General features: G+C 64.3%; 56 protein-coding genes and 1 tRNA gene (2 of these 57 running past the window's edge). 25 read left to right on the plus strand and 32 right to left on the minus strand.

From position 1 onward, the window contains the following. Both A4R29_RS27835 and A4R29_RS27840 read left to right on the plus strand, forming a co-directional pair. Window positions 1-988 carry the 3' portion of an ABC transporter ATP-binding protein gene (locus A4R29_RS27835; RefSeq protein ID WP_013528980.1) on the plus strand. 80 nt of this gene lie to the left of the window's left edge, so only the last 988 of its 1,068 coding nucleotides appear in the window; its start codon lies off the left edge, out of view; the stop codon is at window positions 986-988. 10 nt (window positions 989-998) lie between these two features. Next, complete coding sequence (locus tag A4R29_RS27840) at window positions 999-1,880, plus strand: MurR/RpiR family transcriptional regulator (protein ID WP_013528979.1); 882 nt, start codon at window positions 999-1,001, stop codon at window positions 1,878-1,880. Between the two features lie 15 nt (window positions 1,881-1,895). Here A4R29_RS27840 and A4R29_RS27845 read toward each other — a convergent pair whose 3' ends face one another. Further along, a complete protein-coding gene (locus A4R29_RS27845) occupies window positions 1,896-2,207 on the minus strand; it encodes a DUF167 family protein (protein WP_063173311.1) in 312 nt (103 codons plus the stop codon). Between the two features lie 13 nt (window positions 2,208-2,220). Continuing rightward, window positions 2,221-2,511, minus strand: coding sequence for a YggT family protein (locus tag A4R29_RS27850; RefSeq protein ID WP_013528977.1), 291 nt, complete (start codon window positions 2,509-2,511; stop codon window positions 2,221-2,223). Window positions 2,512-2,671: 160 nt separating this feature from the next. Here A4R29_RS27850 and A4R29_RS27855 point away from each other — a divergent pair. The 6 genes from A4R29_RS27855 to A4R29_RS27880 all read left to right on the plus strand — a co-directional run bounded on the left by A4R29_RS27855 (window position 2,672) and on the right by A4R29_RS27880 (window position 6,346). Beyond that, window positions 2,672-2,747: transfer RNA gene (locus A4R29_RS27855), tRNA-Ala, on the plus strand. Between the two features lie 331 nt (window positions 2,748-3,078). Next, on the plus strand, window positions 3,079-3,828 hold the full coding sequence (locus A4R29_RS27860; RefSeq protein WP_013528976.1) for a helix-turn-helix domain-containing protein: 750 nt from the start codon (window positions 3,079-3,081) through the stop codon (window positions 3,826-3,828). A gap of 530 nt (window positions 3,829-4,358) precedes the next feature. Further along, window positions 4,359-5,321 (plus strand): SagB/ThcOx family dehydrogenase, encoded by a 963-nt coding sequence (locus A4R29_RS27865; RefSeq protein ID WP_244506872.1) that lies wholly within the window; start codon window positions 4,359-4,361, stop codon window positions 5,319-5,321. A gap of 66 nt (window positions 5,322-5,387) precedes the next feature. Continuing rightward, the gene (locus tag A4R29_RS27870) at window positions 5,388-5,642 is read left to right on the plus strand and encodes a hypothetical protein (protein ID WP_013528973.1); all 255 of its coding nucleotides are present in this window, start codon (window positions 5,388-5,390) and stop codon (window positions 5,640-5,642) included. Window positions 5,643-5,646: 4 nt separating this feature from the next. Then, window positions 5,647-5,904, plus strand: a complete 258-nt coding sequence (locus tag A4R29_RS27875; protein ID WP_013528972.1) for a LuxR family transcriptional regulator — start codon at window positions 5,647-5,649, stop codon at window positions 5,902-5,904. A 121-nt stretch (window positions 5,905-6,025) separates the two neighbouring features. Continuing rightward, entirely contained in the window at window positions 6,026-6,346 is a 321-nt protein-coding gene (locus A4R29_RS27880) for a hypothetical protein (protein ID WP_063173312.1), read from the plus strand. A gap of 25 nt (window positions 6,347-6,371) precedes the next feature. Here A4R29_RS27880 and A4R29_RS27885 read toward each other — a convergent pair whose 3' ends face one another. From A4R29_RS27885 to A4R29_RS27900, 4 genes are all read right to left on the minus strand, one after another. Next, the gene (locus tag A4R29_RS27885; protein ID WP_063173313.1) at window positions 6,372-7,316 is read right to left on the minus strand and encodes a TonB family protein; all 945 of its coding nucleotides are present in this window, start codon (window positions 7,314-7,316) and stop codon (window positions 6,372-6,374) included. After that, a complete protein-coding gene (exbD, locus tag A4R29_RS27890; RefSeq protein ID WP_013528969.1) occupies window positions 7,313-7,780 on the minus strand; it encodes a TonB system transport protein ExbD in 468 nt (155 codons plus the stop codon). Before exbD ends, A4R29_RS27885 begins: the two co-directional genes overlap by 4 nt. Before the next feature lie 4 nt (window positions 7,781-7,784). Next, window positions 7,785-8,756, minus strand: a complete 972-nt coding sequence (exbB, locus tag A4R29_RS27895) for a tonB-system energizer ExbB (RefSeq protein WP_063173314.1) — start codon at window positions 8,754-8,756, stop codon at window positions 7,785-7,787. A gap of 65 nt (window positions 8,757-8,821) precedes the next feature. After that, complete coding sequence (locus A4R29_RS27900) at window positions 8,822-9,613, minus strand: ATP-binding cassette domain-containing protein (protein ID WP_063173821.1); 792 nt, start codon at window positions 9,611-9,613, stop codon at window positions 8,822-8,824. Window positions 9,614-9,825: 212 nt separating this feature from the next. Between A4R29_RS27900 and A4R29_RS27905 the strand changes: the two genes are divergently transcribed. From A4R29_RS27905 to A4R29_RS27925, 5 genes are all read left to right on the plus strand, one after another. After that, window positions 9,826-12,009 carry a TonB-dependent siderophore receptor gene (locus A4R29_RS27905; RefSeq protein ID WP_244506873.1) on the plus strand — a complete coding sequence of 728 codons (2,184 nt, stop codon included), beginning with the start codon at window positions 9,826-9,828 and terminating at the stop codon, window positions 12,007-12,009. Window positions 12,010-12,034: 25 nt separating this feature from the next. Beyond that, window positions 12,035-12,895: an ABC transporter substrate-binding protein gene (locus A4R29_RS27910; RefSeq protein WP_063173316.1), complete on the plus strand. Its 861-nt coding sequence runs from the start codon at window positions 12,035-12,037 to the stop codon at window positions 12,893-12,895. Next, on the plus strand, window positions 12,892-14,895 hold the full coding sequence (gene fhuB / locus A4R29_RS27915; RefSeq protein ID WP_063173317.1) for a Fe(3+)-hydroxamate ABC transporter permease FhuB: 2,004 nt from the start codon (window positions 12,892-12,894) through the stop codon (window positions 14,893-14,895). The genes A4R29_RS27910 and fhuB overlap by 4 nt, the downstream gene beginning before the upstream one ends. A 109-nt stretch (window positions 14,896-15,004) precedes the next feature. Then, window positions 15,005-16,729 (plus strand): ABC transporter ATP-binding protein, encoded by a 1,725-nt coding sequence (locus tag A4R29_RS27920; protein ID WP_063173318.1) that lies wholly within the window; start codon window positions 15,005-15,007, stop codon window positions 16,727-16,729. Between the two features lie 36 nt (window positions 16,730-16,765). Next, entirely contained in the window at window positions 16,766-17,452 is a 687-nt protein-coding gene (locus tag A4R29_RS27925) for a cysteine hydrolase family protein (RefSeq protein WP_013528962.1), read from the plus strand. Between the two features lie 6 nt (window positions 17,453-17,458). Here the strand turns inward: A4R29_RS27925 and A4R29_RS27930 are convergent, their stop codons facing one another. Together A4R29_RS27930 and A4R29_RS33445 are read right to left on the minus strand one after the other, a co-directional pair. Next, window positions 17,459-18,400 (minus strand): LLM class flavin-dependent oxidoreductase, encoded by a 942-nt coding sequence (locus A4R29_RS27930; RefSeq protein ID WP_013528961.1) that lies wholly within the window; start codon window positions 18,398-18,400, stop codon window positions 17,459-17,461. Between the two features lie 110 nt (window positions 18,401-18,510). Then, complete coding sequence (locus tag A4R29_RS33445; protein ID WP_013528960.1) at window positions 18,511-18,666, minus strand: hypothetical protein; 156 nt, start codon at window positions 18,664-18,666, stop codon at window positions 18,511-18,513. A gap of 289 nt (window positions 18,667-18,955) precedes the next feature. Between A4R29_RS33445 and A4R29_RS27935 the strand changes: the two genes are divergently transcribed. Then, complete coding sequence (locus A4R29_RS27935) at window positions 18,956-19,723, plus strand: SDR family NAD(P)-dependent oxidoreductase (RefSeq protein ID WP_024504731.1); 768 nt, start codon at window positions 18,956-18,958, stop codon at window positions 19,721-19,723. 68 nt (window positions 19,724-19,791) lie between these two features. Here the strand turns inward: A4R29_RS27935 and A4R29_RS27940 are convergent, their stop codons facing one another. The 7 genes from A4R29_RS27940 to A4R29_RS27970 all read right to left on the minus strand — a co-directional run bounded on the left by A4R29_RS27940 (window position 19,792) and on the right by A4R29_RS27970 (window position 27,572). Continuing rightward, the gene (locus A4R29_RS27940; RefSeq protein ID WP_063173319.1) at window positions 19,792-20,736 is read right to left on the minus strand and encodes an ABC transporter permease; all 945 of its coding nucleotides are present in this window, start codon (window positions 20,734-20,736) and stop codon (window positions 19,792-19,794) included. After that, a complete protein-coding gene (locus tag A4R29_RS27945; RefSeq protein ID WP_027163023.1) occupies window positions 20,733-21,788 on the minus strand; it encodes an ABC transporter permease in 1,056 nt (351 codons plus the stop codon). Before A4R29_RS27945 ends, A4R29_RS27940 begins: the two co-directional genes overlap by 4 nt. Continuing rightward, complete coding sequence (locus A4R29_RS27950; RefSeq protein ID WP_063173320.1) at window positions 21,788-23,299, minus strand: ABC transporter ATP-binding protein; 1,512 nt, start codon at window positions 23,297-23,299, stop codon at window positions 21,788-21,790. The genes A4R29_RS27945 and A4R29_RS27950 overlap by 1 nt, the downstream gene beginning before the upstream one ends. Before the next feature lie 236 nt (window positions 23,300-23,535). After that, window positions 23,536-24,567 (minus strand): BMP family protein, encoded by a 1,032-nt coding sequence (locus tag A4R29_RS27955; protein WP_013528955.1) that lies wholly within the window; start codon window positions 24,565-24,567, stop codon window positions 23,536-23,538. 143 nt (window positions 24,568-24,710) lie between these two features. Further along, window positions 24,711-25,916: a 3-oxoadipyl-CoA thiolase gene (gene pcaF / locus A4R29_RS27960; RefSeq protein ID WP_024504734.1), complete on the minus strand. Its 1,206-nt coding sequence runs from the start codon at window positions 25,914-25,916 to the stop codon at window positions 24,711-24,713. Window position 25,917: 1 nt separating this feature from the next. Next, window positions 25,918-26,718, minus strand: a complete 801-nt coding sequence (locus tag A4R29_RS27965) for a CoA-transferase subunit beta (RefSeq protein WP_063173321.1) — start codon at window positions 26,716-26,718, stop codon at window positions 25,918-25,920. Further along, the gene (locus A4R29_RS27970) at window positions 26,715-27,572 is read right to left on the minus strand and encodes a CoA transferase subunit A (protein WP_063173322.1); all 858 of its coding nucleotides are present in this window, start codon (window positions 27,570-27,572) and stop codon (window positions 26,715-26,717) included. Before A4R29_RS27970 ends, A4R29_RS27965 begins: the two co-directional genes overlap by 4 nt. Window positions 27,573-27,693: 121 nt before the next feature. On the opposite strand from A4R29_RS27970, the gene A4R29_RS27975 reads away from it, so the two are divergent. Next, a complete protein-coding gene (locus tag A4R29_RS27975; RefSeq protein WP_027163027.1) occupies window positions 27,694-28,464 on the plus strand; it encodes an IclR family transcriptional regulator domain-containing protein in 771 nt (256 codons plus the stop codon). A gap of 242 nt (window positions 28,465-28,706) precedes the next feature. Here the strand turns inward: A4R29_RS27975 and A4R29_RS27980 are convergent, their stop codons facing one another. From A4R29_RS27980 to A4R29_RS27995, 4 genes are read right to left on the minus strand one after another with little or no spacing between them, the layout of a single operon-like run. Beyond that, on the minus strand, window positions 28,707-30,008 hold the full coding sequence (locus A4R29_RS27980) for an NAD(P)/FAD-dependent oxidoreductase (protein WP_027163028.1): 1,302 nt from the start codon (window positions 30,006-30,008) through the stop codon (window positions 28,707-28,709). Between the two features lie 2 nt (window positions 30,009-30,010). Continuing rightward, window positions 30,011-31,390: a glutamine synthetase family protein gene (locus A4R29_RS27985; protein WP_027163029.1), complete on the minus strand. Its 1,380-nt coding sequence runs from the start codon at window positions 31,388-31,390 to the stop codon at window positions 30,011-30,013. 6 nt (window positions 31,391-31,396) lie between these two features. Beyond that, window positions 31,397-32,680 (minus strand): nucleotide disphospho-sugar-binding domain-containing protein, encoded by a 1,284-nt coding sequence (locus A4R29_RS27990; protein ID WP_013528948.1) that lies wholly within the window; start codon window positions 32,678-32,680, stop codon window positions 31,397-31,399. A gap of 10 nt (window positions 32,681-32,690) precedes the next feature. Beyond that, window positions 32,691-33,629, minus strand: a complete 939-nt coding sequence (locus A4R29_RS27995) for a GntR family transcriptional regulator (RefSeq protein WP_063169494.1) — start codon at window positions 33,627-33,629, stop codon at window positions 32,691-32,693. Window positions 33,630-33,867: 238 nt separating this feature from the next. Between A4R29_RS27995 and A4R29_RS28000 the strand changes: the two genes are divergently transcribed. The 9 genes from A4R29_RS28000 (at window position 33,868) to A4R29_RS28040 (ending at window position 41,901) form a co-directional block, all read left to right on the plus strand. After that, on the plus strand, window positions 33,868-34,932 hold the full coding sequence (locus A4R29_RS28000; RefSeq protein WP_024504740.1) for a polyamine ABC transporter substrate-binding protein: 1,065 nt from the start codon (window positions 33,868-33,870) through the stop codon (window positions 34,930-34,932). Between the two features lie 238 nt (window positions 34,933-35,170). Beyond that, window positions 35,171-36,013 carry an ABC transporter permease gene (locus A4R29_RS28005; RefSeq protein ID WP_027163033.1) on the plus strand — a complete coding sequence of 281 codons (843 nt, stop codon included), beginning with the start codon at window positions 35,171-35,173 and terminating at the stop codon, window positions 36,011-36,013. Beyond that, window positions 36,006-36,800 carry an ABC transporter permease gene (locus A4R29_RS28010; RefSeq protein ID WP_063169496.1) on the plus strand — a complete coding sequence of 265 codons (795 nt, stop codon included), beginning with the start codon at window positions 36,006-36,008 and terminating at the stop codon, window positions 36,798-36,800. The genes A4R29_RS28005 and A4R29_RS28010 overlap by 8 nt, the downstream gene beginning before the upstream one ends. Further along, window positions 36,797-37,870, plus strand: coding sequence for an ABC transporter ATP-binding protein (locus A4R29_RS28015; RefSeq protein WP_063173323.1), 1,074 nt, complete (start codon window positions 36,797-36,799; stop codon window positions 37,868-37,870). The genes A4R29_RS28010 and A4R29_RS28015 overlap by 4 nt, the downstream gene beginning before the upstream one ends. A gap of 13 nt (window positions 37,871-37,883) precedes the next feature. After that, window positions 37,884-39,158, plus strand: a complete 1,275-nt coding sequence (locus A4R29_RS28020) for a glycosyltransferase (protein WP_063173324.1) — start codon at window positions 37,884-37,886, stop codon at window positions 39,156-39,158. Then, on the plus strand, window positions 39,155-39,505 hold the full coding sequence (locus tag A4R29_RS28025) for a cupin domain-containing protein (RefSeq protein ID WP_063173325.1): 351 nt from the start codon (window positions 39,155-39,157) through the stop codon (window positions 39,503-39,505). The genes A4R29_RS28020 and A4R29_RS28025 overlap by 4 nt, the downstream gene beginning before the upstream one ends. Before the next feature lie 17 nt (window positions 39,506-39,522). Next, on the plus strand, window positions 39,523-39,864 hold the full coding sequence (locus A4R29_RS28030) for a cupin domain-containing protein (RefSeq protein WP_063173822.1): 342 nt from the start codon (window positions 39,523-39,525) through the stop codon (window positions 39,862-39,864). A 23-nt stretch (window positions 39,865-39,887) separates the two neighbouring features. Beyond that, a complete protein-coding gene (locus A4R29_RS28035) occupies window positions 39,888-40,232 on the plus strand; it encodes a cupin domain-containing protein (RefSeq protein WP_013528939.1) in 345 nt (114 codons plus the stop codon). Between the two features lie 160 nt (window positions 40,233-40,392). After that, complete coding sequence (locus A4R29_RS28040; protein ID WP_063173823.1) at window positions 40,393-41,901, plus strand: aldehyde dehydrogenase family protein; 1,509 nt, start codon at window positions 40,393-40,395, stop codon at window positions 41,899-41,901. Window positions 41,902-42,048: 147 nt separating this feature from the next. Here the strand turns inward: A4R29_RS28040 and A4R29_RS28045 are convergent, their stop codons facing one another. The 6 genes from A4R29_RS28045 to A4R29_RS28070 form a co-directional block, all read right to left on the minus strand. Continuing rightward, entirely contained in the window at window positions 42,049-42,834 is a 786-nt protein-coding gene (locus A4R29_RS28045) for a hypothetical protein (RefSeq protein ID WP_027163039.1), read from the minus strand. A 301-nt stretch (window positions 42,835-43,135) separates the two neighbouring features. Next, the gene (locus A4R29_RS28050) at window positions 43,136-43,897 is read right to left on the minus strand and encodes an SDR family NAD(P)-dependent oxidoreductase (RefSeq protein WP_063173326.1); all 762 of its coding nucleotides are present in this window, start codon (window positions 43,895-43,897) and stop codon (window positions 43,136-43,138) included. A gap of 10 nt (window positions 43,898-43,907) precedes the next feature. Then, window positions 43,908-44,720, minus strand: a complete 813-nt coding sequence (locus A4R29_RS28055; protein WP_024504751.1) for an ABC transporter permease — start codon at window positions 44,718-44,720, stop codon at window positions 43,908-43,910. After that, a complete protein-coding gene (locus A4R29_RS28060) occupies window positions 44,720-45,583 on the minus strand; it encodes an ABC transporter permease (RefSeq protein ID WP_013528934.1) in 864 nt (287 codons plus the stop codon). Before A4R29_RS28060 ends, A4R29_RS28055 begins: the two co-directional genes overlap by 1 nt. 73 nt (window positions 45,584-45,656) lie before the next feature. Next, complete coding sequence (locus tag A4R29_RS28065) at window positions 45,657-46,820, minus strand: ABC transporter substrate-binding protein (protein WP_063173327.1); 1,164 nt, start codon at window positions 46,818-46,820, stop codon at window positions 45,657-45,659. Beyond that, entirely contained in the window at window positions 46,801-47,937 is a 1,137-nt protein-coding gene (locus A4R29_RS28070) for an ABC transporter ATP-binding protein (protein WP_013528932.1), read from the minus strand. The genes A4R29_RS28065 and A4R29_RS28070 overlap by 20 nt, the downstream gene beginning before the upstream one ends. Window positions 47,938-48,051: 114 nt before the next feature. Here A4R29_RS28070 and A4R29_RS28075 point away from each other — a divergent pair, with 114 nt between their 5' ends. Then, entirely contained in the window at window positions 48,052-48,858 is an 807-nt protein-coding gene (locus A4R29_RS28075; protein WP_024504754.1) for a response regulator transcription factor, read from the plus strand. A gap of 5 nt (window positions 48,859-48,863) precedes the next feature. Here A4R29_RS28075 and A4R29_RS28080 read toward each other — a convergent pair whose 3' ends face one another. From A4R29_RS28080 to A4R29_RS28110, 7 genes are all read right to left on the minus strand, one after another. Then, window positions 48,864-50,930 carry a 3-hydroxyacyl-CoA dehydrogenase NAD-binding domain-containing protein gene (locus A4R29_RS28080; RefSeq protein ID WP_063173328.1) on the minus strand — a complete coding sequence of 689 codons (2,067 nt, stop codon included), beginning with the start codon at window positions 50,928-50,930 and terminating at the stop codon, window positions 48,864-48,866. 137 nt (window positions 50,931-51,067) lie between these two features. Further along, the gene (locus A4R29_RS28085; protein ID WP_027163044.1) at window positions 51,068-52,015 is read right to left on the minus strand and encodes an ABC transporter permease; all 948 of its coding nucleotides are present in this window, start codon (window positions 52,013-52,015) and stop codon (window positions 51,068-51,070) included. Between the two features lie 3 nt (window positions 52,016-52,018). Beyond that, window positions 52,019-52,999, minus strand: a complete 981-nt coding sequence (locus tag A4R29_RS28090; protein WP_063173329.1) for an ABC transporter permease — start codon at window positions 52,997-52,999, stop codon at window positions 52,019-52,021. Between the two features lies 1 nt (window position 53,000). Continuing rightward, a complete protein-coding gene (locus tag A4R29_RS28095; protein ID WP_063173330.1) occupies window positions 53,001-54,470 on the minus strand; it encodes a sugar ABC transporter ATP-binding protein in 1,470 nt (489 codons plus the stop codon). 49 nt (window positions 54,471-54,519) lie between these two features. Then, window positions 54,520-55,533, minus strand: coding sequence for an ABC transporter substrate-binding protein (locus tag A4R29_RS28100; protein ID WP_013528926.1), 1,014 nt, complete (start codon window positions 55,531-55,533; stop codon window positions 54,520-54,522). 96 nt (window positions 55,534-55,629) lie between these two features. After that, window positions 55,630-56,523 carry an SMP-30/gluconolactonase/LRE family protein gene (locus tag A4R29_RS28105; protein WP_244506874.1) on the minus strand — a complete coding sequence of 298 codons (894 nt, stop codon included), beginning with the start codon at window positions 56,521-56,523 and terminating at the stop codon, window positions 55,630-55,632. Window positions 56,524-56,715: 192 nt separating this feature from the next. Then, window positions 56,716-56,771: the end of a YihY/virulence factor BrkB family protein gene (locus tag A4R29_RS28110; protein ID WP_244506875.1), read on the minus strand. 913 nt of this gene lie beyond the right edge of the window; the window shows 56 of its 969 coding nt (coding positions 914-969); its start codon lies off the right edge, out of view; its stop codon occupies window positions 56,716-56,718.

Raw genomic sequence — 56,771 nt, forward strand, 5'->3', positions numbered from 1 at the left:
GAGCGGCGAGTTCGTCGTCCTGGTCGGCCCGTCCGGCTGCGGCAAGTCGACCTTGCTGCGCATGCTCGCCGGCCTGGAGACGATCACTTCCGGCGATCTGTTGATCGGCGGCGTGCGCGCCAACGCGCTGCCGCCGCAGCAGCGCAACATCGCCATGGTGTTCCAGTCCTATGCGCTGTTTCCGCATCTGAAGGCATCAGACAATATCGGTTTCGGCCCGAAGATACGCGGCGAGACGCGCACGGTAATCGATGAGAAGGTCAAGAAGGCGTCCGGGGTCCTCAATCTCTTCTCCTATCTCGACCGCTATCCCCGCCAGCTGTCGGGCGGCCAGCGCCAGCGCGTCGCCATGGGCCGCGCCATCGTGCGCGAACCGTCTGTGTTCCTGTTCGACGAACCGCTGTCCAATCTCGACGCACAATTGCGCGTGCAGATGCGAGTCGAGATCAAGGCGCTGCACCAGCGGCTGAAGTCGACGATCGTCTACGTCACCCACGACCAGATCGAGGCCATGACCATGGCCGACCGCATCGTCGTGATGGATCGCGGGAGGATCCAGCAGGTCGGGGCGCCGCTGGAGCTCTATGACAGGCCGGCCAACAAGTTCGTCGCCTCCTTCCTCGGCTCGCCGTCGATGAGTTTCGTCTCGGGTTCGCTCAAGACGACGCTTGAGAAAACCTGGTTCGAATCGGCCGGCGGCGGGCGGCTGGCGCTTGCCGGCAAACAGGTGCCGGCGGACAGCGCGGTGGAGGCCGGCATCCGCCCCGAGCATTTTGTCATCGGCGAGGCTGTCGACGCGATGGCGATCAGGGTGGATGTCGTCGAGCCCACCGGCTCCGAAACACATGTCTATGGCGCTATCGGTGCTGATACGGTACGCGCCGTGTTCCGTGACAGGGTGCCGGTCAGGCCGGGAGACCTGCTGCCGGTCTCGGTCGACCCCGGCAACATCCATCTGTTCGACAAGGCGACGGGCCTGCCTCTATGAAAATATCAGCATGAAGACGCCGGCCGACATCATCACGCGCCTGCAACTGATGTCGCAGGACGGAACGAAGTCGGATCGCAAGCTGGCCGGCTTCGTGCTGGCAGACCTCGACTTCGTTTCCAAGGCGGCGATTTCGGAAATTGCCGCGCGCGTCGGTGTCAGCGAGCCGACGGTGACGCGGTTCTGCCGCAACCTCGGCTGCGAGGGCCTGCGCGACTTCAAATTCTATCTGGCGCAAGCCATCGCCATCGGCGGCCAGTATCTGTCGCCGGAGCCGTTGAGCCGCGATGCCCGCGAACAGCGCATCGCTTCCGCCATCACCGAAGCGGCGATATCGGCCATCCAGCGCGCCAGCGAAAACCTCGACATGACGACGCTGGTCGCCGTCGCCGCACGCATCGCGGTTTCCGGCAATGTGCTGTGCATCGGCTCCGGTGGCATTTCGTCGATGATGGCGACCGAAATGCAGAACCGGCTGTTCAGGCTTGGCGTGTCCGTGCTGGCGCAAATCGACGGACAGTTGCAACGCATGTACGCCGCCGTCGCCACCCCCGACACCACGCTGATCGCCTTCTCCGTCTCCGGCTATGCACGATCGGTCATCGATGCGGTGCAGGTCGCCCAGCAATATGGCGCCACCACGATCGCCATCACCCCGCCGGACTCCGCGCTCGCCAAGGTCGCCGACACGGTCATCCATTTCCAGTCGCTGGAAGACGGCAATATCTACAAGCCGACATCGTCGCGCTATGCGCTGCTGTCGATCGTCGACATGATCGTCACCTCGGTCGCCGAGACGCGCGGACCAAGGGTTCTGGAAAATCTGCGCCGCATCAAGCAGAGCGTCAACACGTTGAAAGTTGACGATCCGCGTTTGCCGCTGGGGGATTGACCCCATTGCGAGGCATCAGGAGCCGAGCCCCTCGATGCTCGTCGCCAACATCGCCGGATCGCCAGAAACGCGCACGGTTTTCAGCCGGGAGGTGCCGCCGGCGACAACCGAGACGGCGGACCCCGGCACGCCAATCGCCTTGGCAATCAGCTTTTCGAGCGCATGATTGGCGGCGCCGTTTTCCGGCACGGCGCGGACACGCGCTTTCAGATGGCTTCGCTCGTCCGCCGTGGTCTCGAAGCCTTCGAGCCTGTCCAGCGCAGCCTTCGGCGTCAGCCGGACAAACAGCTCGACGCCATCATCGCGCAGGCGAAACGGCGCGCTCATACGATCATCGGCCTCACAGGACCAGAGGCGCCACACTGGTCAATATGAACTGCCGCAGGAAGAACAGGATCAGAAGCAGGATGATCGGCGAGATGTCGATGCCGCCAAGGTCCGGCATGAAACGGCGGATCGGCCGCAACGCCGGCTCGGTCAGCCGATAGAGCATGTTGCCGATGGAACCGACGAACTGATTGCGCGAGTTGACGACGTTGAAGGCGTAAAGCCAGGAAAAGATCGCCGATGCGATGATGATCCACCAGTAGAGGTCGAGCGCCATGACGATTGTCTGAATGAGGGCGAGCATGCCGGTCTCCAATTGTTGCCGACATGTAGCCATTGCACGCGAAACCGGCAAGGGCCGCCTGCCACGGTGCGCCGGTACGGCTGCCAGGCCACTGGATTTCGGCAAACCTCCGCCTTGACAGGAAACCGCGGCGCCCGATAAATGCGCCCATCCGCTGGACGGGGCTGTAGCTCAGCTGGGAGAGCGCGTCGTTCGCAATGACGAGGTCAGGAGTTCGATCCTCCTCAGCTCCACCAGCGGATTAATTCCTTGCTCTCCGCGCCATATGCAGTCCGCGACGCTCGTCCGGGCTTGCCTCCACGGCTGGCATTTGCCGTGCCGGCGCGCCTAAAAGGCCGCGCGCCGCGCCGCCTGTTTTCGCAATCTCCGGCAAGACTTTTGTCAATTGGACTTATGGCGGAAGCGCTCGTCGATTGTTTCCGTTTTTTTTGCAAACCGCCCCACTAAATTGACGTTACCAAATCAGTTTTTTCTGTGCGTTGTGGCCAAGGCGTTTCGGCGGGGGCGACCGGAGACGCTATATGGATTTCGAGTCGAAATGAAAAATCCGCCTGCGGAAGCAAAGACGTGTCAATTCGCGAGAATCTCGCTGCAAACCTTAGACGGCTGTGCAAGGACCATGCCTCCGTAAGCGCGGTATGCCGTGAGCTGCACATCAATCGCACCCAGTTCGAACGCTACCTGCAAGGGCAGACCGTTCCCAACAAGGCCACAGCCAAGCTGATATGTGATTACTTTCGGATCGACGAGGCGGAACTGTACCAGGATCCCGGCACACCCGAGCCAGTGATGCGCGGCCTGCCGCCGGTGTCCGAGAGCCTGTTCAACCAGATGATCCGCCCTCCCAGCCCTTCGATCGCGGGCGGCACCTATTTCACCTATTTCTCGATCCCGGGCCGCCTCGACCTCCTGGTGCGCTCGGTGACCTTCGTGCGGCGCGAAGCCGAACTGGTCACCTTTCGACGGGTCACCGGGTGGTCGGAGCGCCGGGGATCGACCTGGGCACGAGCGCGCGGCAATCACTATGGCGTGGCGATCTCGCGGCTGAACTGGATTTATTTCAGCGGCATCAATCGCCGCCAGACCGGAGAGCCGTCGCTGATCTCCGTGCAATGGGCTCCCATCTCCGAACCGGTGCTGATGGGCAAGGCCATGCTTCTGACGGAGGCCGGCCCGGCATTCGTGTCCGTCATCATGCGGCGCGACATTGCCAACATCCACGCAAGGGATGCCATCAGCATGGCGCATGTCATCAGTCTCGACGATCCGGGCGTCGACCAACTGGTTGTCAGCCTCACCCGGGACGGGTTGGGCTAATCCCTCGGATCGCCGTGTCTTACGCCAATTAAGAATAAGCGTACGCCGATAAAGCGTACGCCAACGATTGTCTACTCTGTATCTGAATAAAATCGATATTTTACACTTTGGTACCAAGAAAGATAATCCACGCATCCGCCTTCGACTCGTGGTTTTACTATAATTTTAACAAACCATTAACTCTTCCGACCTTACCTTTCTTCGCGCGGATCCCGTTCCGGGGGTCCTTCAACGGATCCCAGATTGGGGTCAGGAAAGGGATAAAAATGGCCAAGAAAGTGACCAATACTCCGAAGCTGACGATTGCCGCCGGCACGCAGACCGTCTTCTTTTCGCAGGGCATGCACTACAACAAGCGCTGAAGCCGTTCTGCGCCGACGAGCGGTTCGCTTGTCGGCGCCTCGGCTCCGCAGATGGCATCCAGCTTCATGAAAATGCGCTCTTCGAAAACGCTTGTTTTCTACCCTGGACCGAACAAGGTCACGGCATGCAACTTCCTGACCAGAAGCGTATTTGAATGCAGCCCTGATATGGTCGGCCTTCTCGCATCGTGGGACAAATGGGCATCGACGGCGGACATTGCCCGCGCCCATGGCTGGTCGAAGTCCGAGCTAAAAGCTGTCGTTCCCCAGTTGCTCGATTTTTCCGCCCTGGTCACCGCCGGATCGCCTCTCGCCGAGCAGGAGGAACAGTTTTCGGGACAATGGAGTTGGGGGCTTCCGACGGCGCTGATGCATTTCTGCGTCCAGGACAGCGAATACATGACCATCGAGCAAGCGGAAGAGCGGCAGATAGAACGCGCCGGCCATACGCCGCAGCCGGACCTCCTGCTCAAGAATTCCGCCGGCGCCATCCAGCTGCCGAATGCACTGGAAGACAACGAACTTCTTGGCTTGATGGCGCGGCGCCGCACCAACCGCACGGCGGCTCAGCCCACCATCACGGCCAAACAGCTTTCCGATTGCCTGTTCGCCGGGCTCGGCATCATCGGTGAGACCGCCAATTGCGTCGGCACCCTGCCGCTTGGCATGACCCCTTCCGGCGGCGCGCGAAATCCCTATGAGGCCTATGTGGTCGCGCTCGGCGTCGATGGCCTCGAACCCGGTGTCTATCACTATTCCGCCGCCGACCACGACCTTGGCAGGATTTCCGCGAACCATCTGCCGAAGATCTCCGAACTGGTCGGCGGACAGGAGTGGGCTGACGCCATGCCGTGCCTGATCCTGCTTTGCGCCAGGCTCGACCGCACGATGTGGAAATATGAGGACGCCAACGCCTATCGTGTCGTGCTGATCGAGGCCGGCCATATCGGCCAGAACATCATGCTGGCGGCCACCAATCATGGCCTGTCGGCGTGCCCGACAGCCGCGCTCAGTCATTCCGCGATCAAGCGGCTGCTTGGTCTCGACAGCCTCACCGACGCACCGATCTATGCCTTGACCCTCTCGACCCCGGAAAGAGATCCCTCCACCGCGGGCCAATCCATCAATTAGTCGACCAACAATGTGTATTCGGCCAGTAACGCGTTCCCAGGGTATAACCAGAGACAGGAGCAGCACGTGCCAAATCAATCCTTACGCCAGTCGGAAATCGATAGTCTTCAATATATTTCGTCGATGACCAATGAGCTCGTGCAAATGGCCGAAGCAAGCCGTTTTCCGATGATCTCCTATCTGCTGGGCATGGCCTATGCAGAGGCCTTCGACGTTCTTCGCGGCGCACGGCCAGCCAGGCACGCGCAGCTCAGCGGCAACCCGCTGCACCCCAAGGCGCAGGCAAAAGACAATCGCGCCGCCCAGCCACGGAGAGCCTAACGAGATGCAATCGTCAGCATGCGCGGTGGCCGGCTCGACCTCGCGGCCAAACCGCTGGGAGACGCTGTGCGCATTGCAAAGCCTGCTGCCGCTGCTGAAGAAAGCCGCGACGGACCTGCGCCGCGCCGACATGGTCTACTGGTTCGAGCAGGCAGATGCCGAGGTCGCCAACATCATCAGGGGCCACCCCTCCGATGCAACCGCAATCCCGGCCCTGATTGCATCCTGCCCGCAGGACCGGCATCCGGTCGCGCTAGCTTGATGCATGTCGCCCGCCAAAACGCCACGCGCTCATTGGCGCCGCTGAAAATGCTCTGCTCACCAGTTTTTCAATTTCAGACCGGAACCTATTGCGCGTCTGTAATGCCAAGGGGGACCTGCACATGAACATGATAGCCAACATCAGAAGCGTCGATGCCAGGGAAAGCATTTTCAGCCGGCTCGACGTCTTGATCGTCAGGCGGCCGCCATCGCCTGACGCCGCGCGGATCGAGGCCCGCCAACTCGTCTCGATGGCGATTGCCGACAGCTGCCAGGCCGACAGTCTCTGGGGTACAGTGGACGCCTTCCACGCCCATTTCGACTTCATGATGCAGACCATCGAAATCAACGGCGCCGATGACCCGAGCCTCGGGCTGTTGCGCACGAAATGCCGTTTCTATCTCGAACAGGTCGAGGCCCTGAGCCTGTCGCTGGCCTACTGACAGGCCGCTTCGACCAAATTCGGTCCTAGTTGCGCAGGCTGAACACGAACGGCGCTGTACGGCTCAGACGCGAACCGAGTTCCGGCGGCGGTGCCGGCACCGTGGCGCCTTGCAGCACGGCGAGCGCCGCACGGTCCAGATCCGCATCCCCGGAGGAACGAGAGAGCCTGGCAGACAGGACCCGGCCGGACGAGTCGACCGTGAAGGCGACATACGGCCTGCCTTCCACGCCTCGGGCCTTGGCAGAACTGGGATAGCGCGTGTGCCGCTTGATCCAGGCACCCAGACGGGAGTCCCATTTGCTGGAGTCGCCGGAGCGCGACGTCGATTCCGCTGCCTTCGGCGCGGCGGTCCTGGCCGCGGGCCGTGCGTCGGCGCTGGCGACGGTTGCCGTCTTCGGCGGAGCCGCCTTCTCCTTCTTAAGCCGCGGCTTGGGCTTCTCGACAGGTTTTTTCGCCTTGGCCTCGACCGGTTTCTTGTCTTTGACAATTTCGACCGGTTTCGGCTGCGGCAAGGGAATGACGACGTCTGGCGTAACGGCCTCGACAACATCCGGGATGACCTCATCCGGCGGCGGCTGATCGGCCTGTTCAGCCGTTTCGGTCCGGTTGGGTTCGGCCTCGTCAGGCGCGACCGCTTCCGGCGGCTCGACAACCGGCTCCGCCTTTTCGACCGGTTCTTCAGGCGTCGGCTCGGTCGTCGGTGTCGGTTCGGTCTGATCTGGCGTCACCGCGTCCAGCGCGGCGACCTGTTCTCGTACGGCCGGCATCACCACCATCGGCGCCATCTCGATCACCTGGGCCGGTGGCGGACCGCCGTCCGCTTCGGTGACCATGGTGAGATTCTGCACTGCATAGGCGACCGCGACATGGGCTCCGAGGACCAGCGCGGCAGCACCGGCCCACAAGCCAAGGTCGCGCCAGCCGAAGCGCGACATCTGGACCGAGGGCACGGCGACCGCTTGCGTCATGGCGCCGCCGCACCGGTGGCTGTGGGCGCGGGGGCATTGGACGCGGGAGCCGTCTCCAGGCCGACCAGCGCGATCTTCAGATAGCCGGCGCCGCGCAACAGGTTCATCGCCTCCATCAGGTCGCCATAGGCGACCGCCTTGTCGGCGCGCAGGAAGATGCGCGTCTGCTTGTCGCCCTTGGTCTTGGCGTCCAGCGTCGCGGCGAAAGCCGGGCGTGGCACGCCGTCATTGCCGATCGCCAGCGTCAGATCGTCCTTCAGCGTCAGGAACAGCGGTGTCTCGGGCCTCGGCGCGGGCGTTGCGGTCGAACCCGGCAGGTCGACATTGACATCCACCGTGGCCAGCGGTGCCGCGACCATGAAGATAATCAACAACACCAGGATGACATCGATGAACGGGGTGACGTTGATCTCGTGGCTTTCCTCGAGATCGTCATCCATGGTTTGTCGGATTCTGCTTCCCATGGCGCTACTCCGCCGCCAGTGGCGCGGCCGGCGCGACGGTGCGGAAGTCGAGGTCGCGGCTGACCAGTCGTTCGACCCCTGCCGAGGCATCGGCGAGGATCTGCCGATAGCCGGCTATCGAGCGGGCGAAGACGTTGTAGATGACGACGGCCGGTATGGCCGCGACCAGGCCCATCGCGGTGGCCAGCAGCGCTTCGGCGATGCCCGGCGCGACCACGGCGAGATTGGTGGTCTGCGCCTGCGAGATGCCGATGAAGGCGTTCATGATGCCCCAGACCGTGCCGAACAGGCCGACGAAGGGCGCGGTCGAGCCGATCGTCGCCAGCACGCCGGTGCCGCGTGACATGCGCCGCGCCGCCGCCGCCTCGATGCGCGACAGGCGCGACGTAACCCGTTCCTTGAGGCCATCGCCTGAGACATGATCGAGGGCGCCGGCTGAGAGTGCGGTCTCCTCCTCGGCCGCCCGCACCAGCAGCGCGCCCGGGCCGCCGCTGCGGTCGAGGGTACTGCTGGCCTGCTTCAGCGTGGCGGCCTTGCCGATCGCCCGCACGGCGCGACGGATGCGCAGCTTGCCGCCGAAAAGCTCCAGCGACTTGGCCAGCCATATCGTCCAGGTGACGAGGGAGGCAAAGGCCAGCCCGATCATCACCGCCTTGACGACGATATCGGCCGCCATGAACATGCCCCATGGCGACAGGTCATGCGGCAAGGTCAATTCCATCGCCGTCGAAGGTCCGGCCTCGGCTGGCGCGGCCGTGTTCGGCTGGGTGCCCGGCTGCGAAGGCGCCATCGTGGCCGGCGGAGCGACTGCCGGTGCGGCGGGCGCCGGCGCAATCGGCGCTGGGGCCGTGGGAGCAGCCGGGGTGGGGGCATCAATCGCCGGCGCGGCACCGGCCGGTTGCTCCTGGGCCATCGCGCTGCCGGCCGACAGGATGACGGATGCGACCAACGCCGCCAACAAACCACTTCTCGACAACAGCTTCTTCCTTGTTCTCACAGCGGCCAGCCGCCTTCTATTTCCCGCCGCCGCACCAGATCTCGTCACTGCACATAGCCGACAGGCTGGCCGGTGACGGGGTGCGCGAACACGCCCATCTCCACGCCGAAAATGCCTTTCAGCACATCGCTGCGCATGATCTCGGCTGGTGTGCCGCGCGTCAGCAGCTTGCCGTCCTTGAGCGCGATCAGCTCGTCGCAGTAGCGCGCCGCCATGTTGGGATCGTGCAGCACGACGACGACGCACAGGTCGCGTTTGCGGCTGAGTTCCTTGACCAGCCCGAGCACCTCGACCTGATGGGCGATGTCGAGTGCCGAGATCGGCTCGTCGAGCAGCATGACGCCGGCGTTCTGCGCCACCAGCATGGCGAGCCAGGCGCGCTGGCGCTCGCCGCCCGACAATTCGTCCACCAGCCGGTCGGCAAAACCTTCCATGTCGGTCAGGGCCAGCGCCTCCTCGACATGCTGCCTGTCCTGCGCGCGGAAACGGCCAAGCGCGCCATGCCAGGGATAGCGCCCGAGCGTCGCCAGTTCGCGCACGGTCAGGCCGGTCGCCGCCGGCGTCGTCTGCGGCAGATAGGCAAGCGCGCGGGCAAATTCGCGGGCGCCCCATTGCGGCAACGGACGTCTGGCGAAAGTGATGGCGCCAGAGCTTGCCGGCTGCTGGCGCGCCATGAGCTTGATCAGCGTCGACTTGCCCGAACCATTGTGGCCGATCAGCCCGTAGACCCGTGAGCGCTGCAGTTCGAGCGAAACCGGACCGAGCAGCGTCCGCTCGCCGACGGCAAAGCGCACCGCGTCGATATGGAAGGCAGTCTGGGCATCAATTCCAGCCATGCTCATGGCTTTTCTCCAGTGCGGCCGCCCGCATTTCCAGATTCCGGCTTTCGACGGCTCATGCCCGGTTGACTATGAAACATGACCTTACTAGTCAACATTGAAGATGACTGCAACGATCAACAAATCGTCGCGACCGGCAATATCGACATGAAATTTGGAAAAGGGGGCGCAGGATGATCTCGGGACGTGGACTGATTTGGCAGGACCGGATGGCGCGAAAGCGCCTGCTGATCGCAGCGGTGTCGGTGCCGGCCCTGCTTGGCTGCGGCCATGCCCTGGCCCAGGAGACGGTCACCACCACCCTGGACCCGATCAACGTCCAGGAACGTGTCGAAAGCGCCTTCGGGCCGGTCAAGGGCTACGTGGCCACCAAGGGCTCCACCGGCACCAAGACCGACACGCCGCTGATCGAGACGCCACAGTCGATATCGGTGATCACCAAGGACCAGATGGAAGCACAGGCGATCGACAACCTCGGCGGCGTTCTGCGCTACACGCCCGGCGCCACCGGCGATCTCTACGGCACCGACAATCGCGGCCTCGGTCTGCAATTGCGCGGCATTTCGAACGCCAGCGGCGTCTTCTACAGGGACGGGCTGCAGCTCAAGGAGAGCAATTTCACCCTGTTCACCGCGCTCGATTCCTACGGGGCGGAACGCTACGAGGTGCTGCGCGGACCAGCGTCGGTGCTCTACGGCCAGGCTAGCCCCGGCGGCATCATCAACTATGTCAGCAAGCGGCCGACCGAGGAAAATCTGCGCGAGATCGAACTCGGTGGCGGCAGCTTCAATCGCTATGAAGGCAAGTTCGATTTCAGCGGTGCCGTGAACGCCGACAAGTCGCTGCTGTTTCGCCTCACCGGTGCCGCTCATATGGGCGACACGCAGACCGATTTCGTCAAGGACGATCGCATCTTCATCGCGCCGGCGATCACCTGGCAGCCCGATGCCGACACCAGCCTGACCATCCTCGCCAACTATCAGCGCGATCGCTCGGGATGGGCGATGCAGTACCTGCCTGCCTACGGCACGGTCGTACCGGGCAAGGACGGCAAGTACCTGCCGAACAGCATGTTCGTCGGCGAACCCGGCTTCGTCTCCTACAACAACGACCAGGCCTCGATCGGCTACGAATTCGATCACCGTTTCAACGAAACCTGGCAGGTGCGACAGCATGCCCGCTACGTCCACCTCACCCACACCGAGGAGGGCGTCTTTGGTGGCGGACTGACGGACTCGAACGGCCTGGAACCTTCAAGCGGCGACTACTACCGTTATGCAGATGCCGGCGGCACCAAACTCAGCGGCGTCACCATCGACAACCAGGCACAAGCCGATTTCGACACCGGGCCGCTTGCCCACACGCTGCTCGTCGGCCTCGACTACAAACGCTACACTTACCGCGACTATGCCTCGGAAGGGACCGTCGAGGACGGTTTCAACATCTTCGATCCGGTTTACGGGTACCCGATCACCGATCTGGCGCCCTACACCGATACCGACACCACCCAGCAGCAGGTCGGTCTCTATGCCCAGGACCAGGTCAAGTTCGGCAACTGGCGGCTGACCCTTGGCGGCCGCCAGGATTGGTCGGATGCCAAGGTCTACGACAATCTGGCCGGCGGCTACATTCCCGAGCAGAAGGACAACGCCTTCACCAGCCGCGCCGGCCTGGTCTATCTCGCAGACAACGGCCTGGCACCCTATGTCAGCTATTCCGAATCGTTCCAGCCGGTGGCCGGCGCCGACAGCGACGGCAATCTGTTCGTGCCCGAGACCGGCAGGCAGTACGAGATCGGGCTGAAATACCAGCCGACTGGCTGGAATTCCTTCATTACGGCATCGGTTTTCGACCTGACCCGACAGAATGTCGTGCGTTCCGGTAATGAGGGCTCGCCCAACGATCTGTTCCAGACCGGTGAGATCCGTTCGCGCGGCGTGGAATTCGAGGCCGTTGCCAGCCTCGATTCCGGCTTCGACCTGAGAGCGGCCTACACCTATCTCGACACGAAGATCACCAGGGCGACCGCTGTCGAAGACGTCAACGGCGTCTGGGTCAGCAACGAGGGCAACACGCCCTTCGGCGTGCCGGCCCATTCCGCATCGCTTTGGGCCAATTACACCTTCATGAGCGGCAAGCTCGAAGGTCTCGGCCTGGGCGCCGGTGTCCGCTATGTCGGCTCGACCTATGGCGACGACGCCAACAGCTTCAAGGTTCCGTCGGTCGTGCTCGCCGACGCGGCGGTGCATTACGCCTGGCAGAACGCCACGCTCAGCCTCAATGCCAGCAATCTGTTCGACAAACGCTACGTCGCCTCCTGCTTCTCCTCGGGCTTCGGCTGCTTCTACGGCGAGGGCCGCAGGATCAACGGTTCGGTGAAATACACATGGTAGAAGCAATGTGGCGGGCCGGCCCAAAATGGCGGCGCTGACACGGCGCCAGTATCTTGCCGGCCTCGCCGCGACCGGTCTCGCTTTGCCGGGCGGCACGGCACGCGCGGCACCTGCCCGCGTCGTCTGCCTGGAATGGACATCGGCCGAAATGGTGGTCTCGCTCGGCGTGTCGCCGCTCGCCGTCGGCGACACGAGGGGTTATGGCGACTGGGTCCAGGGCCCGGCGCTGCCGCAGGCCACCATCGACCTGGGGTCGCGCAGCGAGCCCAATCTCGAACTGCTTCGGGAATTGCGGCCCGACCTGATCGTCGGCGCCTATGGCTATGGCTTGGACGAGAACAGCTTCACCAGATTGGCGCCGACCTTCAATGTGCCGTTCTACAGCGGCAAGGCTCCACCTTACGCGCAGGCGCAGCAGGTGACGCTGCAGCTTGGCAACATGCTTGGCCGTGGGACGGAAGCAGAAAACCTTGTCGGGCGCATCGAAGCCTCGATCGCCCAAGCGCGTGCCAGGCTGGAGCGGGCGGTGCAAAAACCGGTCTGCGTCGTCAGCATGTTCGACGATCGCCATGTCCGCGTCTACGGCGCCGGCAGCCTGCTGCAGGACGTCCTCGACCGGCTCGGCCTCGTCAATGCCTGGACCGGCGCCACCAATGAATGGGGTTTTTCGACGGTCGGCATCGAGGAACTGGTCGCCGTCGGCGAGGCGCAACTGATCTCGCTTGATCCGATCCCGCCGCACGTCAGGATCAGGATCGCCCGCAACTCGCTCTGGGCCAATCTGCCCTGCGTCCGGAACGGCCAGGTGCGGACCATTCCGCCAGTCTGGCCGTTCGGCGGTCTCACTGCTGCCGGGCGTTTCGCCGAATTCGTGGCAGCGGCATGATCGCTCAGGCAATGTCCCTGCCGCGACAGCGCGACGGCCTCGGCGCGCTCATCCTGCTGGTTGCCGTGCCCGCGGGCCTGGCGCTGATGCTGACCGTCTTCGATCTCATCCATGTTCTGCCGACGCACCTGTGGTGGCAGGCGCTCACCGCCCCCGACACATCCGATCCAGTGCAGTTGCTGTATCGCTATGCTTTCCTGCCACGTGTCGCCGTCAGCGTGCTGGCCGGCGCGGCGCTCGGTCTCGCCGGTGTCGTCATGCAGCATGTGCTGCGCAACCCGCTGGCCGAGCCGACCACGATCGGCACCAATGCCGGAGCAAGCCTCGCTTTGGCGGCCGCCACCCTCTACGCACCATGGCTGCTGGAAGGCGGCCGTGAAGGGGTGGCGCTGGCTGGCGGCGCTCTCGCCACATCAGCCGTTTTCGCACTGGCGCGCGGGCGCAGCTTTTCGCCAGTGTCGATCATCATCGCCGGCCTCGTCGTCAGCCTCAGTTTCGGTTCGGCCGGCGCGCTGCTGATGGCGCTCAACCGCGAATACACCGAGGAGCTGTTCATCTGGCAGAGCGGCTCGCTGGTGCAGAATGGCGATGCGGCCGTCGCTGCTCTGGCGCCGTGGCTGCTGGCCGGCATCTGCGCCGCGTTCCTGCTCTGGCGACCGCTACGCCTGCTCGATCTCAGCGACGACGGCGCGGCATCGCTCGGCACCCGCCCGGCCGTCATCCGCCTTGCCGGCATGGCAGTCGCCGTCTCGCTTGGCGCGCTGGTCGTCGCCGAGGTGGGCGTCATCGGGTTCGTGGCGCTCGCCGCCCCGGCGCTGGTGCGGCTGGCCGGAGCGCGCACGCTTGGCCGCCGCCTGGTCTGGTCGCCGCTGGTCGGCGGTGCCCTGCTCTGGCTCACCGACCGTCTGGTGCAGCATTTGCCGTTCACCGGCGAAATCCCCGCCGGCACCGCGACCGCTTTGCTCGGCGCGCCGCTGCTGCTGTTCCTGTTGCCGCGAATGCGAACCACCCCCGAAAGGCAGGCCGACATGGTGTCGTCGATACGCCTGCCGACAAACGGCCTGCCGTTGATCGCGGGCCTGCTGGCGCTCATCCTCGCGGTTGTCCTCGCCATCGGCTTTGGCCGTGGCGCAGGCGGTTGGCACTGGATCGCATCCGAGGATTTGACCGAGCTGCTTGCCCTGCGCGCGCCTCGCGTCGTCGTAGCCCTGTCGGCGGGCGTCCTGCTCGCGGTCGCTGGCACGCTGATGCAGCGCATGACCGGCAACCCGATGGCAGCACCCGAAGTGCTCGGCATTTCCGGCGGCGCCTCTTTCGGCGTGCTGGCGCTGCTGTTGCTCAGCGACGGCTTCGACCGCGCGGCAATGCTCGGCGCCGCACTCGCGGGCGCCTTGCTGGCGCTGACGATCGTCGTGCTGGTCGGGCGGCGCAATGCACTGTCGCCGGCGCGGCTGCTGCTTGCCGGCGTCGCCGTGGCGACGGTCGCGTCGGCCTTCGCCGCGCTGCTTCTGGCCAGCGGCGATCCGCGCACGGGCTTCCTGCTCGCCTGGCTATCGGGATCGACCTATCGCGCAACGCCCAATGATGCCTTCACTGCCGCTGCGGTCGCGGTCGCCGTCCTCGCGCTGGCGCCGCTGACGGCGCGCTGGCTCGATATAGTGCCGCTCGGCGAAACTGCCGCGCGTGGCCTTGGCCTGCGGCTTGGACGGGTTCGCGCCATTCTGCTGGCACTTACCGCGCTGGCCACCGCAACCGCGACATTGGTCATCGGCCCGCTGAGCTTCGTCGGCCTGATGGCGCCGCATCTCGCGCGCATGCTCGGCTTCCGCCGTGCCGTGCCGCAGCTTCTGGCCTCGGCCATGACAGGCGGGCTGATCCTCGTTGCCGCCGACTGGGCCGGCCGGACGCTGATCTTTCCCTGGCAGGTGCCGGCCGGGCTCATCGCCGCCTTCGTCGGCGGCCCCTATTTCATGGCGCTGATGTGGAAAGGCAGGCAATGAAGTCGGCCCTGGCATATTGCCGGCCCTGCCCTGCCGATTGTAAGCAGCGCCCATCGATGGCGGCCGGTGCCCTCGCCGCGTCCATCAAGACAGCTTGCGGTTCACCTCGATGATCAGACGTTTCCTGTCCTATTACGCGCCCTGGAAGGGGCTGTTCGCGCTCGACTTCTCCTGCGCGGTGCTGGCCGGCCTGCTCGAACTCGGCTTTCCCATGGCGGTCCGCACCTTCGTCGACCAGCTCCTGCCACGGCAGGACTGGACGCTGATCATCATCGCCTCGGCCGGGCTGCTGGTAATCTATCTGCTCAACACGGTGCTGATGGCGGTCGTCACCTATTGGGGCCACATGCTTGGCATCAACATCGAGACCGAGATGCGGCGCAAGAGCTTCGATCATCTGCAGAAACTGTCGTTCCGCTTCTACGACAACCACAAGACCGGCCATCTCGTCGGTCGCGTCACCAAGGATCTCGAGGAGATCGGCGAGATCGCGCATCATGGCCCCGAGGACCTGTTCATCGCCATGATGACCTTCGCCGGCGCCTTCGTGCTGATGTTCACGGTCAACATGCATCTGGCGCTGATCACGGCGGTGATCGTGCCTCTGATCGCCTGGGTGACGATGCGCTACGGCGACCGCATGGAGCGCAACTGGCAGGCGCTCTACCGGCGTGTCGGCGATTTCAACGTCCGCATCGAGGAGAATGTCGGCGGCATGCGCGTCGTCCAGGCCTTCGCCAACGAGGAGCATGAGCGCACGCTGTTCGCGCATGACAACCAGCGCTACCGCCAGACCAAGCTCGACGCCTACCGCATCATGTCGGCCAGCAATTCGCTGAACTACATGGGCATAAGGCTGATCCAGCTCGTGGTCATGATTGCCGGCAGCTACCTCGTCATTACGGGAGGCCTGAGCAATGGCGGCTTCGTCGGCTTCCTGCTTTTGGTCGGCGTCTTCGTGCGGCCGATCGAGAAGATCAATTCGGTGATCGAGACCTATCCAAAAGGCATTGCCGGCTTCCGCCGATACACAGAGTTGCTCGACACCGAACCCGACATCGCCGACCGGCCCGGTGCCGTTACCGCCAGCGGCCTCAAGGGCGACATCGAATATCGCGGTGTGAGCTTCGGCTACGGCGACGGCAAGCCGGTGCTCAGGGATATCGATCTCACCATCGGCGCCGGCGAAACCATCGCCTTCGTCGGGCCGTCGGGTGCCGGCAAGACCACCATATGCTCGCTGCTGCCGCGGTTCTACGAAGTCAGCGCCGGGCGGATCAGCATCGACGGCATCGATATCAGGGACATGACGCTCGCTTCGCTGCGCGGCCAGATCGGCATCGTCCAGCAGGATGTCTTCCTGTTCGGCGGCTCAATCCGCGAAAACATCGCCTATGGCCGTCTAGGCGCCTCCGACGACGCCATCGCCGATGCCGCGCGGCGGGCGCAGCTCGACGGCATGATATCAGGCCTGCCGGCCGGTTATGACACGATCATCGGCGAGCGCGGCGTAAAACTGTCCGGCGGCCAGAAGCAGCGGCTGGCGATCGCCCGCATGTTCTTGAAGAACCCGCCGATCCTGATCCTCGACGAGGCGACGTCGGCGCTCGACACCGAGACCGAGCGCGAAATCCAGAAGTCGTTGGCCGAACTTGCCGAAGGCCGAACCACGCTGGTCATCGCACACCGGCTGGCAACGATCCGCGGCGCCGACCGCATCGTCGTCGTCTCGGAGTCGGGCGTCGTCGAGCAGGGGTCGCACAGCGAACTGATCCGTGCCGGCGGAATCTATCGACGCCTGCACGACGCCCAGCATCTGGTGTCATCGCGTTGATCCACTATGGTAGCGGCCAAAGCAGGGAGCGCCCGGATGATCAAGGCAACGCCCTTCGACTTTCCCTTTGACGGCAGGCTGGTGGCCGAAAACACCGCGCTGATCGTCATCGACCTGCAGCAGGATTTCCTGTCGACGACGGGCTACTTCGCCAGGCAGGGCTATGACCCGTCGCCTCTGAGGGCGATCCTGCCGACGGTGAGCCGGCTGATCGCGGCCGCGCGCAAGGCCGGCGTCAGGGTCATCCATACCAGGCAGGGCTATAGGGCCGACATGGCCGATATGACGCCTTACGAAAAATGGCGCCGCAAGCGCTCCGGTCTCGACGGCACCGATATCCTGCTGCGCTCGGGCACGGGGTTCCAGATCGTTCCGGAGATCGACGTGGCACCGCACGACATCATCGTCGACAAGACCTGCAACAGCGCCTTCATTTATACGGATTTCGAGCTTGTGCTCCGCGCGCAAGGCATCACGCATCTCATGTTTTCCGGATGCACGACGGATGTCTGCGTCCACACCACGCTGCGCGAAGCCTGCGACCGCAACTTTCAATGCCTGACGATTTCCGACGCCTGCGCCAGCGGCGACAAACAAGCCCACGAGGCCGCGCTTCATATGGTGACGGTCGAAGATGGCGTCTTCGGCGCGCTGGCGGATTCGGGCGCTGTCATTGAAGGCCTGTCGCGGCTTGGCGACAGGCCCGAGGCAACAAAAGGCTGAAGGACTTCAGCCCGTTGCGCGCGTCTCCAATCCTGCACGAGACGCATATGCTCCAGGCTGGAATGCCTCGTGTTCGCGACGCGCCAGCGAATTGCGCAGCAGGGCGATCGTTTCCCGGCCGAGCGTTGCGATCTCGCGTGGCGTGTCGACGCCGACAATCATGAATTCATCGATCCCGAGGGCTGCATAGGCAAGCAGCGACAGGGCGGCCTGGGCTGGCGGCCCGGCAACATCGACCGCCTTGTGGCCGGAGGCGGAAGCACCCTGGTGAATCCCGACCGGAAGCGCGAAGCGCAGCTTGCCGGCCCGGCCATGTTCGGCGGCGGAGCGGCGCACCCGCTCCATCAATTGCCGGATCTCGTCGATCGAGCCCGGCGCCAGTTCAAAGACATCGGCATGCCGGCCGGCCACCTTGAGCGCCGTTCCGGACTGCCCGCCCATGCGGATGACCAGGTCGGCGCCGTGCGGTCCCTTGCGCGGCACGTAGCCGCCCTTGATGCTGTAGAACGTTCCTTCGTGGTCGAAGGGCCGGTCGTTCGACCACAGCCGCTTCAGCAGCACCAGATATTCGTCTATTCGCTGCCAGATGACGGTGTGCCCGACCGGCCGTGTTTCGGCGTCGGCATCGCTCAGCGGCTCGCTGATCATTCTCAGCGCCAGGCGTCCGCCGCTTTGCCTGTCGATCGACGCCAGTTGGCGGGCCGCCACAGTCGGTTCGACCACGCCCGCCCAATGGGTGAGCACGACTTCCAGCGACGAGGTGCGATCGAGCACCTGGGCCGCAAGATCCATGTTGGTCAGCAGTCCGGCCGAATCGTCGACGACGATCTTGCGGAAGCCGCCGTCCTCGATCAGCCCGAGCTTGGTCGCGGTCTCGGCAAAGTCGTAGAAAAAAGGAACCGCGGCATCGGCGGTCTTGCCGGGAATATGCGTGAACTCGATCGGCATTGCCATGTCCTCCGTGGTGTCGGGCGCGCGAAAGCACGCCGAGGATTCGGTTCATTCAACTCCAATTGCCTGTAAGTGGTGGGGCAGCTAACCCCGGTCGATCTGACGACTCAGGGAATAAGACCCAGAACAACGGCCCCGGTGAACACGAACGCAAGGGCAAAGACGAGATAGGCGAAAGCCCCGGCATAGGCCGGGCGGAAGGTCTGGGCATTGGCCGCCCGCTGACCACTGCGATCCGTCTGGGCGTTCTGGATATAGGACATATCAACCTCCGTCTCGTCGGTTAATCTATAAAACTTGTAGACTTTGTCGATTGCTATTTTTCGGTCAAATCTAGAATAATTTTCTCTTAGGTGATGGGAAGTTGGTAGCCACTTGCCTACAGGGGCACTCGGGCGGCCGATCCGTATGGCGCGTCCGTTTTCGGGTCTGCGTCCGAATGGACCTATGACCTTGGCCTCGCGGCACTCAATTCGTGGATTGGCCGCCCGGCGCCGGCGCGGTAGCATCGCCCAACCAGCAAAGCGAAATCGTCACATAGGGGCAAAAAAAATGGGCACAAGACTGGCCGGCAAGGTCGCCATCATTTCGGGCGGCGCGACGGGAATGGGTGGAGCAGCCTCGGAGCTGTTCGCCGCCGAAGGCGCCAAGGTGGCGATCATCGACCGCAACGGCGAGGCGGCCGCCGCAACCGCAGCGACAATCAGGGCACGCGGCCATGTCGCCGAGCATTTTGTCGCCGACGTCTCCGACGAGGCACAGGTCGAAGCCGCCGTGAAGGGTGCTATCGAAAAACTCGGGCCCATCACCGTGCTGTTCAACCACGCCGGCACCATCGTGATAAAGCCCTTCCTGGAGACCACGGTGCAGGAATGGGATTGGCTGCATGCCGTCAATGTGCGCTCGATGTTCCTGATGACGCGCGCCGTTTTGCCCGGCATGATTGCGGCGGGCGGCGGCTCGATCGTCTGCACCTCGTCGATCTCGGCGGTGGCGGCTACTCCCAACGAAGTGCTCTATGACACCACCAAGGGCGCCTGCCACATGTTCGCCCGCGCCATCGCCGTCGAGTTCCGCGACCGCAACATCCGCTGCAACGCCGTCTGCCCGGGCTTCATCCGCACGCCGCACGGCCTGCGCGAGGTTGCCGACCTCGGCAGGCTCGGCGTCGATGTCTCGGACGCAGCGCTGGCCGCGCAGCAGGGCCGCATCGGCGAGCCGGAAGAGGTGGCGAGGGCGGCGCTTTACCTGGCCAGCGACGAGTCGAGCTTCGTCAACGGCACGCATCTGTTCGTCGACAACGGTTTTACGGCGATGTGAGGCGACGCCTGGCGCCCTTCCTCTCCCCCGTCGATCGGGGGAGAGGAAATGGCACCAAGCCCTGCTTGCTAACGCTCCTCCCTGCGAAATGGCTTGAGCAGCGCCGACGGTGCCACCGCGTTGCGCGACATCACAGCCATGGCGACGATGGTGAAGATGAACGGCAGCATCAGGAACGCCTCGTAGGGGATGTGTCCGAGCCCGCTCGCCTGCATTCGCAGCTGCAAGGCATCGACGAAGGCGAACAGAAGTGCCGCACCCGCCGAGCGCCATGGATCCCAGCGGCCGAAGACGACCAGCGCGATGGCCACCCAGCCGCGCCCCGACACCACGCCGAAGGTGAAGGCGTTGAACTGCGCCATCGACAGGAAAGCGCCGGCCAGTCCCATCAGCGCCCCGCCGAGAATGACCGCCTGGAAGCGGGTAGCAATGACGCTGACACCGGCGGAATCGGCGGCGCGCGGGTTCTCGCCGACCATGCGCACCGATAGGCCCCAGGGCGTACGGTAGAGCACGAAGGCGGCAAGCGGGATGGCTAGGATCGCCATGTAGACCAGCGCGAACTGGTTGAACACCGCCGGCCCAATCACCGGAATATCAGACAGCAGCGGGATCGGCAGCGTATGAAAACCATTGATGTTGGGCGGCACAGACTGCTGGCCGAAGATCAGCCGGTAGAGGAAATAGGCAAGGCCCGACGAGAACAGCGTCACGCCGATGCCGCAGACATGCTGGCTGAGGCCGAGCACCACCGTGAACAACGCATGCAGCGCACCCATCAGCATGCCGGTCAGCACCGCCGCCAGCACGCCGAGCCACAGGCTGCCGCTGAGGCTGGCAGCGGTGAAGCCTGTCATCGCCGACAAAAGCATGATGCCTTCGATGCCGAGATTGAGCACGCCTGCCCGTTCCGAGAACATTTCGCCCAGCGTTGCAAAAGCCAGCGGCGTGGCGATGCGGATGATCGCGGCCAGAAAGCCGACCTGGAAGATCTGTTCGAACACCGCGCTCATCGGGCAACCCCGACGCGGCGGATGCGATAGGCGGTGAACAGCAGCGCCACCAGCATGGCGAGCAGTGCGGTGCCCTGGATGACATCGCTGAGGAAGGCCGGCACGCCGGTCGCCCGCGACATCGCCTCGGCGCCGGTCATCACGGCGGCAAGGAAGATCGCCGCCGGCACGACGCCAAGCGGGTTGAGCCGCGCCAGCATGGCAACGACGATGCCGGAATAGCCGTAGCCCGGCGAGATGTCGCTCATCACCTGGAAATGCACGCCGCCGACCTCGCCGACGCCGGCCAGTCCGGCCAGCGCGCCGGACAGCAGCGCTGTCGAGATCAGCACGCGCTCGACATGGATGCCGCCATATCTGGCCGCTTCCGGGTTTTCGCCGGTGACCCTTATCCTGAAGCCGAGCGTGGTGCGCACGATCAGGAACCAGATCAGCGGTGCCGCCAGCAGCGCCACGATAACGCCGAGATGCAGCCTTGTACCTTCCATCAGCACAGGGAAATTGGCCGAATCCTCTATCGGCGGCGAGATCGGATAGCCGCTGAAGGAGTCCTTCCACGGTCCTTCGATCAGCGCCATCAGCGCGTAGTAGATGACCGAGTTGAGCAGCAGCGAACTGACGACATCGTCGACCTTGAATTTTACCCTGAGGGTCGCCGGCACCAGCGCGACCGCGGCCCCGGCCGCAGCGCCTGCGACCGCCATCAACACCATAGCGAGCGGTCCCGGCATCGGGATGGCGCCGACAAAGCAGCTGGCCACCGCGCCGGCCAGCAATTGACCCTCGGCGCCGATGTTCCAGAATTTTGCCCGGAAGGCGACCGCCACCGCCAGTCCGGTGAAGATCATCGGCGCGGCGCGCACCATCGTTTCGGTGATCGCATAGCTGTCGCCCAGCGAGGCCGTGAACATCACGCCATACGCGTCGAGCACGCCGGCGCCGGCCAGCGCGATCAGGCCGCTGCACAGGACAAGCGTCGCGCCGATAGCCAGCAGCGGCAAAGCGAGGTTGAACCAGGCCGGCGTGGAGGTGCGGACTTCCAGGCGAAACATCAGCTGTGCCCCTCCGCCCCGGTCATCATCAGGCCGAGCTGTGCGATCGTTGCATCGGCGCTGTCGAGCGTGCCGACAATGCGGCCCTCATACATCACCGCGATGCGATCGCAGAGCACCAGCAGCTCTTCCAGATCCTCGCCGATGACGATGATGCCGCAGCCCTTGGCCCGCATGTCGAGGAACTTTTCGTGGATGAAACGCGCCGCGCCGATATCGAGCCCGCGCGTCGGTTGCGAGACGATCAGAACCTTCGGGTCGAAGGCCAGTTCGCGTGCCAAGAGCGCCTTCTGCAGATTGCCGCCGGACAGCGCTCCCGCGCGGGTCATCGGCCCGGGGCACCTTATATCATAGGCCTTGATCTGCTCTTCCGCGAAGGCGCGGATCGTATCCGGCTTGAGCAGGCCCTTGCTGCTGAACGCGGCGGTGCCGATGCGCGGCAACACCATCGAATCCGCGAGCGGCAGGTTGGTAACCAGCCCCGTCGTCATACGGTCTTCCGGGATACGGCCGAGACCGAGCGCCTGCACCTCGCGGGGCGAAAAGCGTGAGACTTTCTGGCCGGCGATCGTCATCCGGCCGGCGTCAGGTACGCGCACGCCGGAGATGACCTCCGCCAGTGCGCGCTGGCCATTGCCCGACACGCCGGCAATGCCGAGGATTTCGCCTGCACGCACGGCAAGCGACACGTCGCGCAGCGCCGTACCCGAATGACGCGAGGTGGAAATGCCGTCGAGGATCAGCACCGCAGCACCCGGCGTCGATGGTCCCCGCGCCGGCGGCACGATCTCATGGCCGCACATCAGTTGCGCCATTGCGGACGATGTCGTGTTGGCGGGATCGTCGACGCGGCCGGCGACGCGCCCATGCCGCAGCACTGTGCAGCGATGCGTCAGTGCCCGCACCTCGTTGAGCTTGTGCGAGATGAAGATGATGCCGAGCCCTTGCGCCGCCATCGACCGCAACGCCGAAAACAGCCCGTCGACCTCGCTCGGCGCCAGCACCGCCGTCGGCTCGTCGAGGATCAAGAGCCTGGCGCCGCGAAACAGTGCCTTGACGATTTCGAGCCGCTGCTGCTCGCCGACCGACAGCGCCGAGACCGGAAGATCGGGATCAAGCGTCAGCCCATGCTGGCGGCCGATCTCGGCCAGCCGCGCCAGCCCGCCGGCGCGGTCGATCCGCCCTGTCTTGCCGGGAATGCCTATCAGCAGGTTCTCCAGCACCGTCAGCCTTGGCGCCAGATGAAAATGCTGGTGCACCATGCCGATGCCGGCGGCTAGCGCATCGGCGGAACTTGTGATCCGCACCGGCCTGCCCTGGATGAGAATCTCGCCGGCGTCGGGCGCATAGGCGCCGAACAGCACATTCATCAGCGTCGTCTTGCCGGCGCCGTTCTCGCCCAGCAACCCGAGGATTTCGCCGGGCGCGACGCTGAGATCAACGGCCTCGTTCGCCTTGACGGCGCCGAAGCTCTTGGTGATGCCGCGCATTTCGATGAGGGGGGCGGACAAGGGGGCTCCTGAACGGACGGGCTTTGCGATTCAACTTTGATTGAGAGGAATGCGCTGCACCCCCCTCTGGCCTGCCGGCCATCTCCCCCTCAAGGGGGAGATTGGATGTCATATCGGCTTTCGCCAATTTTCTTGAAAGAACAGCGCGTCGCCGAAACTGCTAATCTCCCTCCTTGAGGGGGAGATGTCCGGCAGGACAGAGGGGGGCGCCTAGCGCCAGCCCCTCAAACCAGAACTCAATCCGAAACCGGCGTGTTCTCGTCCACGTCGACGCGGAAATTGCCTTCGAGGATCTCGGCTTTCTTCTTTTCGACCAGCTCCTTCACATCAGCCGGCAGCGTCTTGTCGAACTTGTGGTAAGGCGCCAGATGCGAGCCGCCCTTGGCCATGCGCGAGAAGTCACCATAATCCTGCGCGGTGAAGACGCCGGCCTTGACCAGCTTGATCGCCTGTTCGACCGTCGGATACATGTCCCAGACCGGGCCGGTGATGACCGTATCCGGGCCGAGACTCGACTGGTCGGACATGTTGGAGATGGCAAGGATCTTCTTGTCGACCGCCGCTTCGATGACACCGAAGCGCTCGGCATAGATGACGTCGACGCCGGCGTCGATCTGCGCGACCGCCGCTTCCTTGGCCTTGGGCGGATCGAAGAACGAGCCGATGAAGGCGACCTTCTTCTTGATGTTCGGGTTGACCTCCTTGGCGCCGGCGAAGAAGGCGTTGACCAGCCGGTTCACTTCCGGAATGCCCATCGCCGCGACGGCGCCGATCGTGCCCGACTTCGACATCTTGCCGGCGATCATGCCTGAGAGATAGGCGGGTTCATGGATCCAGTTGTCGAAAACGCCGAAATTCGGTTCCGCCGGCCCGGCACCCGAGCCGAACAGCCAGGCGGTCTTCGGGAACTGCTTGGCGGTGCGGCGCGATTCACGTTCGGCGGCGAAGGCATCACCCAGCACCAGCTGGTAGCCGCCTTGCGCGTATTCGCGCATGACGCGGCTGAAATCGGCGGTCTGCACCTTCTCCGACCATTTGTATTCGATGCCGAGTTCCTTCTCGGCCTTCTGCAGGGCGACATGGATCTGGTTGTCCCATGGCTCCTCGATCGGCGTGGCGAAGATCGCCGCCACCTTCAGTTTCTTGTCCTTGCCGAAGGCAGCGCCCGGCAGCATTGCCGCAGCCAGGCCAAGCGCGCCCAACTCCAGCACATTGCGTCGCGAAAGCCCTTCGCGTGCGGATTGAAATCTGTTCTTTCGGTTTTCCATTGTATTCCCCTCTGTTCGACAGCCGTGTCGAGCCGGCTGTTCTAAAAATCAGACGAGGAACTATGGAACGGGTCCGGACTTTTGTCCACGTGGTCAAATTTGACCGCACCGGATTCTCGAAGTTAGCCGGAGAGACTTGCCGATCAGACCCGTTCCAGCGCGATCGCGATGCCCTGGCCGACGCCGATGCACATGGTGGCAAGCGCATACCGGCCGCCGCGCTCGCGAAGCTCCAGCGCCGCCGTGCCGGATATGCGGGCGCCCGACATGCCCAGGGGATGGCCGAGCGCGATGGCGCCGCCATTCGGGTTGACGTGTTCGGCGTCCTCGGCAATGCCGAGCTGGCGCAGCACGGCGATGCCTTGCGAGGCAAAGGCTTCGTTGAGCTCGATGACGTCGAACTGTTTTGGCGTCAGGCCAAGCCGCGCGCAGAGTTTTTGCGTCGCCGGCACCGGGCCGATGCCCATGATGCGCGGCGCCACGCCGGCGGCAGCCCCGCCGACGATGCGGGCGATCGGCGTCAGCCCATACTTTTTTACCGCCGCCTCGGAGGCAACGATCAGCACCGCCGCGCCGTCATTGACGCCGGAGGCGTTGCCGGCCGTCACCGTGCCGCCCTGCCGGAACGGCGTCGGCAGCTTGGCCAGCGCCTCGACCGTTGAGCCCGCGCGGGGGTGTTCATCCTTGCTGACAATGAGCGCATCGCCCTTGCGCTGCAGGATGGTCACTGGGGTGATCTCCTTCGCCAATCTTCCATTGGCTTGTGCGGCGACGGCCTTGTTCTGGCTGCGCACTGCGAAGGCGTCCTGGTCGGCCCGCGACACCGAAAAATCCTCGGCGACGTTCTCGCCGGTTTCCGGCATGGAATCGACGCCATACTGCTTCTTCATCAGCGGGTTGACGAAGCGCCAGCCGATGGTGGTGTCGTAAATCTCGGCATTGCGCGAGAACGCCGTGTCGGCCTTGGGCATGACGAAGGGTGCCCGGCTCATCGATTCGACGCCGCCCGCGATCATCAGCTCCGCCTCGCCGGCCTTGATGGCTCGGGCGGCAATGGTCAGCGCATCCATGCCGGAGCCGCACAGGCGATTGACGGTCGAGCCCGGGACCTCCTTTGGCAGCCCTGCCAGCAGCAGCGCCATGCGCGCTACGTTGCGATTGTCCTCGCCGGCCTGGTTGGCGCAGCCATAGACGACATCGTCGATCGCCTGCCAGTCGATGCCGGCATTGCGCTCAACCAGTGCCCTCAGCGGAATGGCGCCTAGATCGTCCGATCGTACCGAAGACAGCGAACCGCCGAAGCGGCCGATCGGCGTGCGGATGTAGTCGCAGATATAGGCCTCGGCCATGTCATGCAGCCTTTGCTTTTCCGGTTCCCTCATGCGCCGCCTTGGTGCGGGCCTGCAGGTCGCGCAATGTCTTCAATTCGAGTTCGCTTGGCGCCGGTGTTTCGTCAAGCGCCTCCGCGAACTTTACCACCCAGCCACAGCTCTCCTGCACCTGCTGGCGGGTGACGCCCGGATGCAACGACACGACGGTGAATTCCTTGGTCACCGGATCCGGCTTCCAGATGGCGAGATCGGTGATCAGCAAGGTCGGACCTGATGTGTCGATGCCAAGCCGCTTGCGATGATCGCCACCCTCGCCATGGCCGAAGGAGGTGAAGAAGTCGATCTTCTCGACCATGCCGCGCTTGGTCTGCGCCATTGTGATGTAGATCTGCTTCGACGAGGTCGCGATCTCCGGCGCGCCGCCGCCGCCGGGCAGTCTGGTCTTGGGATGGAAATAGTTGCCGATGACGGTGGTGTTGATGTTGCCGAACTTGTCGAGCTGGGCCGCCCCCAAAAAACCGATCGAGATGCGGCCACCCTGCAGCCAGTAGCGGAACATCTCCGGCACCGCGACGGTGGTGACGGCGGTCTCGCACAATTCGCCATCGCCGATCGACAGCGGCAGCACATCGGGCGCGGTGCCGATCGTGCCGCTCTCGTAGATCAGCGTGATGTCAGGCGCATGCGTCAGCCGCGCCACATTGCAGGCCGCGGACGGTGCGCCGATGCCGACGAAGCAGACATCGTCATTCCTGAGCGCCCTGCTGGCGGCGATCGTCATCATCTCGTTGGGGGTGAAACCCAATGGATTGTCGCTCATGCCGCTTTCCTCAAATGCTCGACCCGGGCCGCGAAATCGCCGGCGCTCTTCTCCAAGACATTGGCCTGCATCCACGCCTGGAATTTGTCACGGTCGGCGGCGATCTCGTCCCATTCGAGATAGGCGGCATTGTCACGCGCATAATAGCCATGTGCGTAGGACGGGTGCGAGCCGCCTGGCACGACGGATATCGCCGCGATCGTCCAGCGCGGCAGCACGGTCAGATTGGGGTGCAGATCGTCGAAATTGTCGACCACTTCCTCCACCGTCACCACCGCTCGCTTGGCCGCCAGCACCGCTTCCTTCTGGATGCCGATGATGCCTTCGACCAGCACATTGCCTTGTCTGTCGGCCTTCTGCGCATGGATGAAGGTGACGTCAGGCCTGATCGAAGGAACAGCCGCCAGCACCTCGCCGGTGAACGGACAGGTGACAGACTTGATGTTCGGATTGACCGCCGCGAGGCCAGCACCGCGATAGCCGCGAAACACCGCGCAGGGCAGACCGGCCGCGCCCGCCTCATAGGCATTGGCCATGCCGGCATGGCTGTGCTCCTCGATCTCGATCGATCTGGGGAAACCGTTCTCGATGGCGTCGCGGGCGCGCCGCAGCAGGCCGACGCCGGGATTGCCGACATAGGAGAAGACGATTTTCTTCGCCATGCCCATACCGATCATCTGGTCGTAGATCAGGTCCGGCGTCATGCGGACCAGGGTCAGGTCGCGAAAACCCTGACGGATCGCCTCATGCGCCGCCGCCGTCGGGATCAGATGGGTGAAACCCTCGAAGGCGACCGTGTCATCATCGTTCAAATTCTCCGCAACAGCCTGTTTGAGCGGCAGGAACTTGACCATCGCATCGGCTCCGGGTTCAAAAAGTTCGTATTGCGAACATATGTTTTATATGCGATACTTTCTACGCTGGGGGAGGGCGAGGAGTCAATCCTGGCGTCGATGCCGTTCCCGCGGAGTTGAGATGGACGAAGAAGCCGCTTCCCGTGATCATGTCGGCTCGCTCGAGCGCGGCCTTGCCGTCATGGAGATCCTGGCTCGGCATCCCTCGGGCATGACGCTGACCGAAATGGCCGAGGAAGCGGGCCTGACCCGCGCCGGCGCCCGCCGCTTTCTGCTGACGCTCACCGCCACCGGCTATGCAACGCAAGCCGGCCGCGTGTTCTCGCTGTCGCCACGCTTGCTGACGATCGCCCGCACCTGGCTCGGCGGCGCCTCGCTCTGGGCCTTCGCCGCACCCATCATGCGCGCGGTCGCCGCACAGCTGAACGAGGCCTGTTCGGCGGCGATCCTGTCGGGTGCCGATGTCGTCTATGTCGCCCGTATTCCCGGCCGCCGCATCCTCAGCGTGTCGCTCGATGTCGGCACCAGGCTGCCGGCCTATTGCACCTCGATGGGACGCATCCTGCTTGCCGGTCTGACGCCTCAGGAATTGGACGCATTCCTCGGCCAGGCGACGATCGAGAGACGGACGCCGAAGACGATCACCGACAGGTGTTTGTTAGCCAACGCCATCGGCAAGGCGAAAGCGGACGGCTTTGCCATCGTCGACGAGGAACTGGAACTCGGCCTGCGCTCGATCGCCGTGCCGATCCGCGACCGCGCAGAACGCACGGTCGCGGCCATCAACGTCTCGACGCAATCGGCGCGGTTCTCCGTCGCGGAGATGGAGCGGGAGATTCTGCCGGCGCTGCTGGAGGCCAGGCAGCGGATTGAAGATTTTTTTGTGGTTTAAGAGGCCTTCTCCAACAACCTTCACCGTCGGCGGGACAGCGCCCCCCTCTGCCCTGCCGGGCATCTCCCCCTCTTGGGGGGAGATCGGACGTCACGCCGGCTTTCGCCAATCTCCAACGACGCAGGAATGGGCGAAGCCACCAATCTGCCAATCTCCCCCCTCGAGGGGGGAGATGTCCGGCAGGACTGAGGGGGGCGCGAAGGATCGCGGCGTTTTGCAATTCGCCGCCGCCCCGCCGACCCTCAATGCTTGATGCGATCCCGCATGGCATACCACAGCATGCCCAGCACATAGAGCGGACCGCGCAGCGCCGTGCCGCCGGGGAATGGCATCGGGGTCAGCGTCGAGAACAAATCGAGCCGCGAGGCGTCGCCTGTGATCGCTTCGGCCAGGAGCTTGCCCGACAGCGTCGACAGGATGACGCCCTTGCCGGAATAGCCATGCGCGAAATAGACCTCGCCATAGTGCCCGACATGCGGCAGCCTGGATGTCGTCACCGACACCAGCCCGCCCCAGGCGTGATCGATGCGGCAGCCCTGAAGTTGCGGGAAGGTGGCTTCCATATGCGGCCGCACGAAGCCGGCGATATCGGCCGGCGGTGACGGCGTGTAGCGCTCGCCGCCGCCGAACAGCAGCCGGCCGTCCGCCGACATCCGGTAATAGTTGACGACGAAGCGTGTGTCGGACACCGCGACATTGGCCGGGATGACATTGCGCTTGCCCTCCAGCGGCTCGGTGGCGACGATGTAGTTGCCGACCGGCATGATGCGGCTGTTGACGCGCGGCTCCAGCCCATCGAGCAGAGCGTCACCGGCCAGCACGACATGTTTTGCATGCACCGATCCCTTTGCCGTCGAGATCCGGATCGAAGGCTCACGCTCCAGCTTCACCGCCACCGAATTCTCATGGATGACGACGCCGGCAGCAATCGCCGCGCGGGCAAGGCCGAGCGTGTAGTTCAGCGGATGCATGTGGCCGCCGAGCGGCTCATACATCGCGCCATGATAGGGTGTGTCGACCTTGGCTCGGGCTTCCGCCGCCGACAGGATTTCGGCGTGCGGGAACTTCATCACCGTAGCCAGGCACTCGACCTCTTCCTCGAGATCCTTGAGGTCGGAACCGTTGACCGCGCCGACCAGATGGCCGGTCAGCCTGAGATCGCAATCGATGGCATGGCGCTCGATGATATCGAGCACCAGCCCGCGCGCCTCGAACGCAAGATCGAACAGCACCTTTGCCCGCTCAGGCCCATAGAGCTTGACCAGTCCCTTGGCGCCCTTGCGCAGGCCGGGGATCATCTGGCCGCCATTGCGGCCCGACGCGCCCCAGCCGATCTTGCCGCCTTCGAGCAGCACCACCTTCAGCCCGCGCTCGGCGGCGTGAAGGGCGGCCGACAGGCCGGTGCAGCCGCCGCCGACGACAACCAGGTCGGTGTCGACGTCGCCGACCAGCGCCGGATGGTCCGGCGCCGGATTGGCGGTGGCGACATAATAGGATTTTGCGATATCGAGGCCCGAATTGAAGCCCGTTGAACTGGAAGCCATGATCACACCTTCAGCAGAAGGTGGTCGCGTTCCCAGCTCGTCACCACGCCCTGGAACAGGTCGAGCTCGACGCTCTTTACGCGCAGATAAGTCTGGAAGAAATCCTCGCCGAGCAGTTCCCGCACCGGGCCGCAAGCCTCGAAACGATCGAGCGCCTCCTCCATCGTCTTCGGCAGCGTGCTCTTGATCTTGTAGGCATTGCCCGACGCCTCGGGCGAGCGCGCCAGTTTCTGCTCGACGCCGAGATAGCCGGCAAGCAGCGAGCCGGCGATCGCCAGGTAAGGATTGGAATCCGCACCCGGAAGCCGGTTCTCCACCCGCCGCGCCGCGCGGCCGCCGGCCGGCACGCGCAGGCCGCAGGAGCGGTTGTCGTGCGACCATTCGATGTTGGCCGGCGCGCTGTGGTTCGGCCTGATGCGGCGGAACGAGTTCACGTTGGGCGCGAACAGCGGCATGATTTCGGGGACATATTTCTGCAGACCGCCGATGAAGTGGCCGAACATTGCGGTGTCGGCATCGTCGCTGCCGGCAAACAAAGTCCTGCCGGCCTCGTCGATGACCGACATGTGCAGATGCATCGAGCTGCCGGCCTGTGCGGCGATCGGCTTGGCCATGAAGGTGGCGTGCATGCCGCTTTGCTGCGCGGCCTGGCGCGTCAGCCGCTTGAACAGCAGCACCTTGTCGGCCAGCGGCAGCGCATCGCCATGCAGGAAGTTGATCTCCAACTGCGCGGTTCCCGACTCATGGATCAGCGTGTCGAGCGGCAGGCCGGCCGCCGCCGCATAATCGTAAATGCGGCGGATCACCGGCTCGAACTCCTCGAGCCCGGCCATATCGTAGGGATGCTGCACGGTCTCGGCGCGGCCATTGGCGCCGACCGGGGCGGTCAGCGGCCGGTCCGGATCCGGATTGGGCGCGGTGAGATAGAATTCCACCTCGGGCGCCACCACCGCCCGCCAGCCGCGCTTGGCGTAGAGATCGAGCACGGCGCGCAGCACATGGCGCGGCGAGGCCATCCAGGGCCGGTCGTCCATATGGAAGGCATCGGCAAAGACATAGGCCTTGCCGGGAGCGGCACCGGGCGCCAGGCAGAGCGTCGATACATCAGGCACCATGCGCATGTCCGGATCCGAATAGGCAAAACCCTCGTCGATCGAGCCGGAATAGCGGCCGTCGATGCTGACCAGGAAAGCGCTGCTCGGCAGGTAGAGCGCGCGGTCTTCAAGCGCCTGGAGGAATTTGGCCGTCGGCAAGGCCTTGCCGCGCAGGACGCCGTTCATGTCGGGCACCAGGCACTCGACTTCGTTGATGCCGTGCCGGGCCAGCCAGGCCTTGGCATCGTTGCCGCTGGAGAGCGAGATGTTCGTGTTGTTGTCAGGCATTTTCGTTCAAATCCGTATCAGAGAGAGTATGGCTTGCGCGGCCGCATCCGTTCCGGGTTTCAGCGCCATTTGGGCTGCATTGTCCTTGAGGCGGGCGCGCATGGCATCGTCGGCCAGCAGGCCGAGAATGGCTTTCTCCAACACTCCTTCGGTCCAGCCGTCACGGCCGATATGGTCGCCGGTGCCGGTCTCTTCGGCGCGTTGCGCGTTGTCGTGTCCATCCCAGCAATAGGGCATGATCAGCGACGGCACGCCGAAGCGCAGCGCTTCGCAAAAACTGTTGTTGCCGCCGTGATGGATGAACAGATCCGACTTCGCCACCACCGAGGGCTGCGGAAACCAGGCGTCGAGATAGACATTGTCCGGCACCGCGCGGTAAGCGTCGCGCAGGCCGCCGGCATTGACGATGAAGCGCGCCGGCAGCCTGTCGAACACCACCAGCATGCGCTCGATCAGGCCGACATCCATGGCACCCAGGCTGCCGAAGCTGACATAGACCAGCGGCCCGCCATTGCGCGGGAACACCGGCACCTCGAACGGCCCTTCAGAACGCACGCAGCCCTCGAGATAGACGAAGCGCGCGGGGTCGAGCGGCTCGGCACGCTCGCGGCGCACGATCGTCGGCGTCAGCAGCAGGTTGAGATCGGGCGACGTCTCGAGGAACTGACCCTTCGGCAGCGGCCCCAGTCCGGCATCCGCCCGGAAGCGGTTGAAGCGGTCATGCGCCGGCGCGCAAGCCGCCAGATACCTGGCCTCGAACGCCGCGCGTTGCGGGTCGTCCACGCCAAGCCCCGACAGATAGGGCGGCACATTGGCGTCCGGCAGCTCGGTCTCGGCGCAGGAGACGACGCGCACCCACGGACAGCCGGCGGCGGCGATCGCCGGGAACATGATGACATTGTCGAGCACCACGGCATCCGGCTTGAGCCGTGCCAGCAATTGGCGCAGCGGCGCCTCGGCATTGACCGCGGTGTCGACGATGGCCTGCCAGGTCGGAGCGACATAGGTCTCAAGCTGGTCGATCGGGCTCAGCCTGAAATGCGGCAGGTGCCGGCGCACGAAAGCCTGCCAGTAGCTCTGGCGTTGGCTCTCGCTCAGCGGCTCGTCGGTTGGCAGCTGGTATTCCTGGAAACCATAGTCGGCAAAGACGCCGGAGAAACCGGCATGGCAGATGAAGACGGGCCGGGCGCCTTTCGCACGCAGAGCCTGCGCGATGCCGACGCAATTCAACGCCGCGCCGAAGCTTGCTTCGGGAAACAGCGCGATGGTCGGGCTGGCTTTACGCGTCAATTAATCCTCGTCATTCCGGCCGGCTGATCGTGCCGAACAGCGCGGGAGCCCCGCGGCTGGCCGCTTGCGGTCGCTGGTTGCGGGACAGCCGCAGATGAATGCGAAGCAGATCGGCAGCCACCTCATACTGCAGGCTTTCAAGATGGTCGAGTATGACAAGGTGTTCGCGCAGCGATTGCCGCAATCGGAAGACGTTGACGCCGGCATAGATGCCCGGCAGCCGGCGCAGCCTGAGGTGATCGGCGAGCGCGTCGGCGATGAAGCGGTTGGCGCTGCCCTCGGCGAGCATGCCGTGAAAATCGATGTCCAGCCGCTGGAACTCGCGTGTGTCGAAGGCGGCGTCCGGCAGCGTCACCAGCGCTTCCATAGCCTGGCGCAACGTCGCCGCCCGCGCGCCGTCCAGCCTGAAGCCGGGCGTCAGGATGGCCGCGGGCTCGAGCAGCAAGCGGAACTCGTAGCTGTCGCCTTGCGCTTCCGGATCGTCGGGCGTGCGCCGAAACAGCCAGGACTGGCCAGGCGCACGATCCAGCAGATTCTCTTCGGTCAGTTTGTTCAACGCTTTTAATACCGTCTTGCGCTCGGCACTGTAGCGCCGCATCAATCCCGCGACGGTCACCGTCTGGTCCAGTCGCCGCGCCGAGCGGTCGCGCAGGATCGCCTCGGCCAACTCGTCCTCCTCGGCAGCGGGCAATTCCGTGGCGACCGAAGCCTGCGCGGTGAGGTCGATGGCCAGATGATAACCGGACTCCGCCTCCCAGCGCACGACGCCCCGTTCCGCGAGCAGGCCGAGTGCCGCCCGCACCGGCGTGCGCGAGACATTGCACAGCGACGCGATCTGCTGCTCGGGCAAGCGTGCACCGGGCTCGAAGCCGCGCTGGCGCGCCACATCCAGGATGCGCTGCGCCAGATCAAGATGGTTGGTGCGGGGTCGTCTGGCTGCGGCTTGCATGGCTGGTCCAGCGGAAAACGGATGACCGCATTGATTTGACCGATCGCCCGAACGGACGCAATCGGCCAGTTTCCTCGGTCGTTTGGCAAATTATGGATTGACGTACTTTTTTCTGCAATAGTACTGTCAACACAATCGGCGAGAAAAAGACCGAGGGAACAGGATCGAGGCAGCGGCAAGGGTCGCAAGCGTTGGTCCGGCGAATGAAATTCGACGATCAACCGAATGGGAGTCTGTCATGACCGCTACCAGCCTGCGGCGCCGTGCGCTGAAAACATCTTCGATCGCACTTGGCCTGGCCTTGGCGCTGTCCGCGCCGGCGACGGCTGCCGACCTCGTCATTTCGAACTGGGACGGCTACATGGCACCCGACGCCATGGCCACCTTCAAGACCGCAACCGGCGTTTCGGGCGAAGTGGTGGTGCATGCCACCAATGAAGAGATCATGGGCAAGCTGATCGCCGCCGGCGGCAAGGGCTATGACGTGGTCTTTGTCTCCTCACCCTTCGCCGAGGTGCTGAACAAGCTCGGCCTGACCGAGCCGATCGACCACGCCAAGATCCCCAACCTCGCCAACCTCTATCCGGAAGCAGCCAAGCTGCCGCACGATGTCGGCAATGCCTTCTCGGTGCCCTACACCTGGGGCACCACCGGCCTCTGCTATCGCTCGGATCTGATGAAGGTCGCGCCGGCCAGCTGGAGCGACCTGCTCGCGCCCTCCGACGAATTGAAGGGCAAGACCACCATGCTGGCGACCGACCGCTGGCTGCTGGCCGCCGGCCAGCTCGACAAGGGCTATTCGGTCAACGAAACCGACCCGGCCAAGATGGCCGAGGTCAAGGACCTCTTGATCTCGGCCAAGAAGACCCTGCTCGCCTATGACGACACCACCTTCTATTCCAAGCTGGTGTCCGGCGAGGCACTGATGGTGCAGGCCTGGGACGGCTGGTGCAATTACGGCATCGCCGAAAAGCCGGAGATCAAATACGTCATTCCCAAGGAAGGTTCGGACCTCTGGGTCGACACGATGGTGGTGATGAAGGCCTCCGCCAACAAGGACGCCGCCTTCCAGTTCATCAACTTCATGCTCGACGCCAAGAACCACGCCTGGGCGGCGCAGAACATCGACTACAAGGTGCCGAACAAGCCGGCCATGGAAAGCCTGCCGGCCGATTTTCTGGCAAAATTCCCCAACATGGCGATGCCGGTGGCCGATCTCGTCAAGTTCGAGCAGTTGCGTGACGTCGGCGACGCCCAGCGCGACTATTCGAAGATCGTCAGCGAGATCAAGGCGGCGCAGTAGGCGGAAGCTCCAACAGCATCCTGGAAGCAAGCTTGCGTTCCGTGTCGCCCCCCTCTGGCCTGCCGGCCATCTCCCCCTCAAGGGGGGAGATTGGCTGTGGCATCGCTTTCGCCAATCTTCGACTTTTGAGGGCAGGCGAGACATTGGAGCTGCTGATCTCCCCCCTTGAGGGGGAGATGCCCGGCAGGGCAGAGGGGGGTACTTCGTGAAGCACCAACCCTCCCGCTCGTCCCTCCTGATGGCCCCGGCGCTGGCCTGGCTCGCGGCCTTGATGGTGGTGCCGTGCGCGCTGGTACTGGCGCTCGCCTTCTTCCGGCGTGGCATCTATGGCGGCATCGAATACACCTTCACGCTGGAGAATTTCGGCCTGGTCTTCGACCCGCTCTATGCCGGCATCTTCCTCAATTCGGCGCGCATCGCCGGCACCGCGACCCTGATCGCTGTGGTGATCGGCTATGCCGCCGCCTACGCGATATCGGCGGCACCGCGCCGGTGGCAGCCAGTGTTCCTGTTCTTCGCCGTGCTGCCGTTCTGGTCCAACTATCTGATCCGCACCTATGCCTGGATCGTGCTGCTCAACCGCGAAGGCCTGATTACCCAGCTGCTGCGCTGGTTCGGCTACACCGGCGAGCCGCCATCGATGCTCTACACCGAAGGCGCCGTCATCGCCGGCCTGGTCTATAACTACCTGCCCTTCGTCATCCTCGCCTGCTACGCGCCGCTGTCGCGGCTCAACCCGGAACTCGCCGAGGCCTCGCGTGATCTCGGCGCTTCGGCAGCCACCACGTTCCGTCGTGTCATCCTGCCGCTGACCGTACCGGGCATCGCCGCCGGCGCGGTCTTCGTCTTCGTGCTGTCGATCGGTAATTTCGTCACGCCCGCGCTGCTCGGCGGCGGCCGCTTCCAGATGATCGGCAACCTCGTCTACGACCAGTTCCTGACCGCCAACGACTGGCCTTTCGGGGCGGCACTGGCGATGGCGCTGATTGCCATCATGCTTCTGGTACTGATGGCGCAAGCGCTGGCCGCCAATCGCGCCTCGGGTCACGTCACGCAAGCCGGCGGAGACACCGATGGCTGAGCGCTCCCCTGCCACGCGGCGCACGCTCTGGCTCGTGCTTAGCCTGGTCTTCGCTTTCCTCTACATCCCGATCGCCGTGCTGGTGGCGCTGTCCTTCAACGAAGGCGGGTTGCCGACGGCATGGTCGGGATTCTCCCTGAAATGGTATGTCTCGCTGGCCTCGAACAGCGCCATCCTCTCCGCGGCCCTCAACACGCTGATCGTGGCGCTGGTCTCGACCGCGATCGCCACTCTGCTCGGCACGCTGCTGGCGATCGGCATCGAGATGCGCCGGCAATACGGCAAGGCCCTCGAAGCGCTGATTTTCGCACCGATGATCATTCCCGACATCGTGCTGGCGATCGCGCTGCTCTCGTTCTTCTCCATGCTCAACCTGACAATGGGCCTGCACACCATCATCCTCGCCCATGTCGTCTTCAACCTCGCCTTCGTCTGCTCGGTGGTGCGCGCGCGGCTGAAGAGTTTCGATTGGTCGATCGTCGAGGCCTCCGCCGATCTCGGCGCCTCCGCGCTCACCACCTTCCGGCGGGTGACATTGCCGGTCATCGCGCCGGCGGTGATCGCAGGGGCGCTGCTCGCCTTCACGCTCTCGGTCGACGAGTTCATCATCGCCTTCTTCACCGCTGGCGCCGGCCGCGCCTCGACGACGCTGCCGATGCAGATCTACGCCATGATCCGCTTCGGCATCACGCCGGAGATCAACGCGCTGGCGACCATCGTCATGGCGGTCTCGATCACCGCGCTGACCCTGTCGCAGCGGCTCAACCGTGGGATCATCGGCCAATGAGCGAACCCCGCACGCTGCTGGCCATCGATCATGTGTCGAAGAATTTCGGCACGGTGACGGCCGTCGACGGCATCTCGCTCGACATCCGCGAGAACGAGTTCTTCGCTTTGCTCGGCCCGTCCGGCTGCGGCAAGACCACGCTCTTGCGCATGCTGGCCGGTTTCGAGACGCCCAATGACGGGCGCATCCTGCTCGACGGACGTGACATCGCCAAAACCCCGCCCAACAAGCGGCCGGTCAATCTGATGTTCCAATCCTATGCGCTGTTTCCGCATATGAGCGTTCGCGCCAATGTCTCCTACGGCCTGGAGATGGAACGTTTGCCAACAGCTGAAATCCGCTCCCGCGTCGATGCCATCCTGGCGACGACCGAGCTCGTCCCCTTCGCCGACCGCAAGCCGGAGCAATTGTCGGGCGGCCAGAAGCAGCGCGTCGCGCTCGCCCGCGCGCTGGTCAAGCGGCCCCGGCTGCTGCTGCTCGACGAGCCGCTCGGCGCACTCGACAAGAAGCTGCGCGGCGCCATGCAGCTGGAATTGAAGCGCCTGCAGCACGAGGTCGGCATCACCTTCGTCATCGTCACCCATGACCAGGAGGAATCGCTCGTCATGGCCGACCGCATGGCGGTGCTGAAAGACGGCAGATTGCTGCAATGCGACACGCCGCACGCGATCTACGAACACCCCGCCGATCGCTTCGTCGCCGACTTCATCGGCGTGATGAATTTCGTGCCGGGCCAAGCCGCCGTCGATGGCGTTGTGGCCACGAATGGCGCACGCATATCAGGCAAGGTTCCGGCAACGCTCTCGCCCGGCGCATCCGCTGTCGCTTCGGTGCGCCCTGAGCGCATCCGGCTATTCCCATCGGCGGAAACCGCCAACCGCATCACCGGCACGGTCGAGGCGCTGGCCTATCAGGGGCTTGACCTGCAGCTGCATGTCCGCACGCCCCTGTCGCCAAAACCGTTCCTGGTGCGCGTCACCGCAGATGCCGCCGACCGCCGGCCGGTCTCGTCGGGCGACCAGGTCGAACTCGGCTGGGATGCCGCCGATGTCAGAATTTTCGCAGAATGACAGGAGAAGCCTGATGGCGCAGAAGACGATCGCGTTTTTTCCAGAAGCCGCCTACGGCCCGGCGCTCAATTCCGTCGGCATCGCCCAGGCAGTCGAAGCGCGCGGCCACAAGGCGGTGTTCCTGTCCGACCCAGGCTTCGTCGATGTCTACAAGGGCTACGGCTTCGAGGCGCATCCGGTGAACCTGTCGGAGCCGATGCCGCCCGAGCAGATGGCGAAATTCTGGGAGGATTTCATCAACGGCCATATCCCGAACTTCCGCAAATCGCCCTACGACCAGGTCGACAACTACGTCAAGGATTGCTGGACGGCGATCGTCGACAGCGCCAAATGGGCGCAGAAAGATCTGCCGCGCGTTCTCTCAGTCATCAAGCCGGATGTGATCTGCGTCGACAACGTCATCCTGTTCCCGGCCATCAAGCAGTACGGCAAGCCGTGGGTGCGCGTCATCTCCTGCTCGGAAAACGAGATCGAGGACGAGGACATCCCGCCCCATCTCTCCGGCTGCGGCGAGAACGACCATGCCGGCCACCAGCGCTACCGCGACCACTTCAATGCGGTGATCAAGCCGATCCATGACGACTTCAACGGCTTTCTCACCGCCAACCACGAGGCGCCCTATCCGGTCGGCCAGTTCTTCGAAGCCTCGCCCTATTTGAACCTGCTGCTCTACCCCGAGGCGGCAAAATTCAAGCGCCGCCATCCGCTCGACCCGGCAAAATTCCAGTATCTCGAAGGCTGCGTGCGGCACGAAAAGCCGTACACGGTGCCGACCTTCTCCAGGAACAATGACGGGCCGCTGCTCTACGTCTCCTTCGGCAGCCTGGGCGCCGGCGATGTCGAGCTGCTGAAGCGCATCATCGCGACATTGGGCAAGACGCGCTACAGGGCTCTGGTCAATGTCGGCGGCTACAAGGACCAGTACACGGACGTGCCCGGCAACGTCATTGTCGACAGCTGGTTTCCGCAGCCCTCGGTCATCCCGCAGGTCGATGCCGTCATCCACCATGGCGGCAACAACTCGTTCACCGAGTGCCTCTATTTCGGCAAACCGGCCATCATCATGCCCTATGTCTGGGACGGCCACGACAACGCCACCCGCGTCGAGGAAACCGGCCACGGCTTCGGCATGCCGCGCTACGACTGGACCGATGCCGAGCTGGTTGCCAGGATCGAGACCTGCCTGACCGACCCGGCGATGAAAGCCAAGCTGGCGAAGACATCGGCGCAGATGCACGCGCAGAATGGGCCGGAGAAAGCGGCCGGGTTGCTGGAGACGCTGCTGTGACCTCCTCCGCCCCACACCTCCACCAAGCCTCCACCCGAACCGACCTCATCGACTGGGGCGCCCAACCCGACGCATTGGAAGGAGCATCGCACTCGACCGGCAGGCTCGTGCACAAAGGCCCGAACAACCAGCCGGAATCCGGCATCTGGGTCTGCACGCCAGGCCGCTGGCGCCTCAGTATCCCGCGCGACGAATTGTGCCATTTCGTCGCCGGCCGCGCGACCTACCGGTCGGATTTCGGTGAGATGATAGAAGTCTCCACCGGCACCGTGGTCATGTTCCCTGCCGGCTGGAGAGGCGAATGCACCGTGCATGAGACGATGCGCAACGTCTACATGCTGGCGTGACCACGGAGCTTGATGACATGTCGACACCGCACTGGCCGAAGGCTTCGGCCGTGGAATTGGAAGACTGGGGCGCGGGCAGCAACACGCTCGCCGGTTCGCCGCGCGCTTCGGGCAAGGTCCTGGCGCAGAACCCGGACGGATCGAGCGAATGCGGCCTGTGGGCGTGCACGCCGGGCACGCGCAAGGTCACCTTTGGCGCCGACGAATTCTGCCACTTCCTGTCGGGACGCGGCAGCTATGTCCATGACGACGGCGAGGAGATCGCGGTCGAGGCCGGCACGCTGGTATTCTTCCCCGCCGGCTGGACCGGCATATCCATCATCACGCAAACGCTGACCAAGGCCTTCATGTGCCGCTGAGCACCCATTTCCAAGGAATCGATATGACAACCCCCATCATGAAATCCCCGCTTACCATTACCGACCTCGTCGACTGGGGCGTCATCCCGACCATGATCGAGGGCCAATCCCATACCTCGGGCAAGCTGCTGTACAAGGGGCCGGAAGGCCGCTCCGAATGCGGGCTTTGGGTCTGCACTCCGGGCAAATGGCACTGCCATGTCACCCGCGACGAGTTCTGCCATTTCCTCGAAGGGCGCTGCACCTATGTGCATGAATCCGGCGAGGTCATCGAGATCGAGCCGGATACGGCAGCGTTCTTCCCGCAGGACTGGAAGGGCGTCTGCACCGTCCATGAGACAATCAAGAAGGTCTACATGATCCGCTGAGCCTTCTCGATAATTCTGCCCTGCCGGACACCTGACGCGGCTTTCTGCGCTTCCGGTGCTCACGGACTAAATGTCCGCTGCGCTCCGGTTCTCGAAAGCCACGCCATCTGCCTCGGCAGGACGAATTCTCAAAAAGGCTCCATAAATGGAGAAGGACAAAATGGATTTCTCTCCTGACCGGCCAACCTTCTTCGTCAATCCGGACTACCCGTCGATGGCCGGCGCGGCAAAACCGGTGATCGATCCGGCGACGCTGGAAACCGTCGGCGCCATTGCCGCCGCCAGCGACGGCGAGATCGACGCTGTGCTCACGGCGGCAACCAGGGCGCAGGCCGCCTGGAAGAAGCTCGACGCCAAGAGCCGGGCCAAGCAACTGCATGCCGTCGCCAACGCCATCGAGGCGGCGGACTTCACGCGTTGCGCCGAGCTGATGGTGCGCGAGATGGGCAAACCCTACCCCGAAGCGATCGGCGAGATCGCCAATTGCGCGCCGATCTTCCGCTACTATGCCGAGATGGCGCGCGACGATGCCGGCAAGATCGCCGGCACGACGCAGGCCGGTTCGTTCCAGTATGCGCGCTACGAACCTTACGGCGTCTCCGTACACATCATGCCCTACAATTTCCCGATCCTGCTGATGTGCTGGACGGTCGCCGCATCGCTCGCCGCCGGCAATGCCTGCATCATCAAGCCGGCCGAGGCGACGACGCTGTCGACGCTGGACTACATGACCGTGTTCCGCTCGCTGCCAGAGGGGCTGGTCTCCTGCCTGCCCGGCGGAGCGGCCACAGCGCAGGCGCTGATCGCCTCCGACCGCACCCATGCGGTTGCCTTCACCGGCTCGGTCGCCGCCGGCAAGGCGGTGGCGGTGGCCTGCGCCGAACGCATGAAGCCGTGCGTCATCGAGGCCGGCGGCAGCGACCCGCTGATCATCAGCGAGCATGCCCCGCTCGAGATCGCGGCGGCCGGCAGCGTCACCGCCGCCTTCCACCTCACCGGCCAGGTCTGCACTTCGGCCGAGCGCTTCTTCGTCGTCGATTCCGTGCACGACCGCTTCGTCGCGCTGTTCGCCGAAAGGACGCGGGCGCTGCGCATCGGCAACGGCATGGACAAGACCGAGATCGGCCCGCTGGTCAGCGAAAGCGCGCGGACCAAAGTGATGCGCCTTGTGGATGACGCCATTGCCCATGGCGCCAAGGCGGTGACCGGCGGGCGCATCCCGCCGGCGCACAACATCGGCTGGTTCTACGAACCGACCATCCTGACCGGCGTCACCCCTGATATGGCGATCGTGCGCGAAGAGTGTTTTGGACCCGTCGCCGCCATCTGCCGGGTCAGGGATTTCGACGAGGCGATCCGGCTTGCCAATGACAGCCCGTTCGGGCTCGGCGCCTCTGTCTTCACCACCGATCTGGCCGAAGCCCACGAGGCGGCTGAACGGCTCGAAGCTGGAATGGTCTGGGTCAACAACCCGCTGATCGACAATGATGCCCTGCCGTTCGGCGGCTGGAAGGCCTCGGGCCTCGGCCGCGAGCTCGGACGCCAGGGCCTCGACGCCTTCCGCCACTCCAAGATGGTGATCATCGACCACAAGCCTGCGATCCAGGACTGGTGGTACCCCTACCCCGACAGCTGGTTTCGCGAAACCGGCGGCCGCAAGCACGTCTGAGTGTTTCGAGCCTGGCTATCCCTGGACGCCAGCTCGGTGGCTATCCCTGGATAGCCAGCCCGACCATGAGCGGGAAAAGGCAATGCCGCCGAGTGCAACCCGGCGGCATCTTCTTTGACTGACCACTACCGTTTCGGCAGCGGTTCGTTACGGCGTCGTTTCCGTCTGCATTGCGGCAGCCGTCTGGTCGATCTTGTCGGCAAGGACGCCCTGAGCCCAGGACGTGACCGCGGCGTCGACGGGCTTGTTGGCCATATCCGTCAATGCCGCGTCGAGCGAAGCATCATCGGTGCCGACGTCTGCCGCGGCAGCCGCCTCATTGGCGGCGGTGACCTCAGTCTGCTGAGCAGCGATTTCGGCCTGCAGATCCGTTATCTTTCCAGGCAAGGCTGCCTGATCTTCGGGAGTCATGGCCGCAACCTGCTCGGGCGTCAGCGATGTCAGCGCGCTCAACTGCGAATTCAGCGCATCCAGCTTCTCCTGGGCCGCTTCAGCGGCTGCCTGAGCGACCTTGGCTTTGGCCGACTGCGTCACGAACGCCTGGATGCCGGCGAACTTCTTGCTCTTCGAATTCATATAGGCGTTGATGTTGCGCTGCAGTGAGTTCAGCCGGCCAAGCTTGGCGTGGATGTTCTTCTCCTTGGGAACCGACGAAACCTTTGTGGTTGTGTCGACCGTGGTGTCGTCCGCTTTGGCCTTGGCCCGGCCCGGGGCCGACGAAGATTTGCCGTGCGAAGCGCCGCTCTTGCCATTGCTGCCGTTGTGGCCGTTGCCGCCCCCATTGCCATTGCCGCCAGCATTGCTACCGCCGTTGCCGTGCCCGTTGCCTCCGGCATTGCCACCGCCACCGCCGTGCCCATTGCCGGCGAGCGCCGGAGATGCCAGGAGCGCCAATGCGGCAAGCGCCGCCAGCAGAGTTTTCCGGTTTGTCATGGTAATCTCCTCGGGAATCGTCGCCCTGGCCCGACCGCTAAGCGACCGTCCTATGAGGAATTGCTAATAGTGCAGAGTAAACTTTAGACAAATGCTGTCTCAATACGCGATCTGGCACCCGGCCAGAAACTTAACCGACTGATATCAAACACAAATTCACGCTCTTGGACGGCCATGGCACTGAAGTCCCATGCCGGCAGGACTATAGTCCTGCCGGCAAGCAGCGGCATGGGTGAAAGTCTTTGCGTGGTATATCGGACAAGCTTTGAAAACAGGGGAGTTGATAGCGAAAGCAAAAGGCTCAGCCGATACTTTCACCGCCGTCGATTACCAGCGCCTGGCCGGTCATGAAGGATGAACGGTCGGAGACAAGGAACAGGATCGCTTCGGCGATCTCATCGGCGCTGGCCCAGCGGCCCATCGGGATCTTGGTGCGGACATAGGTTTCGATCGCCCCGCGTCCGCCCATCTGGGCGATGAACGGTTCGTTGAACGGCGTGTCGACCCATCCCGGGCAGAGCGCGTTGACGCGCACATTGTGCTTGGCATAGTCGAGCGACATCTGCCGTGTCATCGCCACCACCGCATGTTTGGAGGTTGCGTAGGCGATCATCTCGCGGTCGTAGAACACGCCCGAATTGGAGGCGGTGTTGAGGATGACGCCGCCGCCTCGTGCGATCATCGATGGCATGACGATCCTGGCCGCCAGGAACTGCGCCCGCACATTGACCCGCCACGAGGCATCCATGCCGCCGACCTCCACTTCGGTCAGCGTGCCGCCGACCTGGATGCCGGCGTGATTGTGCAGGATGTCGATGCGCCCATGCCTGTCGAGCGTGCCGGCAATGAGCTGTTCGACCGCCGCATCATCAGCGACATCGGTCGTGATCGCCTCGGCTTGGCCACCGACCGCGCGGATGTCCGAAGCCGTTGCTTCGCCGGCGGCCTGATCCCTGTCGGCGATGACGACCACCGCGCCTTCCCTGCCCATGATCATGGCGCCGGCGCGCCCGATGCCGGAGCCGGCGCCTGTCACCACGGCGATGCGGTCTTTGAGGATCATGATGCGGCTTTCAGTTCGACGGCTTGCGCTGGCGCAACTGCCATTGGGCAAGCACCACGAGCAGCACGGAAGCGACGAGCACGATCGTCGCGATGGCGTTGATCTCCGGCGTCACGCCGCGCCGGATCGACGCGAAGACATAGATCGGCAGCGTCGTCTGCGCGCCGGCGACGAAGAAGGCGATGATGAAATCGTCGAAGGAGAAGGTGAAGGCGAGCAGGAAGCCGGCAACGACCGCCGGCATGATCTGCGGCAGCACGATCGAGCGGAACGTCGTCAACGGCGTCGCGTAGAGATCGCTCGACGCCTCGACCAGATTGCGGTCGAGGCTGCCGAGCCGCGTGCCGACGATCATCGTCACCAGCGCCATCGAGAACAGCCCGTGCGCCGCGATGATCGAACCGTAGCCGAGCGCCAGCCGCGGCGGCTGATCGTCCGGCCAGATCGAGGCGAGGAACGGATTGACGACGGTGAACAATTGGACGAGCGCGACCAGAGTCGAAATGCCGATGACGACGCCCGGAACGACGATCGCGGCGCCCAGAAGTGCGTCGAAGACCGCGCGGGTCCGCACGCCGACGCGCGCCAGGCCGAGTGCCGCCGCGGTGCCGCACAGCGCCGCCAGCAAGGCGCTGGTGGTGGCGATGAACAGGCTGTTCTTCAGCGCTTCGACCAGGAACGGGTTCGCCAATGCCTTGCCGTACCATTGCACCGAAAAGCCGGTGAACTCGCTGGCATGGTGGCCGGCGTTGAAAGAAAACAGCACCACCAGCGCGATCGGCAGATAGAGGAAAGCGAACACCGCAATGACGAAAGCCCGCATCAGATCAGATCCACCCGGCGCGCGCCCGAAACCCGGGTCGAGATGCGGTTGGCGGCAATCAGCACCACCACCGAGACCAGCACCAGCGTGATCGCGATGGCCGATCCGAACGGCCAGTTGCGCGATTGCAGGAACAGGTCGACCAGCGCATTGCCGATGAAGAACACCTTGCCGCCGCCAAGCAGCGTCGGGATCAGATATTCGCCGAGCAGCAGGATCATGACCAGCGAGAAGCCGGTCATGACGCCCGGCAACGACAGTTTCAGGGTCACGCCCAGGAAAGTCGATAATGGCGTGGCGCCGAGATCGGCGGAGGCTTCCAGCAGCCTGCGGTCAAGCCGTTCGAGGCTGACATAGATCGGCAGGATCATCAGCGGCAGGTAGCCATAGACGATGCCGAGCAGCACCGCGCCCGGCGTGTTGATCAGCCTGACATCCTCGATGCCGACAAAGGCGAGCAGCGCCGGAATGCCGCGCCCGCCCAGAATGTACATCCAGGCATAGGTCCGCATCAGCAGGCTGGTCCAGAACGGAATGACGACCAGCGCGAGCAGGATCAGCCGCCAGCGCTGCGGCGCGCGCAAGGCGAGATAGTAGGCAACGGGATAAGCGACGAGAAGGCAGGCGAGCGCTCCCACCGGCGCCAGCACCATCGTGTTCCAGAAGGCGGTCGCCCGCGCCGGAAGATTGGCATATTGCGCCAGCGTAAAGGCGGCCTGATAGCCGCCTTCCGGTGCGCGTTCGCCGACGCTGAACACGGCGATGGCGATGAACGGCAGCACCAGGAACACCACCAGCCACGCGGTCGCCGGACCGAGCAGCATGGCGGTCAGAAAATTCCTGCGAAGACGGCTGCCGTGCATGGAAAGATTGCCCCGGTGCCGGCGGGCATAAACCCGCCGGTCAAATTATCTGAGTCGAATTTGAGGCCGTCGCTCAGGCCGACTTGAAGCGCGCCATCAATTCGGCGCGGCCCGGATCAGTCAACGTTGCCGCCGCGCCGAATTCCAGCGGCGTCAACAGGTCGGCTGCCGGATAGAGGATCGGGTTGTCGAGCACCTCCTTGGGCAGCAGCTTGTTGACGCGCGCATCGGTCGACGGCGCACCATTGGCCAAATGCTCCTTCACCGCCACCTGCGGATTCATCAGGTAGTTGAGCAGCGCGTAACCGGCGGGCTTGTTCGGCGCGTCTTTCGGAATGGCATAGAAATCGGTCCAGATCTCGCCGCCTTCCTTGCCCAGCACATAGGCGATCTCGGGAATGTCGCGATGCAGCTGCGCGCCGTCATTCGTCCAGCACATGGTCATCCACGCGTCGCCGGCGCGCATCCCCGGCTGGTAGTCGGAGGAGACCGCGAACAGATGCGGCTTGACCTTCAGCAGCAGTTCCTCCGCCTTGGCCAGTTCGTCCTGCTTGAGCGAATTGAACGAGTAGCCGTAATATTTCAGTGCATTGCCGATCGTGGTCAGCTGGTAGTCATGCACCATGGTGCGGCTGTCGCCTTCGGCCATGGCGGTGTCCCAGAACTCCTTCCAGCTCGTCATCGGCTTGGTCAGCTTCTTGGTGTTGACGGCAAAGCCGGTGGTGCCCCAGTTCTTCGGCACGGCGTAGATCGTCCCGTCGATCGTGCCCTCCGAGGTGAAGCGCGGATCCTCTTGCGAGCCGTCGAAATTCGGCAGCTTCGCCATCTCCAGCGGCTCGATGATGCCGAGCTTCTTGTAGGTCGAGATCGTGTAATTGGTCGGCACGAACAGGCTCCAGCCCGAGGCGCCGGCCTGCAGCTTGGCCAGCATCTCCTCATTGGAGCCGAACACGTTGACCTCGACGGCGACGCCGGTGTCCTTCTTGAAGTTCTCGAAGGTCGCCGGGTCATGATAGTTCGGCCAGGTGGCGATCGACATGCGATCGCCAAGGCCTTCCGCGGCAAAGGCCGGTGTCGGCATGATGCCGATCTCGCGCGCCATCACCGCCGTGGCAATGCCAAGGCCAGTGAGGCCGAGGAAGTCGCGGCGGCCGATCGAGCCGCGCTTCAAACGCATCAGCTGGTCGACGAAATTCTCGGGGCTTATCGGCAGTCCGTCACGATATGATTTCGACATGTTTATCTACCCTCTGGTTGGCCCCGTTGTTCTTGGTCTCCGCAAACGCCAGCGGCGTTCCGGAGGCAAAGCCGATGGCGACGGGTTCACCCGGCTTGAAGAGATTGCCGTGACCGATCAGGTGATCGGCTTTGGCCAACAGCGTTCCGATGCCCTTGACCTCGATCGCGTATTCCGCCGTCGAGCCCAGGAATATCCGGTTGCGGACGATGCCCTTGAATGGGCCGCTTGCCTGGGCGCCGAGACTGAGTGATTCAGGACGAAGGCTGACCGAAACGACCTCGCCCTGCTGCAAAGCGGTCCGTTTGCGCGCCGCAATGACGGTGCCGTCCGCGAGCGCCACCTCCACCAGATCGCCCGAATGCCCGGCGACGGTACCGCTCAAGAGATTGGTCTTGCCGACGAAATCGGCAACAAACAGGTCGGCCGGTTCGTCATAGATCTCGCTCGGCTGCCCGAGCTGGACGATGCGGCCGCCATTCATGACGCAGACGAAATCGCTCATCGACAGCGCTTCCTCCTGGTCGTGCGTGACCAGCACGAAGGTGATGCCGATCTCGCGCTGCAGGTTCTGCAGCTCGATCTGCATGTCGGTGCGCAGCTTCTTGTCGAGCGCCGCCAGCGGCTCATCGAGCAAGAGCACCGCCGGCTTGTTGACCAGGGCGCGGGCAAGCGCCACACGCTGCTGCTGGCCGCCCGACAGTTCGTGGATCTTGCGGCGGCCATAGCCGGCGAGCCGCACCATTTCGAGCGCCTCGCCCGCTCTTGAGGCGATCTCGCGCGAAGACAGCCTTGGCCGCGCCTGGCGCAGCCCATAGGCGACATTGTCCTCGACATCGAGATGCGGAAACAGCGCGTATTGCTGGAACACCATGTTGACCGGCCGCCGGTAGGGCGGCGTGCCGGCCATGTCCTGGCCGCGAATGAACACCTGGCCTTCGCTCGGCTGTTCGAAGCCGCCGATCATGCGCAGGCAGGTGGTCTTGCCGCAGCCGGAGGGACCGAGCAGCGCGACAAAGGCGGAGGGCGGGACAGCGAGATCGATGCCGCTGACCGCGGTCACCGCGCCATAGCGCTTGGTGACGCCGCGAAACTCGATGTCGGGCACTGCGGTCAAGGCTGATGGCTCCAGCAACAGGGCAATATCGGAACGCTACCAGAGCCAATGGCGGCTAGTATATACCTCTCAGGTGGTATATCTGGTCTATTTTCTCGTTTAAGGGGGTATGCATTGTCCCGCAGCGACGAATACAGCCGGCTCGCCACGCTCGTCGCGACGACGCGGGAGACCAGCGGCGACCTCTTTGGCCAGGCGCTGGTCGAGTGGCTGCGGCAGCACGTTAGATTCGACCACTGCGTGATCTTCGGCTATCGCGGCGCCTCGCGCCCGCCGCTGCTGTTCGAGACCTTCTCGCCCACCGAGAGCCATGTGTTCGTCGCGCTCTATCAGGAAGGGCCGTATCTGCTCGATCCGTTCCATCACGCTGCGGTCGAGCGTAAGGAAGGGTTCTGGCGCATGCGCGAGCTGGCGCCGGACCGTTTCTATGCCAGCGAGTATTTCCGCTCCTATTACAGCCAGACCAGGCTGGCCGAGGAGGTCGGCTTCTTCGTGCCGCTGCCGGGCAAGGATGCGCTGGTGCTGTCGCTGATGCGGCTGCGCGCTTCAGGCCCGTTCGGCACCGCCGATGCCAGATTGCTGCGCGATATGGCGCCGGCGGTGATCAGCTTCATCAGGTTGCGCTGGCCTGCTCTTCCGGCCGACGAAACGGCGGAAGCGAAGCAGGACGAGACGGCCGCTATGGTCAACGAGTTCGACCGCGCCCATATCTGGCAGAGCCTGTCGCTGACGCCGCGCGAAAAGCATGTCGTCGACCTGGTGTTGCAGGGGCATTCGACGGAGTCGATCGCCCGCGCCATGCGCATCGTGCCGGGAACCGTGAAGGTCCATCGCCGCAACATCTACCGCAAGCTCAAGATCAAGTCGCAGGCCGGCCTGTTCGCGCGCTTCGTCGAGATCATCGATGCACGGATCCGGTAGGCTCTCTAACCGCCGGCTTCCCACGCCCCGGTCTCGGCCATCCGCTTCAGCAACGGCGCCGGCTTGAACACATCCTTGCCCGTCCGTTGATGCCAGTATTCGAGCCGCTCGATGATCCTGGCCGGACCTTCAAGGCCAACCCAGAACATCGGTCCGCCCTTGCCGATGGGAAAGCCGTAGCCATTGACCCAGACGACATCGATGTCAGACGCACGGGCCGCTATGCCTTCCTCCAGGATCTTGGCGCCCTCGTTGATCAGGGGGTAAAGCGTGCGCTCTACGATTTCCTCCGCACTGATCGCACGCGGTGCGATACCCTTCTCGGCGGCCTTGTCGCGGATCAGCGCTTCAACCTCGGGATCCGGCACTGGCGTGCGCGCGCCAGCCTCGTAGAGATAAAAACCCCGGCCGGTCTTCTGGCCGAAGCGTCCTTGTTCGCACAGCGTGTCGGCGATCACGGCTTTCTGGCCGCGTGCCTTGCGGTTGCGCCAGCCAATGTCGAGACCGGCGAGATCGCCCATCTGGAACGGCCCCATCGGCCAGCCGAAATCGGTGAACACCTGGTCGATCTGGCTGGGCGTTGCGCCTTCCAGAAGAAGCGCTTCCGATTCCGAGCCCCGCGCGGCAAGCATGCGGTTGCCGACGAAGCCGTGGCAGACGCCGACCACGACGGCCACCTTGCCGATCCGCCTCGCCAGGTCGACTGATGTCGCCAGCGCATCGGGCGCGGTCTTCTCGGCGCGCACGATCTCCAAGAGCTTCATGACATTGGCCGGCGAAAAGAAATGCAGGCCGAGCACATCCTGCGGCCGCGAGGTCGAGGCAGCGATTTCGTTGATGTCGAGATAGGAGGTGTTGGTGGCCAGGATCGCGCCGGGCCTGGCCACGGCTTCGAGCTTGCCGAATACTTCCTTCTTGACCGCCATGTCCTCGAACACCGCCTCGACGATCAGGTCGCAATCGGCGAGATCGGCATAGTCGGTGGAGCCCTTGAACTGGGCGAGCCGTTGCCGCTTGGCGTCTTCGCTGAGCGAACCGCGCGTGACGGACACCGAGTAGTTCCTGTCGATGGTCGCCAAGCCGCGTTGCAGGGCCTCGTGGCTGGTTTCCAGCAAAATCACGGAATAGCCGCCATTGGCGAAGGCCATGGCAATGCCGCCCCCCATCGTACCGGCGCCGATGACGCCGACGCGGGCGATCTTGCGCTTGACGATGTCCTTGCTCGGAAGCTTTGCCGCCTCACGTTCGGCGAAGAACAGATGGCGCTGCGCCCGCGACTGGTCGCTGGCGACCAGCTTGACGAACAGCGCACGCTCCGCCGCCAGCGCCGCATCGAAGGGCAGCGTGACGGCATTGCGCACCGACTGCGCGCAAGCGATCGGTGCCTCGAGCCCGCGCGCTTTCCTGGCAAGATCCGCAGCCTCGGCGTCGAACGCCGCGAGGTCGGCCTGCTTGAGTCCTTCATTGCGATCACGCACCGGCGTGAAGGGACCACCCTTGCGGGCGATTTCCCCAGCGAAGTTCACGGCATGCGTGGTCAGAACGCCTTCGAAGACGGCATCGACGAGACCGGCGGCGTGCGCCTCGGTCGCGCCGATCGGCGCACCTGAGACGATCATCTTCAACGCCTTCACCGCGCCGACAAGGCGCGGCAGCCGTACCGTGCCACCGCCACCCGGCAGCAGGCCGAGTTTGACTTCCGGCAGGCCGAGCTTGGCGCCGGCATCGGCAACACGGAAATGGCAGCCCAGCGCCAGCTCCAGCCCGCCACCGAGCGCGGTGCCGTGGATGGCTGCGACCGTCGGCTTGGCGATGGTTTCCAGCGTCGCCACGATGGCGCGCAGTTCGGGCTGCTGCATCGGCTTGCCGAACTCGGTGATGTCGGCGCCGGCGACAAAGGTTCGGCCGGCGCATGCAATGACGATGGCGGCAACCGACGCATCGTCGCGCAATTCGACCAGCGCCTGCATCAGCGGTTCGCGGACATGGAAGCTCAGCGCGTTGACCGGCGGATTGTCGATGGTGACGACGGCAACGTCGCCGTCGCGGCTGACCTTCACAAAATCGGACACGCAAACCTCCCAGCATTATTCAGCGGCCGTGGCCACGCGAACGGGATTTACAGCGCCGTAACGTCGAAGGGAACCGGATGTCGGCCTGGCACAATGATTACAGGCCTTGAAGGTGTCTGGGACGACGAAGGCGGAGGCTACCGCAGCGCCTTCTGCCCGCCCGCCGCCGTGATCACCCCGACAATGATCAGCCCCGTCAGCAGCAACCGCACCCCGGCGCTCACCCCAAACGTGTTGAGCATGGTCAAAAGCAGCACCAGGAACAAAGCCGCGCCCCAGACGCCGGGGACATTGGCCTTGCCGCCGGCGACCGACGTGCCGCCGATGACGACGACGGCGATCGAGGCCAGCAGGTATTCGTTGCCGATGTCGACATTGGCGCCGCGGAAATAGCCGGCGAGCAGCGCGCCGTCGATGCCGCCGAGCGCGCCCGACAGCGTGTAGGTGAGGAAGCGGATGCGGCCGACATTGACACCGGCCAGCCACGCCGCGCGAATGTTCTGGCCGATCGCCAGCACCGAGCGGCCATAGATCATACGCTGCAGCGCGATGGCCGCGCCGACGGTGAACAATACCGTGAGGATCGCCAGCACCGGAATGCCCAGCACCTGCCAGTTGGCAAAATCGGCGAAGCCCGGCGGCGGCTTGATCTGCAGCCCGCGGCCATAGCTGATGTCGATCGACTGGATGATGAAGCTGGCCGATAGCGTGGCGATGATCGGCGGGATGCGCAGCGCCCAGATCAGCAGGTAGTTGGCGGCGCCGATCGCCGCCCCGCAGGCAAGTGCCGCCAAAAGCCCGACCGCGATCATGGAATCGTTGCCGTCCATCACCTTCATCGCGACGGCGCTGGCAAGGCCGATATTGGCCGGCAGCGACAGGTCGACATTGCCGGGGCCGAGCGTGATGACGAACATCTGGCCGACGCCGACGATGACGGTGAACACGGCGAGCGACAGCGCCGCCGTGACCATGCCGCCGCCGCCGTAGCCGCCGGTGAAGGCGATCGTTGCCAGCCACACCAGAAGCGCGCCGACGAACGACCAGATCCAGGGTTTGCCGGCCAGCGATTTCACGAAAATCATCGCTCACCTCTCCCGGCGGCTGATCAGCACCCGCGCCGCCAGCACTATGATGAGGATGGCGCCGTTGGCGGCAACCTGCCAGTCGGGCGGAATGTGCATGAAGGTGAGCAGCGGCGAGGCGGCGAGCGCCAGCGTCAGCGCGCCGATCACCGCACCGATCGGCGACACCCGGCCGCCGACGAATTCGCCGCCGCCGAGGATGACGCCGGCGATCGCCAGCAGCGTGTAGCCATTGCCGATATTGGCATCAGCCGAGGTGGTGATGCCGATCAGCGCCATGCCGGACAGCACGCCGAACAGGCCGGCGAGCGCAAACAGCACAATCTTGGTTCGGAGCAGCGACCAGCCGGCGCGACCGAGCGCCGCCGGATTGCCGCCCGAGCCGCGCAAGATCACGCCGTAGGAGGTGCGCATCAGGCCGAAATGGACGATGAGGCCGATCAGCAGCGCCGCAATGATCGGGAACGGCACAAAAGGCGGCTTGAACGCCATCAGCCCGAGCAGCCAGTCCGGCGCCTTGCCGCCCGGTTTGGGCAGAACGAGAATCGCGAGCCCCTGCCAGACGAAGCTCATGCCGAGCGTCACCACGATGGACGGCAGGTTGCGCAGATGGATCAGTGCGCCGAGCAGCGCATAGACGCCGATCGATCCGAGCAGGATGGCGGCGCCGATGAGCGGCGCGTCCTTCAGCCAGGTCGCGGTGACACAGCCGACGAAGCCGACGAAAGTGCCGATCGACAGGTCGAGCTCGTTTCCGGCAATGACGAACATCTGCGCGATCGTCGCCAGCGCGATCGGGATCGCCAGGTTCAGCATCAGGCTGAAGCCGAAATAGCTGATGGCGCGCGGGTTGAGCCAGGCGATGGCGAGCAGCACCAGCGCCAGCGACAGCGCCGGCAGCAGCCCGCGCAGCAGGCGCGCACGGGCCAGCGCGCCACGTTCGGCGGAAGTCCTGGCAGCGGTGTCGAGGCTGGCGGCCGTCATCTCAGGCCGCATCGCCGAAGGAGGACTGGATGATCTTCTCTTCGGTCAACTCGTCGCGACGCAGATTGGCGACGATGCGGCCGTTCTTGAAGACATAGATGTGGTCGCAATTGTCGAGCTCTTCGGTTTCCGTGGTGTACCAGAGGAAGGTACGGCCGCGACCGGCCTCTTCGCGCACGAGGTCGTAGACCTCCAGCTTGGTGCCGATGTCGACGCCACGCATCGGGTCGTCCATCAGCACGATCTGTGCATCCGAGCCGAGCGCACGCGCAAACAGCGCCTTCTGCTGGTTGCCGCCCGATAGCGAGAAAATGTTGTTGTTCATGTCAGGCGTACGGATGCCGATCTTCTTCTGCCAAAATGCAGCAAGCTCGGCCTCGCGCTGCGGCGAGATCAGCAGCCCGCTGCGCAGCCGCGCCAGCGAGCGGATGCCGATGTTCTCAGCAATCGACCATTGCGGAAAGATGCCGTCCGACTGGCGGTCGCCGGCGACCAGCGCCACCGGTGCGGTCACCTCGATGCTGGCCCGGGCGCGCGTGGCGCCGCTAAAGATCGCCAGCAGCAGGTCGGTCTGGCCATGTCCCGCAAGCCCGGCAAGGCCGATAATCTCACCGGCGCAGGCGACGAGGTCAGTGCCGTCCTTCTGCGCGGCGGGCCGCGCCCGGACCCTCAGCGGACTGGCGGCGGGCTTGGCGGCAGCGATTTGCGCCGCGATCTTCTGGCGCGCTTCCGCGCCGCCCATCGCCGTCACCAGCCGGTTACGGTCGAAGGCGGTGGCGGCGTCGGCGACAACCACCTTGCCGTCGCGCATCACCACGATGCGGTCGGCGTTGCGCAGCACCTCGCCCAGCAGATGCGAGATCAGGATGCAGCTTTTGCCGCCGGCGACGAAGCGGCGCACGAAGGCCAGCAACTGGCCCGCCGTATGCGCGTCGAGCGACGATGTCGGCTCGTCGAGGATGACGAGGTCGAGACGATCCTGGGTGACCGTGAAGGCGCGCGCCACTTCGACCATCTGGCGACGGCCGATCGACAGGTCGCCGACAATGTCCGAAGCCGAAATGCTGTGGCCCGGAAAGATCTCGTCGAGCTTGGCGGCGATCAGCTCGGCCGCCTTGCGCCGCCAGCCGAAGCCACGCAGCGAAGCGTGGTTGATGCGTGTGTTCTCGGCGACATTGAGATTGGGACACAGCGACAGTTCCTGAAACACGCAGCGTATGCCGAGCTGCTGCGCGCGCGACACCGAGTAGTTGTCCTCGATGTCGCCATGCACGCCGATCTGCCCGCTGTCGGGCACCAGCGTGCCCGCCACCATGTGCATCAGCGTCGATTTGCCGGCGCCATTGTGGCCGACGAGCCCGACGCATTCGCCGGGTCCGACGTGAAAATCCACGCCACCCAGCGCGCGAACGGCGCCGAAATGCTTTTCGGCGCCGTTCAGTCTGATGATGTCAGCGTTACCCCTGGGCATGCTCAACGATACTCGCTTGGCGATACGGACGGCAACGCTTGGCCGACATTCACTTGATGTTGGCTTTGATGGCCGCGATCGCGTCTTCCTGCGTGTATTCGTGGCTGGCGACGCCGCCCTTGGGGATCTTTGGCAGCTCGGCCTCGAAATCGTCCTGGGTGAAGGCCAGATACGGCACCAGCAGGTCGTGCGGAATATCGGTGCGGCCGTCGAGCACCTGCTGCGCCACCCAGAAGGCGAGCGATGACACGCCGGGCGCGATCGATGCCGACCAGGTCTGGTAGCCGTCCTTGTCCTTCTGCTCCTTCCACCACTGCAACTCGTCCTGGCGGTTGCCCATGATGATGGTCGGGCGCGGCTTGCCGGCGGCGGCGAAGGCCTGTGCGGCGCCGTAACCGTCGCCGCCCTGGTCGACGACGCCGACGATGTCGGGCAGCGACGGCAGGATGGTCGCCACCGCCTTCTGCGCCGTCGTCTGGTCCCAGTCGCCGGTCACCGAACCGACGATCTTGAACTCGGGATGGGCGGCGACACCTTCGAGGATGCCGGCATGGATGGCATCATCGATCGAGGTGCCGGCAAGGCCGCGGATTTCAAGCAGATTGCCGCCCTTGGGCTGGAACTTGGCCATCTGCTCGACTTCCTGCTTGCCCATGTCCTTGAAGTCGACGACGACGCGGTAGGCGCAAGGCTCGGTCACGGTGCCATCGAAGGAGACGACGGTGATGCCGGCATCGCAGGCCTGCTTGATGGCGCCGTTGAGCGCATCCGGCGAGGCAGCGTTGATGACGATCGCGTCATAGCCCTGCAGGATCAGGTTCTGCACCTGCGCCGCTTGCGTCGGCACCTCCTTGTCGGCGGTGGTGAAGATGTCGGCCGCGCCGACCACTTTGTCGGCGACCGCCTTCTTCGTGACGATGCCATAGCTGTCGAGCATCGCCTGCCGCCAGGAATTGCCGGCATAATTGTTGGAAAAAGCAATCTTCTTGCCACTGGTGTCGGCCAGCGCCGTGCCCGAAGCGAGCATTGCCGCCAGAGCGCCCAGAACGAACAGTTTCTTCATGTCGTTATCCTCCCAGATGTGTTGACTGCTGCATTCCCACCGGCTTTGATCCCGGCCTCACTCCCAACTCTGATTTGAGCACGGATTGTCGCGAGCTCAAAACAGTCTCAATCCCGGCACGCGCACCCTGAGCCGGTACAGCGACGTCGACGCGGTGATGTAGAGGCTTTGCAAATCGTCGTCGCCGAAGGTGAAATTCGCGCAATCTTCGGGCGTCCGGATGACGCCAAGAATGGTGCCCGACGCGTCGAAAATGTGGATGCCGCCGGGTCCGGTGCAGTAAAGATTGCCGCGGCTGTCGATCTTCATGCCGTCGGGCGCTCCCGGCCCCTCGCCCTCGGTTACTGCCCACACCGCGCCGCCATTGAGGTCGCCATTGGCTTCGACGCCGAACACCCTGATGTGCCCGCGTTCGGTGTCGTTGATGAACAGCCGCGACTCGTCCAGCGAAAAGCACAGCCCGTTCGGCTGCCCGAAATCGTCGGCCAGCAATGTCAGCCGGGCGCCGTCGCCATCGATGCGGTAGACGCCCTGGAACGGCAGCTCCTGCGGGCGTGGCACGCCATAGAACTCCCTCCGGCCATAGCCCGGATCGGTGAAGTAGATCGATCCGCCGGTGGCAACGACGATATCGTTCGGGCTGTTGAGCTGCTTGCCCTCATGGTGCGTGGCCAGCACTGTTGCGCTGCCGTTGGGCTCGGCGCGGGTCACGCGGCTTGTTGCGTGCTCGCAGGTGACCAGCCGCCCCTGGCGGTCCAGCGTGTTGCCATTGGCCTTGTGGCTCGGCTCGCGGAACAGCTCGATCTCGCCCTCGGCACTGCGGCGATACATCCGGCTTTCCGGAATGTCGGAGAAGACCAGCCATTTCTCATAGGGATGCCAGACCGGCCCTTCGAGGAAGCCGAAGCCGCTCGCCAGCGTTTCGATCGGCGCATCGCCGACGACGTCGTCGAAGCCGGACTGGCGCGCACGCGCCGGCACCGACATCATCGGCTCCCGGCGCGAACAGCCGTGCTACTCCGCATGGTGACGAATGGCATGAGCGCTTCCCGATACAGTCTTCTTGTTGGGGCAGAGCGTAGGCGCGGTACCGACGAGCCGATACGGGTCAAAGCGCACGGGCGACTGTGCATTTGCACAGTCGCCCGTGCCTATCGAGCGTAGAATACCGGCGACGTCAGATCAGGGCCGGCGAACACTTCGCAAAAGCGCGGTCAAGGTTGCGCTCGCGCACGCCA

This window comes from Mesorhizobium ciceri biovar biserrulae, from assembly GCF_001618845.1.
In the GTDB taxonomy this organism is placed as follows: Bacteria; Pseudomonadota; Alphaproteobacteria; order Rhizobiales; family Rhizobiaceae; genus Mesorhizobium; species Mesorhizobium ciceri.

Coding starts and splice junctions, on each gene's coding strand:
- A4R29_RS28030 (WP_063173822.1), top strand. CDS start 39,523: ATGTCGACACCGCACTGGCCGAAGGCTTCGGCCGTGGAATTGGAAGAC.
- A4R29_RS27880 (WP_063173312.1), top strand. CDS start 6,026: ATGAACATGATAGCCAACATCAGAAGCGTCGATGCCAGGGAAAGCATT.
- A4R29_RS28035 (WP_013528939.1), top strand. CDS start 39,888: ATGACAACCCCCATCATGAAATCCCCGCTTACCATTACCGACCTCGTC.
- A4R29_RS33445 (WP_013528960.1), bottom strand. CDS start 18,666: ATGTCCTATATCCAGAACGCCCAGACGGATCGCAGTGGTCAGCGGGCG.
- A4R29_RS28055 (WP_024504751.1), bottom strand. CDS start 44,720: ATGCGGGCTTTCGTCATTGCGGTGTTCGCTTTCCTCTATCTGCCGATC.
- A4R29_RS27910 (WP_063173316.1), top strand. CDS start 12,035: ATGGCGGCGCTGACACGGCGCCAGTATCTTGCCGGCCTCGCCGCGACC.
- A4R29_RS28045 (WP_027163039.1), bottom strand. CDS start 42,834: ATGACAAACCGGAAAACTCTGCTGGCGGCGCTTGCCGCATTGGCGCTC.
- A4R29_RS28040 (WP_063173823.1), top strand. CDS start 40,393: ATGGATTTCTCTCCTGACCGGCCAACCTTCTTCGTCAATCCGGACTAC.
- A4R29_RS27975 (WP_027163027.1), top strand. CDS start 27,694: ATGGACGAAGAAGCCGCTTCCCGTGATCATGTCGGCTCGCTCGAGCGC.
- A4R29_RS28005 (WP_027163033.1), top strand. CDS start 35,171: ATGGCCCCGGCGCTGGCCTGGCTCGCGGCCTTGATGGTGGTGCCGTGC.
- A4R29_RS28090 (WP_063173329.1), bottom strand. CDS start 52,999: ATGACGGCCGCCAGCCTCGACACCGCTGCCAGGACTTCCGCCGAACGT.
- A4R29_RS28060 (WP_013528934.1), bottom strand. CDS start 45,583: ATGCACGGCAGCCGTCTTCGCAGGAATTTTCTGACCGCCATGCTGCTC.
- A4R29_RS27875 (WP_013528972.1), top strand. CDS start 5,647: ATGCAATCGTCAGCATGCGCGGTGGCCGGCTCGACCTCGCGGCCAAAC.
- A4R29_RS28095 (WP_063173330.1), bottom strand. CDS start 54,470: ATGCCCAGGGGTAACGCTGACATCATCAGACTGAACGGCGCCGAAAAG.
- pcaF (WP_024504734.1), bottom strand. CDS start 25,916: ATGGCCGAGGCCTATATCTGCGACTACATCCGCACGCCGATCGGCCGC.
- A4R29_RS28100 (WP_013528926.1), bottom strand. CDS start 55,533: ATGAAGAAACTGTTCGTTCTGGGCGCTCTGGCGGCAATGCTCGCTTCG.
- A4R29_RS27845 (WP_063173311.1), bottom strand. CDS start 2,207: ATGAGCGCGCCGTTTCGCCTGCGCGATGATGGCGTCGAGCTGTTTGTC.
- A4R29_RS27920 (WP_063173318.1), top strand. CDS start 15,005: ATGATCAGACGTTTCCTGTCCTATTACGCGCCCTGGAAGGGGCTGTTC.
- A4R29_RS27840 (WP_013528979.1), top strand. CDS start 999: ATGAAGACGCCGGCCGACATCATCACGCGCCTGCAACTGATGTCGCAG.
- A4R29_RS27940 (WP_063173319.1), bottom strand. CDS start 20,736: ATGAGCGCGGTGTTCGAACAGATCTTCCAGGTCGGCTTTCTGGCCGCG.
- fhuB (WP_063173317.1), top strand. CDS start 12,892: ATGATCGCTCAGGCAATGTCCCTGCCGCGACAGCGCGACGGCCTCGGC.
- A4R29_RS27905 (WP_244506873.1), top strand. CDS start 9,826: ATGGCGCGAAAGCGCCTGCTGATCGCAGCGGTGTCGGTGCCGGCCCTG.
- A4R29_RS28000 (WP_024504740.1), top strand. CDS start 33,868: ATGACCGCTACCAGCCTGCGGCGCCGTGCGCTGAAAACATCTTCGATC.
- A4R29_RS27865 (WP_244506872.1), top strand. CDS start 4,359: ATGGTCGGCCTTCTCGCATCGTGGGACAAATGGGCATCGACGGCGGAC.
- A4R29_RS27885 (WP_063173313.1), bottom strand. CDS start 7,316: ATGACGCAAGCGGTCGCCGTGCCCTCGGTCCAGATGTCGCGCTTCGGC.
- exbD (WP_013528969.1), bottom strand. CDS start 7,780: ATGGGAAGCAGAATCCGACAAACCATGGATGACGATCTCGAGGAAAGC.
- A4R29_RS28015 (WP_063173323.1), top strand. CDS start 36,797: ATGAGCGAACCCCGCACGCTGCTGGCCATCGATCATGTGTCGAAGAAT.
- A4R29_RS27970 (WP_063173322.1), bottom strand. CDS start 27,572: ATGGTCAAGTTCCTGCCGCTCAAACAGGCTGTTGCGGAGAATTTGAAC.
- A4R29_RS27980 (WP_027163028.1), bottom strand. CDS start 30,008: ATGGCTTCCAGTTCAACGGGCTTCAATTCGGGCCTCGATATCGCAAAA.
- A4R29_RS28010 (WP_063169496.1), top strand. CDS start 36,006: ATGGCTGAGCGCTCCCCTGCCACGCGGCGCACGCTCTGGCTCGTGCTT.
- A4R29_RS28065 (WP_063173327.1), bottom strand. CDS start 46,820: ATGTCGAAATCATATCGTGACGGACTGCCGATAAGCCCCGAGAATTTC.
- A4R29_RS27965 (WP_063173321.1), bottom strand. CDS start 26,718: ATGAGCGACAATCCATTGGGTTTCACCCCCAACGAGATGATGACGATC.
- A4R29_RS27935 (WP_024504731.1), top strand. CDS start 18,956: ATGGGCACAAGACTGGCCGGCAAGGTCGCCATCATTTCGGGCGGCGCG.
- A4R29_RS27995 (WP_063169494.1), bottom strand. CDS start 33,629: ATGCAAGCCGCAGCCAGACGACCCCGCACCAACCATCTTGATCTGGCG.
- A4R29_RS27955 (WP_013528955.1), bottom strand. CDS start 24,567: ATGGAAAACCGAAAGAACAGATTTCAATCCGCACGCGAAGGGCTTTCG.
- A4R29_RS28020 (WP_063173324.1), top strand. CDS start 37,884: ATGGCGCAGAAGACGATCGCGTTTTTTCCAGAAGCCGCCTACGGCCCG.
- A4R29_RS28050 (WP_063173326.1), bottom strand. CDS start 43,897: ATGATCCTCAAAGACCGCATCGCCGTGGTGACAGGCGCCGGCTCCGGC.
- A4R29_RS27850 (WP_013528977.1), bottom strand. CDS start 2,511: ATGCTCGCCCTCATTCAGACAATCGTCATGGCGCTCGACCTCTACTGG.
- A4R29_RS27930 (WP_013528961.1), bottom strand. CDS start 18,400: ATGCCGATCGAGTTCACGCATATTCCCGGCAAGACCGCCGATGCCGCG.
- A4R29_RS27945 (WP_027163023.1), bottom strand. CDS start 21,788: ATGTTTCGCCTGGAAGTCCGCACCTCCACGCCGGCCTGGTTCAACCTC.
- A4R29_RS27925 (WP_013528962.1), top strand. CDS start 16,766: ATGATCAAGGCAACGCCCTTCGACTTTCCCTTTGACGGCAGGCTGGTG.
- A4R29_RS28085 (WP_027163044.1), bottom strand. CDS start 52,015: ATGATTTTCGTGAAATCGCTGGCCGGCAAACCCTGGATCTGGTCGTTC.
- A4R29_RS28105 (WP_244506874.1), bottom strand. CDS start 56,523: ATGATGTCGGTGCCGGCGCGTGCGCGCCAGTCCGGCTTCGACGACGTC.
- A4R29_RS27900 (WP_063173821.1), bottom strand. CDS start 9,613: ATGGCTGGAATTGATGCCCAGACTGCCTTCCATATCGACGCGGTGCGC.
- A4R29_RS27985 (WP_027163029.1), bottom strand. CDS start 31,390: ATGCCTGACAACAACACGAACATCTCGCTCTCCAGCGGCAACGATGCC.